Here is a 57,671-nt window from a genome sequence, read left to right as displayed (position 1 = left end):
CTTCGCACCTCTCTTAAGCGATCTGCCGATTGCAGTTTTAGTGCTCGCAGTGTTAAGCAAGATTCCTCTTTGGGCGGAAAATATGTTGCACCTTGTGGGCGGAATTTTTGTCATTTACCTCGCTTATGGTGCATTCCAAACATGGCTGCATTTTAAAAATATTAAAACCGATACCTCTCACTCAATTCAACAAACCATATGGAAAGGAATGATGGTGAATCTTCTGAACCCTGCACCATACATAGGTTGGAGTTTTGTTATGGGTCCGCTTTTGTTAAAGGGGTGGAGAGAAGCACCTCTAAATGGATTTGTTCTGATAATTGCTTTTTACGGCACAATGATTATAACAACAATCGGAATCATAATTCTTCTTAGTGGTGCAAGAAATCTTGGACCGAAAATAGATAGAAGTTTGATTGGAGTATCAGCACTGGCACTGGCTGGATTTGGAATATATCAATTCTGGCTGGGAGTGAGTGCGTTATAACCAGACGGAATATTCTTGATTATTTTTAGTTTACTTTTACATGACATTAAATTTTTATTAAGAGATTGTTTAACCGCAGCAAGTTGAAATCAAACATTTGAAGAGAATAAATATGAAAATGTATTATTTATTTATCATCAGCATAATTCTTAGTATCAATTCTTGTAAGGATGACGTTGCTACTACAACAGCGAACGATGACAGTAACTCACCTGTTGTGGCAAATGTGACGAATAGTTTTACATACACGGTCAATGCGAACCAATATTCATCTAATAGTCAAAACGATCTTAATTTTCTTTCTGATTCATTGGTAGTGACACTTTCATCAAGTAATTATTCCTCGGGTCAGGCAATTATTGTACTGAATGATTCAGCAAATGCAACAATCTTTTCCGACACACTCAAATCTAATAAGACAATTGCAATTACAAGTCTTAAGACAACAAAGCCAAAGCATTGCATTCTTGCTCTCACAAATCTTACTGCAAAACTTATATTTTCTGTTGTAGGTCAGTAAAGGGAAAGATTTATTTAGAAAATTCACATCTTTTCCGTTCACTTCAGTAAACTGAACAGAGAATAGCAAAATAAATCTCCCGAAGATTTGTTTGTCTCCGGGAGATCGAGATTAAATTTCAAAAGCTAAACACAAATTTGACAATTAAAAGGATGGCGATTAATCCGACTATAAAGCCGATAATTCCCAATCCAATTTGTTTACCTGATTGAGTTTTTTCTTCCGACATAATATTCCTTTGTAAAATAGTTTATGCAATCCGTTATTAAATGGATCGCATGAAATATTGTTAATTAAAAGAGCACGATGTTGAGAAGACTTTACAGCTCGGAGGCAGTAAACAAAGTATAAAGGAGATGTTTTTGATAAACCGGTGTTTTTTCGGTTGGGAAATCGGTGAGCAAAACTGAAATGTGCGACTTGTGAAACTGATCTCCGGAAATCTTGTTAAACGAAACAGTTTTTACAAACGAGTCTGGACTATTTTCTCTTGTCTTAATCCAGTTTGCAAAAATACCAAATACAGTTTGTTGAACAATTTGTGTTTGAGAGATCGGCTTAATCGGTGAATCATTGCATACAGGTATTGATATCTCCAGCAAGAGCAAGGACAAATGCAGGAGTATAAGAGTCCTGAATACTGATGAAAATTTATTATTTAAAATAAGATTATTCATTCTAAAAAATAATCTACAAGATTTCATCGCAATTTGCAAAAGAGTCAATCTGCCTTCTCACTAAATCTCTGATTTCAGATGAAACATCATTCTTAAAATCCGTATATTAAACCATGATAAAAATAAGCAGCATTACAAAGCTTTATCCATCAATCACCGCGCTGGATAATATTTCCCTTACTGTCAATAAACAAGAATTCTTCGGACTTCTCGGTCCAAACGGTGCTGGCAAAACTACACTGATGAATTTACTTGTCGGTTACATCAATCCGGATCAAGGTGAAATTCATATTGCTGGTGAAAAAGTAACGCAGGATGGCTTACACACACGGAAGAACATCGGCTTGGTGCCGCAGTCGCTGGCGCTGTATGATGATCTTTCAGCTCAGGATAATTTAGAAATCTTTGGCAGCTTTTATCACATTGAAAAAAAGTTGCTCAAAGAACGTATCAAGGAAAAATTGGAATCGGTTCAACTCTACGAGCGCCGAAAAGATAAGGTAATAACATTTTCAGGCGGAATGAAAAGACGGTTGAATCTTGTTGCAAGCATGCTTCACGATCCGCCGATACTTCTATGCGATGAGCCAACTGTGGGCATCGACCCACAATCCCGAAATGCCATCTTCGATTATCTATTGATGCTGAATGAGCAAGGCAAAACTATCGTTTATACGACTCATTACATGGAAGAAGCGGAACGCCTGTGCAAGCGTATCGCCATCATCGACTTCGGCAGAATTATTGCTGAAGGAACAATAGATGAGTTGATTGAGAAGCTACCGTATGATGAGACTATTCTGATAACAAAAAATCAAGTAACAAAAGGTAAATTAGATTTACTGAGATCATTCGGTTCAGTAGTTGACGAGAACGATCATTTTCAACTCAAACCAAACACAGGATTCCAGTTATCACAGTTCTTTTCAGCATTAGAAAAGAATACAATCAGTTATAAATTTGTTGAGCTGCACAAACCGACACTCGAATCATATTTCCTTCATTTAACGGGAAGGAGGTTGAGAGATTGAAAACAATTCTTCAACTCATCAGTAAAGATTATAAGTTATTCTGGAGCGACAGGCGCGCAGTTACGATGACGTTCATAATCCCGATCGCATTGATTATTATTTGGGGAGCCGTTTTTGGAAATCTGAATAAAGGTGGAACAGCAACCAAGCTTCACATTGCATTCCTGAATAACAGTTCATCTCCAATCGGGAAGAAAATCGAGCGGGTGCTTGATTCTTCTAAAACGTTTGTTCTCATCAAAACGTACAAAGATGAAAATGACAAGCGCATTCCATTTGACACTGCTTCCATTCAGAATTTTGTGAGGAAGGGGAGTGTATCGGCGGCGCTTGTGATTCCTTCTGATGCGTTATCCGATACAGCTTTCGGATTGAAATTGAAATTCTATTACGATCCAAAGAACGATCTCGAAATGCAGATGATAGATGGTATGCTGCAAAAGACAATAATGACTGAAATCCCTGATATCTTTATGCAGGGAATGAAAAATCAAGCTACAAAGTTTTTGGGATTGGATTCTGGCAAAGCGTTTAACAACGAAATTGCAAAGACGGTAGGCAAATATTTCAAGATAGATCCGAAATGGATTACAAATCCACCGGTTGATTCGCTTATGTCAATGGCTGGTGGAAGTGATAGCGCTAAGAATAGTTTCTTCCAAAATATACTTCAACTCGATAAAGTGCAGTTAGTTGGGCAAGACATCGCTAACCCCTGGGCAACGCGGAGTGTAGGCGGCTGGGCAATGATGTTCCTATTGTTCACGCTCACTGCCACATCATCAGCTTTGTTCGAAGAGAAAAAGAGTGGCGTTGTACTGCGGCTTCTTGCTTCTCCTATTTCACGTGTTCAGATACTCTGGAGCAAGTATCTTTACAACATGTCGCTTGGTTTCATTCAGCTTCTTATTCTTTTCAGTGCAGGCGCCTTACTTTACCGGATTGATATTTTCTCCAACTTTATTAATCTCGTTCTTATCATTATTGCTGCCGCAACAGCATGCACGGCATTCGGGATGCTTCTTTCGTCAATCAGCAGAACTGCCGGTCAAGCCAATGGTTACGGAATGTTCTTAATTCTGGCGATGAGTTCCATCGGCGGCGCATGGTTCCCAACATCGTTCATGCCCGATTTCATACAGACGATCAGTAAGTTTACAATTGTCTATTGGTCAATGGATGGAATATTACAGGTTCTCTGGCGTGGTGCCGGTATATTCGATATTCTTCCACACATTGGAATATTAATAGGCATAGCTGTCCTGATAACAAGCATCAGCATCTGGCAATTTAAAAAGGGACACGTCTTTTAAAGAAAGATATGTGCGACTCACTTCCAATTTTGAATCTACACTGAAAGTGAGTCGCACTGCATATTGTATTAATATTTGAAGCTTCGACTTCTGAGGTAGAATATTATCCAAGGATGTTGGAGTTTTGTTTTTAATACAAAAATTATATGTTATTAAATAAATGTAAAGAACCAAGATTAAACTCCAAATACATTAAGTAATATTAAATATTAATGAAATTCATTAATCAATTTTTAAAGAATTCGTTTAATATGTCAAATTGGGATTTTGGTAGAAAATATCTACTCCTTCCGGTGACATTGTTTTTTATTTATTGTACGATTGGTCAATTCATAGAGATGAGTATAAGGAAAATCGATCTTCTTTATGTGAAAGGTAAAATCATTTCTATTCAAAATGTTGTTACTTCAAAAATTAGCAAACCATTTTACAAACATAGCGTCCGAGAACTCCGAATTTATGTCGAGGGATATCAAGAATATTTTCGAATTTCAGATAATTTCAATTATCGGGATTTTATAGCCGATCTTGCAATTGGAGATACTGTTTATATTTATCATCGTAATCTCCTAACAACCATTCTAGGAATGGGCAGACAATTCGATATTTATCAACTTGAGAATAAGAACAGAATATTATTCGACTTAGAAAATAGAAAGCAAAATGCCTCGCAGCTTACACTTGTTTCTTTTATGTTTTCATTTTTCTTCGGAGTATTTTATTTATTATCATGGCTATCTGATAGAGAGGTAGTAGATGATGAGGATCAAAATTAGTAAGATTATATATTTTTGAAGACTTATTACTAGTCCAACTTAAAACAAGTGCTATGATCCTTAAAAGATAGTAGCACTTTTTATTTGTGATCTGCTTCGCAATCATGTTGTTCGATTGAATTCCTTTATTTATATTCAAAATGCTAAATCTATTTTAAAATATTTTATTCACCAATTACTTTTTCAAAAATGAAAACCTATTTCTATCTCCTCGTTCTTGTTTCAATTTTACTTATTAGCTGTTCTAAAAAAGAAAGCAGTCCTACCGGCAGTTCCGATGATAATCCAATTGTGGATAATTCAACAATTGATAATGTAAATGCGGCTAATGGCGACATTTCAGCCGCAATAGATGCGAACGATAAAATACACGTTTCATATTTTTCGTTCAACCTCGGTTTAAAATATGCAACTAATAAGTCCGGCTCGTGGGTTACAACCATGATCCATCCTGAAGATACAACTACAACCATGTCGGTTTATAACGATATAGCTGTTGATGGAAGCGGATTTGTTCATATCGTTTACAATGTGGTTGGACAAACGATAACTGACACCTCAGCAATAATATATGCAACAAATAAAAGCGGTGCGTGGGTCAAGACAAAAATTGCTTATTCAGTCGGGTCGTCCTTGAGCGGATGTGGCATTGCTGTAACATCAACAGGAAAAGTTCATATCGCTTATGGTAATGATGGTACAGATTTGCTTTATACAAATAACCTTTCAGGTACATGGAGCAGTCCTGCACGGATTGGTTCTTATTGGGCTAATGTGCGGCCACGACTTGCCTTAGATGCAAGCAATAACGTTTATGTTGCCTATGAACATGGCGGCGAAGGAACACTTCATCTTCAAACGATCACTTCAGCCGGCACTTTGAGCAGTAATAATATCATCGTTGGTGTTCCGAGTTCCGGTGATGATAAAGGATGGTCGCCCGATATTGCAATTAATAAAACAAACAGCTCGGTGCTAATACCTTATTGGAATTATGACGACAAATATTTGAATATTTACAATAACGGTGTGATTACGAAGATAGATTCTTTAGTTAATTGGACCGAGGCAGGCATTGCCACAGATGTTAACGGAAAGGCATACATCAGTTACACAAATCTTTCAACCTCCGAATTATATCTCACAACAAATAAAACGGGTGCATTGGTGACAGAAAAACTTCCCGTATCAATTAAATCAAAGTCGTCGAATGTTGTAGTTGAATCAACCGGAAAAATTGATATCATCTACTGCGCCAATGGAGTGAACGCTTTGAAAATAATTTCGAAATAGAAAAGTGAATGTGCGACTCACCTCCATGGGTGATTCTATCTTGAAGGTGAGTCGCACTTCCAATTCGCCGCACTTCAACAAGTTGACTTTCTAAAAGAAGAATAGTATTTTACCCCTGCATTTTCTGCCACCTTTTGGTTTTGCATTCATAAATTACGTTACGAAGAAAAGTGGACGTAGAATGATTAAGGAATTTGTATTTGATTATTTATAGCCACAAGGTTGCATAATTTTGTTTTACGAATCAAATAATTGTGCAATAGAATAGATATCCAGTAAGTTATATAATAATAGGGAAGTATATGACTAAACAAGAGGTTCTACAATCTGCAAATTTTGGTCACCGCGTTGCTGAGGAAGAAAGCAAAGAACTTGAGAGGTACTTTGTAGCTACAGATCAGTGGAAGCGTACTTTTGCGGGTGACGTTGACATTATATATGGTGCGAAAGGTACGGGAAAAAGTGCACTCTACTCACTCTTGATTCAACGCGCATCAGATTTACTTGATAAAGGTGTTATTGTAGTGTCAGCTGAACAACCTCGAGGTACACCTGTCTTTAAAGATTTACAGCAAGATCCGCCTACTACAGAACGTGAATTCACCGGATTATGGAGACTATATTTGCTCTCATTACTCGGTGCGACACTTAAAGAGTATTCTGCAAATGATGCAAGTGCTATTGCAGTTCTAGATTATTTGGAACAAGCAAAACTTCTAGAAAGCACGACAAATCTTCCCAAGATGCTTAGGAATGTATTTGAATACGTGAAACGTGTTTTTCGTCCGTCAGCGGTACAAGGCGAAATTAAAATTGATCCAATGACAGGATTACCCGCTGGTTTCTCGGGGAAAATTAGTTTCGATGAGGTATCAATTGCAGCGGATCAATCTATACAATCAGTAAATGAACTCCTGAAAAATGCCGATAAAGCATTTGCTAAATTGGGTGTCACTGTATGGATATTATTAGATAGGCTCGATGTTGCTTTTGCTGAAACAGATTCATTAGAGGAAAATGCGCTTCGAGCCCTATTTCGCAACTATCTTGAGCTAACAAACCTTTCCAATGTTCGCCTTAAAATATTTCTTCGCACCGATATTTGGAATCGTCTTACCAAAACTGGTTTTAGAGAAGCAAGTCATGTAACCCGACATTTAACTATTTCGTGGGATCGTTCTTCATTGATGAGCCTAATGTTGCGACGTGCAGTAAACAATGAATCTATTTGCACACATTATTCTATCAAACCAGATGAGGTTTTCTCTTCTATTGCGAATCAAGAAACTTTATTTTATAGAATATTTCCGAAACAGGTTGATGTTGGACTTAAAAAGCCAAAAACTCTTGATTGGATGATTGGACACACTAAAGATGGTACTGGACATACAGCTCCTCGTGAATTGATTCATTTACTTAGCGTTGCTCGTGAGATGCAGCTTCGACACTTCGAAGTTGGCGATAAAGAGCTTGATCAAGAATGCATTTTTTCAAGTGTATCATTTAGAGAAGCACTTCCAAAAATTTCAGATGTAAGACTTTCGCAAACACTTTTCGCAGAATATCCAAAGTTGCGTCCATTTATTGATAAATTAGCAGGTGAAAAGACACAACAATATTCTGGCACTCTCGCAGGAATTTGGCAGGTTAATGAAATAGAGGCTCTCGCGATAGCTAACAGTTTAGTTGAAGTAGGATTCTTTGAGCTTCGAGGAACTAAAACGACACCATATTTTTGGGTCCCCTTCTTATATCGTGATGCAGCAAGAATGATCCAAGGTGATGCAGACTAGTAAGACGCTATGAAAAATATCTTGAAGGTAAAATTTAAACGTCACCACATTACTTAAAGGAAGAATTCAATGAGACCTATCATAAACATCATCATATTAGTTATTCTGGTTTCGTTACCCATGTCGGCACAGCAAACGACATTTCAGGATTCATTGCTCGATCATATGGCAGGGAAGTGGGTTCTTAAAGGAACCATAGACGGAAAAGAAACTACACACGATATAATCGCAGAGTGGGTGCTGGGTCATCAGTACCTGCAATTTCACGAAACCTCACGCGAAAAAAACGCTAACGGTGAAGCGGAGTATGAAGCAATCGTTTATATCGGCTGGGATCAGCCATCGAGCCGGTATGCATGTCTTTGGCTCGATGTAACAGGCGGCGGCGGTCTATCGGCTCAGGCAATCGGTTATGCTAAACGCAGCTTGGATAAGCTTGCGTTCTTATTCAAAGGCAGCGATGGCAGCATCTTCCATACAACATTTTCGTATGCAAGAAGTACAGATACATGGCAATGGCAGATGGATAACGAAGTGAAGGGAAAACTTCAATTTTTTGCGCGGATGAAGATGACGAGGAAATAATAAATCAAATTGTTCTAGCGTAATGAAAATTCTTTTAATACAACCGAGAAAACCTGAAAAAGCAATAGGCGGAGAAGACTTTCATATCTATGAACCGCTTGCCCTCGAATATCTTGCCTCAGGCGTCAGAGATAATCATGATGTGAGAATTTTTGACATGCGTCTTGAAAATGATCTGGATACGGTACTTAAAAGCTTCAATCCTGATGTTGTCGGCATAACCGCATATACGGTGCATGTGAATGTTGTAAAACAACTCTTTGAAAGAATCAAATCATACAATCCTGAAATCTTCACCGTGGTAGGAGGGCATCATGCTACGGTTATGCCTGAAGATTTCATTGTCCCATCAATAAATATGGTAATTATTGGTGAAGGTGTTTTTACATTCAAAGAAGTGATCGAAAGATTCGATAGAAAAAAAGAGATGGATGGAATTCCCGGAACGGCATTCAAAAAAGATGGAAAAATTATATATAATAAAAACGATCAAGCGATCGATCTTGATTCGTTTCCATTTCCCGATAGAAGTCTGACAACAAAATACCGAAAAAACTATTTTAGTGAATGGATGAAACCTCTTGCTTCAATCCGCACTTCTAAAGGGTGTCCTTTTAAGTGTAACTTCTGTGCATTGTGGAAACTGACCGGCGGCAAGTATCTGACGAGGAGCCCGGAGAAAATTGTTGAAGAACTTGGTACAATAGATGAAAAGTATGTTTTCTTTGCCGATGATGAATCTCTTGTTAACGCAAAAAGGATGAAGACACTTGCTCATCTTATTAAACAGTCGGGTATTAAGAAACATTACTTCCTTTATGGAAGAAGCGATACGATTGCTAAACACCCCGATCTCATAGAAGCGTGGAAAGAAGTTGGACTCCAAAGAGTTTTTATCGGGCTTGAGTTCTTTCGTGATGATGATTTAACGAAGATAAGAAAAGGATCAACCAATAAGGATAATATTGAGGCAGTCAGAATATTAAAATCACTCGATATAGATATTCACCCCAACTTTATGGTGAGTCCTGATTTCAGCAAAAATGACTTTAAGGAATTCAGAAAGAGTTGTTTAAACCTCGATTTTGATTTTATCGGTTTTTCGGTGATGACACCGTTACCAGGGACTGATCTTTATGATGACGTCAAAAACAAAATGATTATTGATAACTATGATTACTATGATTTTTTCCATACCTTTCTGCCAACAAAATTACCTTTGAAAGAGTTTTACAAGGAATACGTGTCGTTATTTAAAAAGTCGAGATCCGTCTCAAAACAGATTAGTTTCATGAAAAAATATCCGATTGCCGAAATTCCTTCACTTTATAAATTGTACTTTAAATTTGTAAAACAGCTGAACAATATTCATAAAGACTATATCTACCAACAGTAAACCGGCGAACGTAGTAATATTGCGTTCTTATTTAAAGGCAGTTACAGCAGTATCTTTCACACATAATTCTCGTACACCGGAAGTATTGATATCTGGCAATGGCAGATGGATAATGAAGTGAAGGGAAAACTTCAACCCTTCGCGCAAATGAAGATGACGAGAAAATAGTTTTTTGTATATTACTGCAATATTTTATACTGACATTAGAAAATGGAATTAGCAGACCTCGGATTTGATAGTTGGTTTCAAAAGAAGCGCGAAGAATCGCATAAACCTGATTTTAGCGTGGCACGAATTACGAGAGTTGACCGTGAACGCTACTTAGTTCGCAATGAGAATGATGAAGTTCAAGCAGAGCCAACAGGCAAACTACTCTTCTTCACCGACTCGAATCAAGATTTCCCTTGTGTTGGTGATTGGGTATTCGTGCAGTACTACAACGATGGTACACTTGCAATAATTCATGAATTGTTACCAAGGAAAACCTTCCTGCGCCGCAAATCTGCAGGCAATACTGTCGACTATCAGATGATTGCATCGAATATCGATATTGCTTTCATTATCCAGTCGTGCGATTTCAATTTCAACTTACGCAGGATGGAACGGTACCTTGTCATGGCAAAAGAAGGTCACGTCGAGCCAATAATCCTTCTCAGCAAAAGTGATCTCGTCAGTTCTGAAGAATTGGAAAAAAGGATTTCAGATATACGGCAAGCTCAAATCAGCGCAAGAGTTATTGCATTCAGCAACAAGACTGCTATCGGACTGGATACAGTACAACAGGTGCTTGAAAAGGGAAAGACATATTGTTTGCTTGGTTCATCGGGTGTAGGCAAAACCACACTCCTAAATCATCTTCTGGGTCGTGAAGTATTTGAGACAAACCCTGTGCGCGAGAAGGACAGCAGAGGCAGACATACAACGGCTCGACGGCAATTGGTAGTTCTTGACAACGGAGCACTCCTTGTAGATACACCTGGAATGAGAGAACTGGGGATGATTGCCGTTGGTACAAGTATAGATGATAGCTTTTCAGATATACATGAACTTTCACAGAATTGCCGTTTTAACGATTGCACTCACACAGTAGAAGTCGGCTGTGCTATATTGACAGGTATTCAAGACGGAAACTTAGATGAGGAGAGATACCAGAGCTACATGAAATTGATGAAGGAATCCAAGTTTCATCAAATGTCTTATGTCGAGAGACGAAAGAAGGATAAGCAATTTGGGAAGATGATAAAAAATGCAATGAAGCAGATTAAGAAGAAATAATATTCTCGGTTGCAATGCGGATATTTATAATTAATAATAGACTCTAACCCAAGTGATCATAGCGCTTAAGAGTTTTTATTGAATTGTCTTTCCATCATTTCCGCTGATACAGATTCATCGATGGCTTTCTCCTGATCGATGTTGAACCAACGCTGGTTGATTCGGCGTCGACATATCCGATGAATGTTGAGGAGATGCCGGGTTGTAATATTATCGGTCGTGCTGTTCTTACCACCTGAGCCACAGCTCAAAGTGAATGAAGGAGGTAAAGAATTATACATTCCACCCAATGCTCCCTGTGTAGATGGTGTATTGACAAGAATCCTTGCAACATCCAATGCGTTTGAAAAATATTCTATACGTTCAGGATTATTAGAATAGATCACTGCCGTATGTCCGATTCCGCCAAACCGAGTTAACTCCATACACCGTTCGATAGAAGATTCGAAGTCTTCCTCAACATAGAATGCCAGGATCGGAGCCAAAATTTCTGCTGATAGCGGATAATCGCGCGATACCTTATCTAAATGCGCTATTAAAACTCTGGTATCATGCGGAATAATGATCTCAGCCATTTCTGCTATACGCTGAACCGATTGTCCAACAACCATTGGTGACATCAATCCGCGTTCTTTATCGTAAGCTATTCTGCTGACCTTCGCAATCTCGTCTTTTGAGAGGAAATAACCTTTTTGTCTTTCAAATTCGGCAATTACCTTTTCTGAAATACGTTTTTTGATTACAACTGCCTGCTCGCTCGCGCAGATAGATCCGTTATCAAAAGTTTTTGAAAACATTATGCTCGAAACAGCGAATGGTATATCTGCACTGGCGCCAATGTAAACCGGAACATTACCGGCACCAACACCAATTGTGGGAGTACCTGAGCTGTAACTTGCTTTAACCAGATCTCCGCTACCTGTTGCAAGTATGAGCGATAAGCCACGATGGCTCATCAACTCTTTAGTAACCAAAAGATTTGGTTTGCGCAACCACTTGATACAATGTTCCGGCGCACCTGCATTCAAAGCTGCTTTATAGCAGATCGAAGCTGTTTCCGCAACCGATTCTTTTGCTGCTGTAGCTGAACTGATAATTATCGGGTTACGTGTTTTTAGCGAGATCAGTATCTTAAAAATTGTAGTTGATGTAGGATTGATCACCGGAACAAGACCCAATATCGGACCAATAGGTTGAGCCATTTCAATTATTCCTGTGTAGGAATCTTCCGATATTACTCCGACGGTCTTCTGATCTTTGATGTTTTCGTAAACTAACTGGCTTGCAATAATGTTCTTGATAACTTTATGCTCCCAGATTCCCAAATTTGTTTCCTGAGCAGCCATCTTGGCTAATCGAACTCGATTATTCATCGCTTCAAGATAAACTGCACGAACAATCTGATCTGTTTGCTTTTGATCTAATTTTTTAAAAGCCAGAGCAGCATGTCTTGCTTTAGAAATTATCTCATCTGAACCGGGCATTGGTTATTCCAATATAATTTTCACAATTGATTTATCATCAATATATGAAACGCGAATCGGACAATCAACTCTTTTAATATTTTTTAAATTAAATAGTTGTCGGAAGGAGAATTAAGTGTTGGGGAGATATTAGTTATATATCAGCAGATTAAATCAATCATTGAAGAAGTTTTAATAACTTTTCTTGATTTACAAAACCAAGAAAGAATTCTTTTATAACTCCATTTTCAATAATTGCGGTAGATGGTGTTCCAAGCACACCGATTGCCATAGCAGTTTTTGCGTCCTTAGAGACATCAACTTTGAAAATTGTTGTAGGAGTGTTGGGGAGACGATCAATAATCGTTGTTTGTTGGCGACATGCGCCGCAGGTTGGAGAATAAAAATAAAGCAGTACTTTACCGCCGCGCCTAACCGCATCTCCGATATACCCTGTCAACACTGTTGCATCTTTACCTTTTTTAAATTTAGATTGAAATCGGAGAAAGAATTGCATTGACATAAAAAGAATTACAATTCCTGATATGACGTAAACAATGGTCACATTATTCTCCTGTTTTCTTTTTTGAAGGAGCGATAACTAAACCAACACCGGCACCATACAACGTGCTGATATAAGGACTACTCGATATCAAACATGTTCCATTGTAACAACCGATAAAAAAGTAATAACTGAAACCTATAACTGCTCCAATAACTCCGAATAGCAGTCTCCTCACCCAAACATGCGCAACAAAGACGGTTTTTATCCTTTCAAAAATTTGAGGACAATTCATTAATGTTGGCATTGATCTCCATGCTCATGATGGTGATGATGTTCATGTTCATCGGCAACTGGAAGAGAGAGGAGTTCTTTGTCGATAATTCCTTTGAGTGTATCTTTAGGAAGTGCACCCACTGCCATCATAGGTTGGCGATCTTTTGGAACGAACAATAAACTTGGTATACTTTGGATTCCAAAAACCGATGCAAGTTCTTGTTCTTCCTCAGTGTTAACCTTATAAAAATTAACTTTTCCTTTATATTCATTTGAAAGTTCATCTAGCACAGGTCCAACTATACGGCAAGGTCCGCACCATGGTGCCCAGAAATCGATAACAGTCGGTAACTCACCGGTGAATTTCCAATCTTTGCTCTTTTCATAATTAAAAACTTTTTCTAAAAAAGCAGTCTTGTTTAAGTTTTCAGTCATTACAACTCCAAAATTTATTACAGATAATTTTATTTTAAATCACTAAATTTGATGCTTGCACGGATAAAAGGGTGCGGATGAGATATAATGGCTGATCAATTCAGTCAAAAACGATCAATATTATCCATTAAATCGATTTTAGACTGATACTGTGGATTTCTTCACAAATGAGTAAACAATTCGGATAAACGAGCTTATTCCAAAGAATAAACCCAAAATAGCAACTAAAGATGAACCTGCTGGGAAGTCGAAATTGAGAGCGAATACTAAACCAACAAAGCCGCTTAAAATACTAATTGCTAATGCAATTAAAATCACCAGCCATCTTCTATGAGCGATCATCATTGCTGAAACAGCCGGAATTATTAAATACGAAAATACCGGGATTACACCACCCATCCTTACAGCTATAACAATTGCCAATCCGATTGAAAGGTAAAAAAGGAAATTCCATAGATTAAAAACGGCGATATGCTCCGAATTCTCGGCGCTATCCGTCAATGAAAAAAATTTTCTTCGAAATATGATGTGAGCTAAACCTATAACTGAAAAAATAATTCCCATGGAGAATATTTTATCCGGAGTGACAGTGAATAGACTGCCGAATAAGACCTCTGAAATATCCGCTTCACCGTGCGGTGATTTGGCGATTAGTAACACCGTGGCGGCAGAAGCTACGGCGTAGATAATTCCGATAATTGCCTCAAGTTTTAACCGCTTATCATTGATATTAATTAATGAAAGGAAAAACGCTCCTGTCATTGTGAAGATAATGGAAATCATGAATGTGTCTTTTTCTATATATCCCGCGAACGCTACACCCAGCATTGATATTTGTCCAAGTGCGAGGTCAACGAATACAATCCCTCTTTCCACAACATGGACGCCGAGATAGGAGAGAAGCAGTCCCATCACGATACTCGCTCCTAAAGCGTTCAGAACAAACTCTTGTTTGAATAATTCTATCATTTATATCTCCGGATATTTTAATCTCAAAAATTATTTAAGTGCATCAATCAGTTTTTTGATGTTGTAATCGAACAAATCAAAATAATTATTGATCGATTTATCGGCACCGACCGAGGTCGCGAGTACAACAACTTTCGCACCGGTTTGGCGCGCAATCAATTCTGCTGATTCTGTTGTAAAATATGGTGATGTAATTATTACTTTAATATTTTGTTCTTTAATTTCATTTATGACTTTTGACAATTGACCCGGTGTTGGAGGAATCCCAGGTTTGGGTTCTAAAAAATCTACGATCCTCAGCCCGAATCTATCTTCGAAGTAAGGCCACTCATTGTGGTATGCAATTATTTTAGTCCCTTTGTATGGCATCATCAGTGCCGACCATTCTTTAATCTTTGAATCTGATTTATTTTTAAAAGCAACATAATTCGCTTCAAAATAATTACTATTGTCTGGAGATATTTTGATTAAAGCTTCGCAAATTGTTCGACCTATTTTTATTCCTCGGACAGGATCGAGCCAGTAGTGAGGATTGCCGTACATATGAATGTCGCCGGAAGAACGATTAGCGTCGTTAGGAATCTGAAGCAATGGAATATTCTTCGATGCGTCTACATATCCATTGCTACCTTTTTGAATTTTATTATTTCGTGAGCTGCTCAACAAAGAAGGTGACCAACCAGTTTCAAGATCAAGTCCGACGGTGACAAACATATCCGCTTTAGTAAGTTTAAGTATGTAACTCGGTTTCGGATCTACGAAGTGCGGATTTTGAAAACCGGTTGCAATGGAAAATGCTTCAACTTTGGTACCACCAATTTCTTCGACAATGCTTCTTAAATCGGGAAGAGTAGTTACAACCTTTATCTTATCCCCGGCGATCAGTTTAATGGAAAATACAATCAATAAAATGTTTAATGCATAAATTTTTAATTTCATATTTGGAGACTTTCAGATAAATTAATATTGGTGGGCAGCATGACTACCTATTACGAAGATCCAACGCATCCACAATTCAAACGAATTTGGCTGATAATTAGAGTCTCTACCACTTAATTGGAATTCAATTTTTTGAAATTCAGTCGCATACCATCCAACTGTTCCGGATATCGCCCGGTCAATCGTTGAGGAATAATCTGGTGTATTTGAATAATCAACGCGTCCTGTTAAGAACCATCTACGGGACAATTGATAAGTGATAAAAGAATAAAAACCAACAGACTTCGTGGAAATATCTTTAGATAATTTCTTCTTACAGAATAATATTTCTGTCTGCCATTGAAATGAATGATATGTATTGTACCGGAGTGGTTTCCATTTATATGTAAGGTCGAGGCCACCGATTGAGGTTGAATAATTATTCTTGTTTGGACCGTTAATGCCACTTAATCCCAATTCAAAAGTTGAATTATCACTTAAGTCCCAGAAGTTTTTAAGATGTACGAGCATCAGGTATTTGCTTGATGAGTTGTGATAGAAAGTTGGTGTTTCAATATTCCCGGACGTTAATTCGAAGGTCAACTCCTGATAAAAATCTAAAGGATTGGGTATAATCCAACTTGCTGATAAGCCGGCATCATTTAAACTTTCACCTAAATAATTTTCGTAGATGGCTGGCAAGTCAATAAATGGTAAAGCATGCGGATGAATGCTATTAATTTTTCCAAATGCCATTCTGAATTTTCCTGCCCGTAGTTGCAGCCCATAAGGTAAATCGAGTGTGGTTATATACGCCTCTTCGAGGTCTACCTCATATTTACCGGATTCAGTATTTTTGGCAAATGAAAGAAAAATATCTGCCTTTGCATACGGATCAACGAAAGAATTAAAAGTGAATTCAGCTTCGTTGAAGAAAAGATCAAATTTTCTCGAACCTGTATTTGAGTAATAAGATTCAAAATCTCCAATCACGCTGATGTTCGGATTGTTTGATATTGATGTACTTGCTTGATCTGAGCTATCCTGAGACATACAGAGGTACGGCAACATAAAAATAAATAAAACATTTAATCCGAACTTAATCATCGGATTACTCCTATCTAAATGTTAGTAATGAAAACAGCTATAATTAAGAAATAGTTCGAACCGGGTGAGTTGCGGGAGGGGCTCTTCCAGGATGGCCGCAAATTGTTGATTCGGATATATCATATTTTGTTATTCGAAACAAAATCGATTGTCTAAATAACAAATGTTGAATATTTATCTTATCAACTATATATGTTTTGTTTAAATTAAACGCCAAACACAACTGACAAGATTTTCCGACTGTTTTTAGATTGTTTATCGAGGAAGGAGTTGTCGTTCGTTCATTTGCAATTTTAGGTGAATGATGATGATAGATCGGCAGAAGGTGGAATGATACTACTAAAAACGGTATAAATAATATTAATATATATTTTTTATTTATACTTGAGATTCTCATAATGCGTTAAAAAATATATGGAATATGACTCGATTTTACAAATTGTCCTCTCTCTGTTGACTCTCATACCGCAAAGTGATATATTTTATCTAAACTAAGGAAAATTGGATGACATTTAAAGAAAAGATATCGGAAGATTTGAAAGTTGCAATGAAAACGGGAGACAAAATCAGGTTAGAAACACTTCGGACGATAAGGGCTGGTTTGCTGGAAAAAGAAGTGGAAAAACGACCAATAGGTGGTATGAATCCTGAAGATGAAGTGGCAGTGTTGATTGCCGCTTCAAAAAAAAGAAAAGAAGCAATCGATATTTACCGCCAGAACAATCGACCCGAGCTGGCTGAGCAAGAGGAAAAAGAATTATCGATTATCCAGGAGTATCTACCACAACAAGCCGGTGTGGAAGAAATAACTGCTTTTATCAAAAAAACAATTCAAGAAGTGGGAGCAGTATCTGCGAAAGATTTAGGGAAAGTGATGCCGATTGTTGTGAAAGAATTTAAAGGCAGAGCAGACGGAAAAATAATTCAAGAAATTGTTAAAAATAATCTACCAGAATAATCATGAATGTAACTGACATTTTGATCGTAATTGGAGTTCTTTTTTTTGTTGCACTTGGTGTACGTGATGGCTTTTTTAAAAAGCTTTACAGCATAATAGGTTTTATAGGCGGTTTAGTTGCCGCAACAAAATTTATGTCATCTCTCGCCGATATATTTGTCGAGTCGATCGGCATATCACGTGATGGGGCGTTGATATTAGCATTTTTCATCATCTTTGGAGGAATTATACTGCTGACAAATCTATTTTATCGTTGGTTCGGGCAAAGTAGCGGAGAATCAATTCATCTCTGGTCAAGAATCGCGGGTGGAATCCTCGGTGCAGCACAAGGACTTCTTGCTGTCAGTTTAGTATTAGTTATGCTCGCTTTCATGCAAATCCCTGAAGAAGAGGCAAAAAGAGAATCACTGTTTTATGAAGATGTTTATCCTTTAGCACCCACAATATTTGATTATACTACCAGATGGATGCCTGACTCGAAAAGATTTTTCGATGAGCTTAAAGGAAAAATCGAATCAGAGACAATAAAATAAAAAACTCGAATGCACGAATATCTTCAATCGTTTGAGAAATTAGAATTTGAAAAAATAATCAAACATCTTCAACGATATTCAACTTCAGATTTGGGCAGGGAGCATTTCCATAAACTTCGGCCATTATCCGATTTGACTGAAATTCGGCAAAAACTTTCGTATGTAACTGAATTCAAAAAAATATTAGAGACCGAAGATCCATTACCTCTGGATTCAATTCCCGACACGCGTGTTGCAATTCAAAGATGTTCGATTGAAAATTTCTTTCTCTCTGCAAGCGATCTCAAGAATATAAGACTGAACCTAACCCTTTCAAAAAAATGCAAAGAATATTTTTCGCTAAGAGGGCAATCGTATCCTCTGATATATTCGTTAGTTAGCACATTATATGTCGATAAAATTCTTGAATATAACATCGATAGGGCAGTGGATGAAGATGGGCACATTAAAGATTCAGCGACAAAAGAATTAGCCGCCATACGTAGGCAAATCATACAGAAAAAAGCACACCTTCATTCCAATCTCGAATCGTTATTGAAGCAAATTTCAGAAAAAGATTGGATTCAGGATGAGATAGTAACAACGCGCGATGGCAGGATGGTTATCCCTGTTAAGGCGGAGCATAAAAATCGGGTACCCGGCTTTATTCATACGGCATCGGCAAGCGGTGCTACCGTATTTATCGAACCTGCACAAACACTTGAATTAAATAATGAAATCAGAACGTTGATTCTTGAAGAAGAACGTGAAATTGAAAAAATATTGAAAGATTTGACAAAACAAATCACTGAGGTTCAACAAAATCTATTACAAAATATAAACGTTTTGGGTGAAATCGATTTTATCCAGGCAAAAGCGAAATATTCGATTGCTGTTATGGGAAGTGAGCCGATCGTTAAACCTGCGGGTCGATATAAATTAGATCAGGCATACCATCCGCTTCTTCTTCAGAAGCATGCTAGAAAAGAAATTCAACCTCTAAACATTGATATACCCGATGAATGCTACACTGTTTTGATTACAGGGCCAAACGCAGGCGGCAAAAGCGTGGCAATGAAAACCGTTGGCATTTTATCTCTCCTTGTTCAATCCGGATGTCATATTCCTGCGTCTCCTGAAAGTGAGATAAGGATTTTCAATAAAATATTTGTTGATATGGGTGATGAACAATCGATAGAAGACGATTTAAGTAGTTTTAGTTCTCATCTAAAAAACCTTAAGGAGATATTAACTGAATCTGATGATGAAAGTTTGGTTTTGATTGATGAAATTGGATCCGGGACTGACCCTGTAGAAGGATCATCAATTGCAGCCGCGTTATTAGAAAAATTAACCGAGCGAATGTCATTGAATATTATAACCACCCACCATGGTGCTTTGAAGGCACACGCATTCGAAACAAAAGGTATGCAAAATGCGGCTATGGAATTCGACCAAGGAACTTTAAAGCCGACCTATAAATTCCGCCTCGGTGTTCCCGGAAGTAGTTTTGCCATCGAGAGGGCTGAAAGAATGAATATGCCTTCCGATGTTATCACAAAAGCACGGATTTTAAAAGGTTCCGATGCAAATAAGTTAGAAAATTTGATCATCGATTTGGAGCGTCAATCACAAGAGCTTCAAATAAAACTTGAGAAAGTGAATTCAGAAAAAAGTAAACTTGATATCTTAAATTCAAATTATCAAAATAAGATAACTTCTTTAGAAAAAGAAATTAAAGTTATAAAAGCTCGTGCTTTGGATGAGGCGAAAAATATACTTCGCGATGCTAACAGATTGATTGAAAATTCTGTTCGCGAGATACGTGAAACATCAGCTAACCGGTTAATAGTACGGAAAGCCAAGGAAGAGATAAAAAAAGCCAAAGAAAATATTACAGATATTTTGCAAAATGTAAATCCTTCTGCAACCTATCCAGATCTTAAGCCGGGTGATCAGGTTCATCTTAAGGAAGGGAAGAGCATCGGCGAGATAGTTTCAAAATTTGATGATGATTATTACATAATTCAAGCAGGCGATTTAAGATTAAAAATTCATCGAAAGGAATTAGAAATATCTCATACAAGAAATGAACGAAAGGTTTTCTCAAATGCTCCGAATTTGGAACAAAAAAATCTCAAGAGAGAAATCGATCTTCGGGGCATGTATGCTGATGAAGCTATACCTGCAGTCGATAAATTCATTGATGATGCGATATTAACCGGACTGAATCGTATAGATATAATACATGGCAAAGGAACCGGGGCTTTAAGAAAGAAAATAACAGAGCACCTTAAAAATAAGTCTGCGATAAAATCGTTTAGATTAGGTGAATGGAATGAAGGTGGAACAGGTGTTACAGTTGTGGAGTTAGAGTAGTGATAGAATGATTAAAAGATCAATAAAAAAAATATTAATTTCGAACAGAGGTGAAATTGCGGTTCGAATAATCAAGAGTTGTTCCGAGATGGGTATCAAAACAGTCTCAATATACTCTGATGTCGACGTATATGCGATCCATGCCAGGTTAGCAGACGAATCATACTGTGTAGGTCCTGCTCCTGCTCGTGATAGTTATTTAAATCAAGATAAAATAATCGAAATCGCGAAATTATCGGGTTGTGACGCGATTCATCCCGGTTATGGTTTCTTATCTGAAAATTCTTCTTTTGCTCACAAAGTTACTGAAAACAATTTAAAATTTATTGGTCCTTCAGCTGCTGCAATGAAGTTGATGGGGGATAAAACTTCGGCTCGTTCTTTCGCAATAAAGATTGGTGTACAGATCGTCCCTGGAACGACTGATCCAATTGATGATATCAGTAGAGCCATAAGAGTAGCTGATGAAATAGGTTATCCTATATTAATTAAAGCAGCAGGTGGCGGCGGCGGTAAAGGGATGAGAATAATTAAAAATGCAAATGAACTTGAAGCAGGATTAAAGGCAAGCAAATCTGAGGCATTATCGGCATTCAGTGATGGAAGAGTGTTTATTGAGAAATATATAGAAAATCCACGGCACATTGAAGTTCAGGTCTTAGCTGATGCTTATGGAAATGTTGTTCATTTCGGTGAACGTGAGTGTTCCATACAAAGAAGACATCAAAAAATAATTGAAGAATCGCCTTCAACTTATATCAATGAAACAATTAGAACCGAATTGACTCAAGCAGCTGTTTCACTCGTAAAAGAAGCAGGGTATACCAATGCAGGTACTGTCGAATTTATTTTTGATCAAAATAAAAAGTTCTATTTTCTGGAAATGAATACTCGGCTGCAGGTTGAACACCCGATCACAGAAATGAGGATCGGTTATGATCTTGTTAAGGAGCAGATAAAAATATCTGAAGGAAATCGCTTAGATTTTTCTCAGAAAGACGTAAAATTTGATGGACATTCAATGGAATGTCGTATTTATGCTGAAGATCCGTATAATAATTTTTTTCCATCCACAGGGAAAATAATTCATCTGCAAGTGCCATCCGGTTTAGGAATCAGGGATGATAGGGGAGTGGAAGAAAGAAGTGAAATATCACCCTATTACGATCCGCTAATTTCCAAATTAATTACATTTGGAAAAACGAGGGAAGAGACGCGCAGTCGTATGTCGGCTGCTTTAAAGCAGTATCACCTGATAGGACTTAGAAATAATATAAACTTCTGTTCATGGATCACCAGTCATCCAAAATTTATTTCAGGAGAATATGATACAGGATTCATAGAGAAATATTTTTCGGTTGAAGAGCTTGACAAACCTTCTGAGGAATTAGTAAATGTCGCTATCATTGCAGCGATTGGCAGAATACAAAATCCGAGTCAGAATGAAATAGAAAAAGGCGCAGTTAATTCTTTTTCTAATTGGAAAAATAAGAAGATAGATGGTTTTAATTGACATGAAATATATGATTTAATTGAATTATGGAACAATATAAAATTACTATTGGAGAAAAAATTTATAATGTAATTAATGATGCAGAAAAAATCATTATCAATGGCAAAGAATGCAATTTTACGGAAACTGAAACAAAAAATGGTATGATTGATATCCATTTGGGAAAATCCCAACATCGAGTCTATACTTCATTCAAGAATAATAATTCCGATGCTGAAGTTTGGGTAGGTAATCATATTATTCCACTCAAAATTGAAGATAGCAGAGGAATGTTATTGAATCGTTTCCAAAAGAAATCCACAGATTTGCGAGGTGAGGTGATCATCAATGCTCCAATGCCCGGTTTGGTAAAAAAAATTGAGATTAATAAAGGTGAGCTCGTAAAGCGGGACCAAGGATTAGTAATTTTGGAGGCGATGAAAATGGAGAATGAAATAAAATCACCGATTAACGGCAAAATTAAAGAAATTAAAATTGAAAATAACAATTCAGTCGAAAAAGATCAGATATTAATAATTATCGATGCAATCTAAAAGTAAAAAAATGAATATACAAGAACCTGAAGTAACTGTTGAACTTGCAATAAAGCACGGTCTTACAAAAGAAGAATATGAAGAGATTCTTAAGATACTTAATCGAACACCCACTTACACAGAACTCGGCATCTATAGCGTTATGTGGAGCGAACATTGTAGTTACAAGAACTCTATTCAGGAAATTAAAAAATTACCCCGAACAGGCGAACGCTTACTTGTTGAAGCTGGTGAAGAAAATGCCGGACTTATTGATATTGGGGATGGTTTGGCAGTCGCATTTAAAATTGAAAGTCATAACCATCCTTCAGCGGTTGAACCATATCAAGGTGCTGCAACTGGTGTTGGCGGAATAATGAGAGACATATTCACGATGGGAGCAAGACCGATCGCTGCGCTCAACTCACTCAGATTCGGAAATCCATCTCACCCAAGAACAAAATATTTAATGAAGAGAATTGTCCAGGGTATTGGCGATTATGGAAATAGTTTTGGTGTGCCAACAGTAGCTGGGGATGTTTATTTCGATGATTGTTATAATGAAAATCCGATTGTGAATGCGATGTCTGTCGGAATTGTAAAACATTCATTGATTGCCAAGAGTGCCGCAAAAGGTGTTGGTAATTTAGTTATGATTGTTGGTTCTTCAACAGGTCGAGATGGTATACATGGTGCAACGTTTGCGTCAGAAGAAATATCGGAAGAGTCAGATAGTAAAAGGCCATCTGTCCAAGTTGGAGATCCATTTACCGAGAAATTATTACTTGAGGCAACACTTGAAGCTATAAAAGAAAATGTTATTGTCGGTATACAAGATATGGGCGCTGCCGGAATAACATGTTCGACATCAGAGATGAGTGCTCGAGGAGGAACAGGCATGAAGATTAATTTAGACGATGTGCCTGTTAGGGAAAAAGCGATGAGCGGTTATGAAATTATGCTATCGGAATCTCAAGAGCGTATGTTAATGGTCGTTAAACCAAAAGATGAAATAAAAGTAAAAGAAATTTTCCAAAAATGGGATCTGCAATGCGAAACCATTGGCGAGGTGACAAATAATGGCAATGTAGAGATTTATCATCATGGAAATAAAATTGCAGAAGTCTCGGCATTTAGTTTAGTACTTGGCGGCGGTGCTCCCGTTTATACAAGAGAAGCAACAAAGCCAAAGTATATCGATGAATGTAGAGATTTTGACATCAACGCTTTACCCGAACCATCGAATTATAATCAGGTAATTTTAAAGATGATCGGTTCGCTTAATCTTTGTTCTCGCGGGTGGATATCGAAACAATATGATGCGATGGTAAGAACAAATACGATATCATATGGCGGTGATTCTGCTGTAGTTCGAATTAAAAGTACAATTAAAGCATTAGCAATGAAAACAGATTGCAACGCAAGATATATATATTTAAATCCTTATTTAGGTGCAGAAATAGCTGTCGCCGAATGTGCTCGAAATCTGGTTTGTAGCGGTGCAAAACCTCTTGCAATTACAAATTGTCTAAATTTTGGAAATCCTTACAAACCTGAGATCTACTGGCAATTCAAAGAAGTGATTCGAGGCATTGGAGATGCTTGTAGATTTTTAGGTACTCCTGTTACTGGTGGAAATGTTAGTTTTTACAATGAAAATCCTACCGGTGCTATATATCCAACACCTGTTATAGGAATGATCGGAGAAATTGAAGATTATTCAAAGACAATCTCGCAGGCGTTCAAAAATCCGGAAGATCTGATTATTCTTCTCGGTGAGAATAAATCTGAAGTTGGTGGTTCTGAATATTTGAATCATTGTTACGGTCTGGTTAAAGGTGAAATACCACGACACGATTTAGATAGCGAAAAAAGATTACATAATTTAATTCTTAATCTGAACCAGGAAGGATTACTTAATTCCGCTCATGATGTTAGTGATGGCGGCATGCTTATCGCAATTTGTGAATCTATTATTCATGCAAATAAAAATTCTGAAGTTAACCTTGGTGCCGAGATTCATGTAAAAACAGGTGACAGGTTAGATTATTATCTTTTTAGTGAATCTCAATCGATGGTGGTGGTAAGTTGTAGTCCGGATAAATTAAATAAATTAAAATCTCAGGCAGAATTTTTTTCTATTCAGTTTAATCTGCTCGGAAAGGTAACACGTAATAAAAAATTAATTGTTAATGATATTATTAATATCGAAATTCAGCAGATAGGAGATCTACATGAAAAGAGGATGGAAGAATTGTTTATTGAATAATATAAGAAAACCGTAATTATACTTTACATAACATATATTATCCGTATTATATATTAATCGTAATTACCCCTGAATAGACAATTTTTGCTGATCCGGTTAAAATGATATTTGCAAACTTATCTTCCTTCATTTCGAAATTCACTGTTAAAATTTCATTACTTTTAGTATGAACATCGATAGGTGGTTTAATATTATTTTTCAATGAATAGACGATAGCAGCTGCTATAGACCCAGTCCCACAGGCAAATGTTTCTGCTTCAACACCTCTTTCATACGTTCTTATGGATAATGATTTATCCTGATTTATCATAACAAAATTAACATTCGCTCCACTTGGCGTGAAAGTTTTATGGTTTCTGATCTGTTTTCCCAGCATTAAAATGTCTATATCAAAATAATTTTCAAAAATTACCACATGTGGAGCCCCTGTATCAATGAAATTATACAAAATAGGTGATGGTTCAATATCAATCAATGACTGATTGAGTTTAATAGAATGTGGATCCTTCATCCGCAATAATACTTTATCATTTAATAAGTTAGCATTATAGATGTGATTCAATGCTTCAAAAGTAATTTCAGATTTTTGTAGTAGGTTCATACCAAACAATGCAGAACATCTGCCTCCATTACCACACATTCCACCGTAACTTCCATCAGCGTTGAAATAGTTCATTTGAAAATCAGCATGTGTGCTCTTTTCTATTACCAACAATCCATCCGCACCGATTCCATAACGACGATCTGTAAGTTTTGTAGATAATGATACCCAGTCAAGATTATATCTACTTTCACGATTGTCGACCAAAACAAAATCATTTCCTGCTCCGGTCATTTTGACAAAATCAATACTAATTTTAGGCATTTGATTAAATAATATACTGAAGAGATTATAAAAAAAAATGCCGTCATTATTTTTAGACAGCATTGTGGAGATGCGGGGAATTGAACCCCGGTCCGAAGAGAAAACCACCAGAACATTTACATCAATAGTCCGCTCTGTACAGGTTTGCCTACAAATTCCGGAGCGAACTCAGTCATTGCAAGCTATCTCAGTAAAATTTCACTTGATGACCCTGAGAATGTCTTCAAGCTATCCCAATTTAAGCGACACCCTATTATGACTCATTGGGCATAATCACATAGGATGGGTTGCTTTAATTAAGCAGCCAGTGCGTAGTTGTAATCTGCACTTATTGTTTTCCGCTTTATTTACGTGCTACGCGGAGAGCACGAGATGCCGTTCTAACCATTCTCATCCCCGTCGAATCCATGTCATCCCCTATTTCAAATATACTATTTTGATTTCCCCAAATCAAGTTAAGATTATTTTATCGATCTTCCGCCGTCTATAGGTATTACTTGGCCTGTGATATATTCAGATTTAGTTGATAAATAGGTTACCATATCCGTTATATCTTTAATATTTCCGTACTTTTGCAATAATATCTTTTTCTTAGGCATTTTAAATTCATTATTTTTGTCACTTTCACGTATTGCAATAAATCCCGGGGCAATTGTATTTACTTGTACGTATGGCGCAAGTTCTTTCGCTAATAGGCGAGTTAACATGATAACACCTGCCTTTGATATACTATACGAAAAATAATTTGTCCAACCGATTAAGCCACCAACAGATGAGATGTTGATTATCTTCCCTCCTTTTTGCTTAAGCATAATTGGTGCAACTGCCTGCGCGCAAAGGAAACTTCCTTTTAAATTAATGTCGATTGTATTATCCCAAATCTCTTGAGACGTTTTCAATAAGGAACTTTCAGTAAAAATACCAGAATTATTTACCAAGAGATCAATTCGACCAAATTTTTTAATTGTTGAATTCACTAACCGATTAACATCCGTCTTTTTGGAAATATCGGCTTTTAAGGGAAATGCTTCCGTACCTCTCTCTTTTATCAGGTTGACTGTTTCTAAAGCACCAGAAAGAGATTTATTATAATTTACGACAACATTAAATCCATTCTCTGCGAGAGCAATCGCAATTGCTCGCCCCAACCGTTTACCGCCACCGGTGACAATTGCAACTTTATTATTTTGCATAAAATATGTTTCCTAAATATTTAAAATTAATTATTGTAAAAATAAATTAATTCATTAAAACGCGATTAAAAGAGGTAAGATAACAAATGTGTGCGCCCATCAGGACTCGAACCTGAAACCCGCTGATTAAGAGTCAGCTGCTCTACCAATTGAGCCATGGGCGCCCAATGATCCTGAAATTTATTTTTTATTTTGTTCCTGAGACGCTGCTTGCTGGCTGCTAGGTGGTAATGCACGCGGGGCTGCAGTTTGAGTTCCCCCTTGCTGAATCACACTGCTGCCTGTTGCTTGTTTACCAGGTAGGAAAAAGATATTAATTACCAAACTTAGTAATATAAAGACTGTCGCTAAAATAGTTGTGGCTCTGCTAAGAAAATCAGCTGTCCGGCGAACACCGAACACTGTTCCCATTGAGGCGCCACCAAACGAACCGGCTAATCCGCCGCCTTTGCTCGATTGCATTAAAACAGCTGCCATTAAGACCACACTTACAAGAATTTCGAGAGTTACCAATATTCCGAACATAATATTCCTTGAATTTTTGAGATTTTAAAACTTTATAAGATAACGATTTTTAGGCAGAATTTCAAGCTTCTATTTTATGATTTCGAGGTAAAAGCTGTGCACTTTTTTGTTGAGGTCATACCCGCGGATATCATCTCCGTGAATATCATAGTTACCCGAGAATCCCAACCAATTCCAATCGGTTAAAATTGCTTCTTTCTCTTCTTCTTTAAGCGTTGAAAAATTATTAATTGTATTCCTGTAATCGGGATGATGATTATATTTTGTAGGATCAACAATCGCAAAAATATGTCTATTCAATATCATTTCCTGCAATCGTTCACCCGTTTGCTGATTTTCTTTTCGAAGAATTACATTCCCTTGATGAAACATCACACTTTTCGATTTGATGAATTCTCCTTCGTCAGTTACAGTAATTGTCGAATTCCGAAGTATCAAAGAAGCTTTTAATAAAAATTCACACACGAGGTATGCGTTAAACTCATTGCAGGCAACACGCGTAAATCCGCTCGCTAGCGATTTATCGATGTAACCACCTTTTTGTGTGATAACCAGCCCCTCTGCTTCAAGAGCTTGAATTGTTTCATTTTCTGTTAAACCGTTTTGTCGAAGTATTTTTTTTCGCTCGTGTATGATTTTATCAAGCGATTCATAATCGATTATGCTTGAATCAATGTTTGGGAAAACTGCGAACATTCTAAATCCCAATCTTCCTGCAGTCCAGATAAATTCGGAATTATACCAATGTTGTAATTTCAGGACATCATCCCATTCCTGATTGCTTATCTTATTCGACGGTTCATCAACAATTTTGTAAAATATCTTCCGAGCCATACCTCTAGTACCCAGATCTTTTTAAAGATTCTAATGTTAAGGTATTATCCGAAGAAGAGATCTTCGAGTTCATAATTTGTGCAACGTATTTTCCTATTATATCAAATTCAAGATTCACTCTCGTACCAACTTTGTACGATTTCATAATTGTATTTGCAAGAGTATGCGGAATAATTGAGACAGATAACGTATTATTTTTTACCTCTGCGATTGTGAGACTTATTCCGTCAATCGCTATTGATCCTACTTTAACCACAAAGTGTTTATAATCTGACTGATATTTTACCTGATAAATTGTACTGTTAGTTCGTTTTTCAATATTAATTATTTCGCCAACTGTGTCAACATGCCCCAATACTATATGTCCACCAAATCTTCCATCGGTTTTTAGTGGCAATTCGATATTAACCTGATATCCTTTTTTCATTTGACTGAAATTGGTTTTTTTGAGTGTTTCTTCTACAGCTTCGACAATAAACGTTGATTTCGACTTTTTGATAACGGTTTGACAAACTCCATTAACCGCGACACTGTCGCCTAATTTTATCTCCTTGTTTGATAACGGAGCATCTACTTCGATAAGTAAGCCTCTCCCCTTTTTCGCAATCGATTTAATATTTCCTATTTCTTCAATTATTCCAGTAAACATAATATTATTTTATTAAAAATATCCTTCGAATACAATATTATCTTCGAGCATGAAACTATTTATATTTTTCAGTACAATACTTTTATTTATATTCCTGTTATTCAAATTAAAAGAAGCGATTCCTGAACCAAGAATTTTCGGAGCGATAAACATGAGCAATTTGTCTGTACTTCTCTCTTCAATAAACCTACTAAATGTTTGTTCACCGCCTTCTACGAGGATTGATGATATACCCATCTTACCAAGAAACCGAAGAAGGTTGGTTGTTGATATTTGTCCTTTGGTGTTTCCGGTTAATTCAATAACATTTACACCCTTCATTCTTAAATCTTTTACTTTCTTGACATTAGTCTTCGCTGTTTGTTTCGTAATCACAAGAATTGTCTTCGATTTATTGTCATTAAAAACCTTTGCGCTCACTAAACAGTTCAAATTACCGTCAATAATAATTCTAATCGGATTATTTTTACTCTTGCTGTGGGTCGTGAGTTCCGGATTATCTTTAATCACCGTCGTGGCACCCACAAGTATAGCATCATAATGCGAGCGAAGTTTATGCACCAGGTCTCTCGATGTTTTATTGGATATCCAGCGGGAACAATAATTGGTGTCTGCAATTTTTCCATCAAGTGTTTGTGCAATTTTCAAAGTAACAAACGGGAGATGAGTTGTTATATATTTCTCGAACACTTCATTAAGTTTCCGACATTCATTGCCAAGAATGCCTGTTCGAACTTCTATTCCCGCTTGTCTTAATTGTTTAACACCTTTACCGGTAACACGCGGATTCGGATCTAACGAGCCGATTACGACTTTTTTAATTCCTTTTTTTATAAGGAGATCTGTGCACGGGGGGGTTTTCCCAAAATAATTACACGGTTCAAGATTGACATAAATGGTTGAACCTTTTACTGATTCTGTAGAGTTCGCGATCGCGTTTACTTCTGCATGAGGTCCGCCGAAATTATGATGATAACCTTTCCCGATTATTCTACCTTTTTTGACAATAACCGCACCAACCATCGGGTTGGGATTTACATCTCCAATCCCTTTATGCGCAAGTGATAAACACTCCAACATAAAGTGCTCATCCTTTTGTTTTTGTAAATTATTCATCGGAAACAGTCAACTTCAATTTACTTTTAATTGGTGCAGTAATGTAATCGGTTGCTTTCCCATTTTTAACAACAAGCTCCAATAAGCCACTGCTGCCAACTATTTGGAAAGGTGTTCGCATTGGTGCATCGGAGTATGAAGCATATTTTTTATGAATTATCTTTTTACCAATACTCAGATGTAATCTTTTGTGTTTATTTTCTTTTATCAAATAGTTCGTGATTATATTTCCGAAATAATCGATATGAATGACTGAACCTTTATAAACATCATTGAAAGAGGTATCGACCTCGATAAACTGTTCAGCATGAAATAAAGGTGTTGTTCTTGGTCCTAATTTTGAAGGAGATAATCCATTCGCAAGATGGGCGGCTATTGGGGCAAATATATCACGCCCATGGAATGTTGTACTTACATGCGGTAGAAAATAGTCCTGATTTTTTACCGCGATAATTTTAGGACGATGCACGGAATCTAAAACATACTTCAACAATCCGTTATCGGGTGCAATGAATCGGTAATCCTGAGTCTCAACGCAAATAATGTTTCTGTTGGAACCTACACCCGGGTCAACTACGCATATGAATGTTGTGTGTTTAGGGAAATATCTGAAAGATGTCCAAAGTATGTATGCCGCTTCATCTATATTCTGTGGTTCGATCGAGTGAGAAATATCGATTATCTTCGTATTCGGCGCGATAGAAAGAATAACACCGTGCATCGAGGCAACATAAGCGTCCATTGTACCAAAATCGGTTAACAGCGCAATAACCGATGACCTTTTCACTTGAGCTTTATCTCCTTTCCCTTTTGAGCAGATTGATAGATTGCATCAACAACTTTCATGCGTTGAACTGCTTCATCACCATCCGAGATTATTGTGTGCAAACCTCTCGCAGCCCCTACGAAATGTTTCAATTCGTTCTCGTAACTTTTTTTCAACAAATTGAGAGGTGAATCAACTTTGACAGGTGTAAGGTTAACAAGATTGCCATGCATCTGTTTATAAATCCGAAGCGGGTTAATCATCGCGCTTCCTTCAGATCCGTATAAATTACAATAAAAATAATCTTCCGCGCAATGAAAAGACCAACTTGATTCCATCACGAGTGTAACGCCGTATTTCACTTCCAGCGTAACTATCGCAGAATCTTCAACACTCTTAGTTTTGTGCATATACATTTTCGCATTAACCCGCTGAACAGGAGGGAAACCTAACAGCCAAAGGATAAGATCGAGCATTACGATTCCTAAATCGAGAAGTACTCCCCCGCCTGCTTTATCTTTTTGAGTAATCCATTTGTTATCAGGAGAAATTCTTTTTAGCCAACCCGCTTTGACATAAAATATCTTACCTATTTCACCTTTTTCAACAAAACTTTTTAAGATCATTGTATCGGGACGAAACCGGTTATTCATACCAACCATCAATTTGCGTTTGTGCTCCTTAACCGCTTCAGCTATTTGAACAGCTTCAAGGTAACGCCGCGCGATAGGTTTTTCTACAAAAACATCTTTACCCGCTTGAAGTGAAGATAAAGTTATAGGTAGATGTGTATCGGTGCTTGTGCAAATATCAACAGCATCCATTTCTTCCTTTGCTAACATCTGCTGATAATCTATGTAAATGCGGGAGATGTTGAACCGATCGGCAATAATTTTCGCGCGTGATTTATCTTTATCGCAAATTGCCACAATCTCAACATCATCCATTTTGGTGAGCATTGGAAGATGAAATATCTGGGATACCCATCCGAGTCCGATAACTCCGAGTCTTAATTTATTTTGTGTTTCTGCCGGCGTCATATCTCATCCCCTGAGTATAAATGATTATGATAATTATTTTTTTAAGAAATCTTTCACGGTATCAACGATTCCCGCAACATCGAGTTTAAGAATTTTATGGATTTCCGGAATCGTTCCTTGCTCAACAAACGCATCGGGTATACCATGACTTTTTACTTTGATATCGGTTGTACCGAGCTTCGAGATCGATTCAAGTACCGCACTGGAAAGTCCGCCGATAACTGAATGATCTTCGACGATGATAATATTTTTATATCTTCTGCAAATATCCGATATCATTTCATCATCGAGTGGTTTTACAAATCGCATATTAACAACTTCTAAATCAATACCACACTCCGATAATAATACGGCCGCCTGAATTGAAGGATAAACCATATTTCCGATAGCCAAAATTGCAGCATCTTTCCCTTGCCGAACCTTTTCTGCTTTTCCAATATTTAGTGTGACTAATGGCTGTTTAAGTGATAACCCTACTCCTGTACCTCTGGGATATCTGATCGATATTGGTCCTTTCTCATAAGTTATCGCGGTATATAACATATGACGTAATTCGACTTCATCCTTCGGTGACATTATGACCATATCAGGAATCGATCTCAGGTATGCAAAATCGAGAACACCATGATGAGTGGGACCATCGGCACCAACAACTCCTCCTCTGTCAAGAACAAATACCACATGCAATTTTTGCAGTGCGACATCATGAACAATTTGATCAAACGCTCTCTGTAAGAATGTGGAATATATTCCTACAACAGGTATATATCCTTGAGTCGCAAGTCCGGCTGCGAAAGTAACCGCGTGCTGTTCTGCGATTCCAACATCAAAAAATCGATCGGGAAATTCTTTTTGAATTTTATCCAAACCCGTTCCATCAGGCATTGCAGCGGTTATTCCGACTACCTTCTGATTTTCTTTTGCTATTTCTACCAAAGCATTACCGAAAACATCTGTGTAACTTGGAGGAGTTCCTGTTTTTTTAGATGAAACACCTGTAACTTTATCGAACGGTGTAACGCCATGAAGTGCTTGTTCGTCTTCCTCAGCCGGTCTGTATCCTTTTCCTTTTTTTGTTACAGTGTGAATTAAAATAGGTCCTGGAAGATTTTTTATTTCCTTAAATATTTTAATTAACTGCGGAATGTTATGTCCGTTGATTGGTCCGAAATAACGAAAGCCCAATGCTTCAAATAAAATACCCGGTGTGATAACTACTTTAATTCCTTCTTCAACCCGTGAAGCAATTTTGCGTATCCTGTCTCCCAGAGAATCAAGTTTGCCTGTAATATCCCAAACGTTCGCTTTGAATTTGTTGTATGAAGGATTTGCTATAAGTTCCGTAAAGTAGTTAGAGAACGCCCACTTGTTTTGTGAGATAGACATATTATTATCGTTCAGGATGACGATAATATTTCGCTTCTGAATGCCGGCATTATTCATTGCCTCGTATGCCATGCCACCAGTCATCGCGCCGTCGCCGATTATAGCAACTACAGAATAATTATCCTTCGCTAGATCGCGTGCTGTCGCCATTCCAAGCGCCGCAGATATAGCAGTGCTTGCGTGTCCGGCGCCAAAAGTATCATACTCGCTTTCCGACCTTTTCAAAAAACCACTGATACCGCCGAGTTGGCGGATCGTCTCAAATTGATCACGCCTACCGGTTAAAATTTTATGCGGATACGCCTGATGCCCCACATCGAATACCAATTTATCATGAGGCGTGTTGAAGACATAATGAAGTGTGACTGCGAGTTCAACTGCTCCAAGTCCTGCTCCTAAATGTCCGCCTGTTTTAGAAATTTTATCTATTATGAAATCGCGTAACTCCTGGCAAACAAATTTCAGGTCAGATTGCTGAATCTTTCTGAGGTCAGCTGGTGAGTTTATTGCAGAGAGATATTTATACATTAATTTACTGATTATTCTTGATTTGTACCGAACAACTCAAAATTGCCTTCGATATCTTTACTCAACTTTTTCAATTTAATCTCAGATACGTGCAATTTATCGATACACTGTTTTGATAAATTAACACCTTCCTCGTATAGTTTCATTGATTGCTCAAGTGGGACACTTCCGCTTTCAAGTGATTCAACAATTTCTTCGAGTCGATGCATCATCGATTCGAATGTGCCGCTTATATCTTTATGTTTTTTCATACAGAACCTATTTAAGAAACGGCCGCCGATTTCTCGCCGTCATGAAATTTTACTCTGATATCATCGCCCGATTTAAGTTTCTTCGCCCGACTAATTATATCATTGGAACGATAAATAATCGAATAACCTCTTTCAAGAACCGAATCAGGATTGAGCGATTTAAGTCGCTTATCCAATGATCTGGTTTGCTCATGGAGTATATTTATTTTGTAGTTTATCGTCTGATCAAGCTGCCTGTCGAGTTCGTCTATTCTTTGAGCGTTTTGTTTGATTAAATCTTTTGGCCTGTTGAACGAATAACTTGCAATCAGTGAGACGATTTTCTCTTTTCTGGATTTGATTGTGTTTTCCAAATCCTGTTCCATAGTATAGCAAAAGTTACGTATATTTTCAAAAATATCAAGCTTATCCTTCACAACAAGTTCTGCTGCTGCAGATGGAGTTGGCGCTCTCAGATCGGCAACAAAATCAGCAATTGTGAAATCAATTTCATGTCCCACTGCGCTTACGATCGGTACCTTAGAATTATAAATTGCTCTCGCAACTATTTCTTCGTTGAAAGCCCATAAATCTTCGAGGGATCCGCCTCCTCGTCCAATAATTAAAACATCTATCTCTCCGAATTTATTAAAATCTTTTATCGCGGATGCGATCTCATGAGACGCGCCTTCACCCTGAACTTTTACAGGATTTAGAATAACTTCCAGCGATGGAAACCGGCGATTGAGGATGTTTAGCATATCCTGTAGCGCTGCCCCGGTCGGTGAAGTAATAATTCCGATTCGTTCGGGATATTCAGGCAAAGGTTTTTTATGTTCCGAATCAAATAGACCTTCACCTGCAAGTTTTTGCTTCAGCTTTTCGAATGCGATTTGCAGTTCACCAATACCGCGCGGCTGCAATTGAAAAACGTCTATCTGATACTTCCCTTGCGGTTCGTATAAAGTAATCTTACCGTTGGCAATTACCTTCATTCCATCTTGCGGTGTAAAGAAGAGATTCCCCGCTCTACCTCGCCACATTACAGCCGAGATCTGAGCTCCTTCATCTTTCAAAGTGAAATAAAGATGCCCGGATGAATGTCTCTTGAAATTAGATATTTCACCTTCAACCGAAACATTACCGAAAGATGTTTCTAAAACACCTTTGATACGCTTGGTCAGTTCGCTAACAGTAAATGTGTTTTGGTTTGACATAGAATATTTGCAATATATTCAAACGATATTTGAGAAACAAACAGATTGTTTTCCAGTTAAGCATTCAATATATTTAAGAGCAAACACTAATACCTAAATAAGAATCTCTAAATATTTTGGTAATTCTGATTGCTCAAATATGATTAAGATGAATTTTTAATTTTTAAAATAATTGAAATGAGGATAAGATGAAATTAGATTTAATCGCTATCGGCGCGCATCCGGATGACGTTGAACTTGCTTGCGGAGGAACTGTTGCAAAATGCGTTAAACTTGGATACAAAGTTGGGATCATCGATTTAACCGATGGCGAACTTGGAACGCGCGGAAATAAGAAAATTAGAAGTTTAGAAGCTAAAGAAGCGGCGAAAATATTAGGTGTGAAAGTACGTGAAAATCTTCACATTCCCGACGGTGATGTTGAAGTGAATAAGAAAAACAGATTGAAGGTAATTGAAATCTACCGCAAGTACCAGCCAGAGATTATACTGATTCCGCATTGGCAAGAACGGCATCCAGATCATGTGCACGCTCATTATCTCTGCCGCGAAGCCCAGTTCTATTCCGGTTTAAGGAAGATTGATGTTAAAACTTACGGAAAGAAACTACCTGCCTGGCGACCACATAAATATTTTCATTATCAACAAAAGTATGAATTTACACCTTCATTCATCATAGATATCACCGATGTTTACGATATCAGGGTCAACGCGGTGAAAGCTCATAAATCCCAATTCTACAATCCAAACTCAAGTGATCCTGAAACATTTCTCAGTCAGAAATCATTTCTCGATTTTATGGAAACACGGATGAAATATTACGGTCAGCAAATCGGGGTTAAGTATGGAGAGCCGTTTTTCTCAGTTGAACCGATCGGAGTTAACGATCTATTCTCTTTACAGCTTTTTAAAGGATAATCATTGTTCTTTTTTTACTTCATCCGAGTCTTTAGTTTTTGGCTGTGACGGATGAATTCGATCGTAATATTGCGGGTAAAGTTTTTGCATACAGTCAGGACAAATACCATGGCTGAATTGGACTGTTGCCCGATGCTCGATGAATGATTCCAATTGATTCCAGTAACCGGAATCATCTCTGATTTTTTTACATGAGGCACAAATCGGTAACAAACCACTGAGAGCTTGCACTTCTTTCATTGCCTGCTGAAGTTCTGTGATAAGGCGCTCACGCTCTTTCTCAACTGATTTTCGTTCAGTTATATCTTCTACCATTCCTTCGTAATAAATTATTTTTCCATCTTCCGCTTTGATAGCTATTGCATTTTCACTTACATTTATGGTAGAACCATCAGGACGTCTCCATATTGATTCAAATTTTTGTATTAATCCCTTATCTTCAATGATCTCTTTGAATATTTCACGTCTCTTGGGATCTTCGTACCCTATCTTATCCATTTCTATTGATGTCAGCTCTTTGAACGATGAACATCCCATCATAGCTATCAGCGCGCGATTTGCTCCGAGTATTTTACCATCGGGAGTGGTTCTGTAAATTCCAACCGGTACATTATCATATAGATTTCTAAATCGCCGTTCACTTTCTGTCAATTCTAATTCTGATTGTTTATGAGCAATCACTCTTCCTACCTGATCGGATACATACTCCAGCATCCTTAATTCCTGTTCACCGTATGCTTTTGCGTCTGAGTAATGTTGAACAACCATAACACCAATGGTTTTTCCTTCGACTATAAGCGGAACACCCAGCCATATCGGTGCCGGCACACCTATAAGGATGGCTTCACCATCTCTGTCCAGTTTCTCAGTCATAATCTCATCGCACAAAAGCGATTTACCGGTGCGTAAAACGTACTCTGTCAGTCCTCTTCCCCGTTTGCGGGGTAATTCGGGAGTATCTACTTCGTCCACGAAATATGGAAAACTTATCAAATCAGTTTTGTCATCGTACAGAGAAATGTAAAAATTATTCGCTGGCATTACATCGCTTATAACATGATGAACAGATTTGAATAAACCCGGTAAATCGGCGACCTGTTCGGCTGCTGTGGATATTTTAAATAATGCCTCGTTAAGTTTTTGCGCCCTTTTTTGCTCCGCGATATCGGCGACGATCGCGACTGAGCCAATAATATTATTATCAACATCGATTAACGGTGAACCGCTTACGCTCGTCCAGATCTTTTCTCCGGTTCGATGAATCATCTGTGTTTCGTAACGGTCAGCAACTCCTTTTATGCGCATCGCAGTTTTCGTCGTTATCTTGTCCCAATCTTCCGCCGTGAAGAACATCCTGGCATTTTTGCCGATTAATTCGTCTTGAGTGTAACCTAGCAAATTACAAAACTGCATATTCACAAATTCGATCTGCTCATTCAAATCGGTCTGTAAAAGCCCTTCTCCCATCTCGGCTAATAATGTTTTATATCTTTGTTCACTCTGTTTTCTTTTTTCTTCGGCAATCGATTTTTCTCTATCAATCCGGTCTAATAACCGGGCGTTAGCCCAAATGACATAAACTAGAATAAAAGTACCCGCAAGTCCAAATATCGCCACCATTTCTTCGAAGTCGATTATCTTACCATAATATGCTTCTAAAAGAAGCCAACCTAAAGTTGCAGGGATTAACATGGCTCCCAAAAGCAATCGACGTAGTGTTATTCCGCCAAGTGATTTGCTCACCACAATTCTCACTATTCCTTCATCAGGTCTTGAGGAGAGTAATCCGATGACGAGCACAATGAATGTGACCGACCCGTGAAGCGCCATTTGATTATAGACCATCCCGTAAATATGCTCGGTTTTAAAAATGTAACCGGATAAATCGATTGCCGAGATAATCCCGGGTATCAATGCCAAAGTCTGAAATATGTATTTGGAGAAATTATTTTTATTTATCAGCAAAATGAACAAACTGATAGAGAAGAAATTTAAGGCAACAGTCCATGGCATTCGTCCCGGGACAAGAGTTGCTTTAGCATCAACACCTTCTGTGAATAATAATTGATCTATTCCAAAATCTATTGAAGAAATGTATTCAAGAATGGTTGCGATTGAAATAAATAAAACGACCGATGATAGTGTTGCCGCGATTGTTCTGATTGCGGAATATCTCTTGTTTAAATTTGTGGTTACGAGCAAAAATGCCAACCCGACAAAAAGGAATGAAACAGCCGCATTCGCCTTCATCGCAATATATTCCTGGGAAATACTCCTCAAGACTGTTATATCAAATTTCCAACCGATTAATACCAAAATTCCAACTAATATAGAAAATAACGAAGCTATTATCGGTATCTTCTTAATCGTCCCAACATATGTACGATTGAATTTTGTCATTTTTTACAATGTACCATCTAAAAAAGAATAATCAAAATTGGTGAAAACCTTCGATTACAGCAACACAAGATAACTTAAATGGCTGCGACCAGTTCACTGGTTCTAAAGGTTTATTAGGTATTGGGGGTTTGTTTCTGTACATTATACAGTATGAAATTCTTAACATCAATAGAAAGTAGTGAATTATGGATGGATTAGGAAACGTTCGGATAAAAGGGATATCGGGAAAAGAATATAAATTCAGAGCTTACCCTTTAGAAACAAAGTTCAGCAACTTTGGCGCTGTTTATTTCATCACGAGTAGGAATCATCAAATGAACGGTAAGATATCTCACAGCAGAATTTATTGTGGGATGGCAAGTGATATGTCGCTTAAAATTGAAAACTCATCTTCGTTCAAAGATTACGATGCTAACTGCATCTGCATCCTTCCGCAGGATGATACAGAACTCCGTGCCGCAATTGAAAACGACATTCATAAGAATTATACTTTGCTATGTAATCTTTGATACTATTTTCTTTACCTAATAATGCTTTGAAGGAGTTCTTCTTCTGAACTACAATCGGTCGGGAGAGAATCTCCCTCCCAGATAAGGTTACGATGCCTCTATCTCTAAACTCTTAAGCCGATCTGCGAGGTGGCCAAATGCTTGCTCCATCGCATCTACATCTTTTACCCGACCGCTGGTACTGCCGAGGAGCCAAACCTCTGAATTACCAATCATGAAATCCTGCTTCCCCCGCTGGCGATTAGCCGATGGGTAAAGTTTTTTAAAACATTTCTCAAATATTTCAACGCTCGTTACAAATGCCACAATCTTCGGCTTATACTTTTCTATTTTCTTGATAAACTTTTGGATATCGTCGGGTGTGGGTTCCGCAGACGGATCATCGTCTTTGCTGACGACAAGCCGACGATTGAGATCAGTTAAACCGATATGATGTTTTAATAATGTCGATTCCTTCTTCTCGAAAAAGAATTGTTTGTACAGATCGTTGAGCACTCCGGTATTTTTAGCATCTGCCAGAGCTTTACGATCAGATTGAGAGATAACAATTGTCGAAGTGATGTTGGCATATTCCAGCATTTCCCAAAACCGGTTCTTGGGAGTCAGATAATAAAAACCAAGCTCGTCCGATATTTCTGCTACCGTCGTTCCGACAAATACAACGCGTAAGTTTTGAATTAAGATTTCTTTTAGCATAAATAGTATATCAATATAAACAAAAATTGGCTAATATTTTGCCGAATTATTTTCCTGTTTTCATATTATTATGATTCTTTTAATAATTATTTCCCCAATGATTTTTCTGCAGCAGCAACAAAGGGCCTTTCCCAGGGAAAATTGGGTTTCAGTGTTGCCAATTTTTCGTATAGGGGTTTTGCTTTTTCAGGCTGCTTCTTAATGGTCTCATAAAACCTTGCCAGATAATACAAGGTGTTGATATCGTCGGGAAAAGCAGTGAGACCAAATTCAAGCAACGCGAATGCCTCATCCATCTTTTCATTCTGGTTAAACTTCTTGAAAGCGAGCCCATATTCCTGAATACTTAGATAAACTCCATCCGGATTATTCTTTCGCGATTTCTCCAATTGAGCAACAGCACTCTGAACTCCCTCGGCACTGCACGTCGCAACAAACTGGTCGATGAGGGAAATCTTCATTTCCTTCAAACTTCCACTTGCTTCTTTTCGGGAATGTCCGCCAACTTTCAGCATATCAATAGCCAATTCAAGCACCTTGTCATTACCTGCAGCAATATCTTCTTTCGTGTTTAATTTGCGAATGTTTGGAGGAACGCCCATTCCTTCCCAACAAAAATCGTTCTGGTCAACTGCATAGCTCCAGGGCATTGTTAGAGTCCATCCGTTCATAAGCTTTTCCGGGTAGTATGCAGCAAAGCAGCCACCCGTGTTTTCCCCGATAGATGTTGCGTTCGGGAGAACACGCATTGCGAGTGCAAAGGCATCTGAACCTGACTCTGAGTAAGCGTTCTGAAGTAGAATAACAGGTCCTGTATATTGAATCGGTCCAAGTGGTTCAACATAATGATACGTGGCACTTGTATACGTTTTACTTTGATCTATGCGGTTGATATTTTTTTCGTAAAGCCGTTTCCTATCTGCAAATCGGCTGCCGAGTGCGGCTACTCCAAAACCGTTTCCACCCGGATTTCCCCTTATATCGAGTATCATTCCTTTTGCTTTCGCTAACTCTCCGATAATGTTATCTATATATTTTTCTATAACCTCTTTAGGAGGGAATCGTCGTATGCGCATATAAGCGATCTCATCTGTTAACCACCCGTAGAAAAACATGCTATCGGGGCTTGTCTTACAACTCTTATTTAGGTACTTGTCGCTTACTAATTTCCAACTGAAATCTTCCATTTTTGGATTTACTTTAACGAATGAGCAGAATCTCTTTTGTCCGGCTTCCAGATTAATATGTCCATCATTAAAATGTTCCAGCATATTGCTGAGAGTATTGAACAACTCTTCTTCCGTTGATGTCGGAGATATTTTAGCCGCGTACACTTTATGAAGTGCATTCCAGTCGATGCCTCGTTGTTCGAAATATGGATAATTGGCGTTGAGCAGATTCCACACCTGCTCAAATACACCGACAGGATTGATACTGTCTTTTTGTGCTTGGGTATTCGATATCCCGGTATCATTTATACTTTCTTTATAGTTTAGTGCCAGAGCACTGCATGCGCAAAATAATAATAGCAATGCAACCAGCAAACTTGTTTCATGTAGTATTCTTTTTTTCATGATTTCCCCTTTTATTGATTTGTATTTAAAATAATTATTTAGTGACTTTGATTTCATAATTTAGATGTAATTCTAATACGCTTATCTTATCTCTTGATGGTAAGCTGAGTTATGATTTGGCAAATGAGAAGTGCATCTGCACCATGATCCAATATCCGTTTCTCTTCTCAAGTACACCTGTCCACCGTGTGTTCAGCCAGTTTGCCGGTTCTCCTTTCCATTCGTTCACATCGTCGAGTATACAATAAAACCAGGCAACATCTCCCCTTTCGGAAAGATTAATTTTCAGATCGCGGATATCGTACTTGATGGCTTTAAAATTTGGACTGTTCCAGAATGGTTCGTTCTTTTTGAATTCGTCGAATCCCAGGATAACCCCGGGAGTCGGATCGACCTCGATGTAATTTGAATCATTAGAAATGATGCTGTAGAGCAATTTAAAATCTTTATTTTTTGCCCAGCCGATAGAGGCGTTGATTGTGTTCTCAACTACCGCTCTATCGATATTTTTGTCTTCGGCGGATCGTGAACATGAGCAAATAAACAAAGACAAAATGATGTATAAAATCTTTAATCTTACCATATCTTCTCCACTCCATAGATACGTTTGTCAAAGTACGCGGGCATTTAGGATTAATAAATCCGAATAATAAAGCAACAGCACTACCGTCCCCAATATACGGCGGCTTTGAAAATAAGTTTTGAAAAATAAGACGGGCGTATAATTAATCTACAGCTTAATTTTGTAGAGGAGTGGTTTTTGTGTAACGCGCGTGGTTGGGAGAATTTTTATATGGTTAATTTGAAGCTGGCAAATTAAGGCATTTCCAATATGGTTGTACCGACAAATACAATGCTTAAGTTTTGGATTAGGATTTCTTTGAACATTAAATACACCTGTTTGCAGTTGAAAATTATTCGTATATTTTATTGTATCCCTTTACGTAACTCTTCAAGCTCATGCCATCTGACATAGAACCGCTCAATTTGTTCCTTTGCCGCCGCAAGTTCTTTAGTCAATTTTACGGTATGCTCCCCATGCTGATCGTAGAAATCATGTGAGGAAAAAATTGCTTCAATCCGTTCCACATCCTCTTCAGCCCGGATAATATCCTGCTCAATTGTCTCAAGTTCTTTTTGTTCTTTCCAGCTTAATTTCTTCTTTGGCTTTTTGATTTGCGGCTTCAATTGAGTGTCTAGCTGTTTTGCTTCAGCAGACTTCGCCTCTGCCTCTGTTAAACGGGCGTTGCGTTTCTCTAAGTAATAATCGTAATCGCCTTCGCTAAAATGAACATAGCCGTTTCCTTCAAAGGCAAGAATACCATTGCATACACGGTTCAGGAAATACCTATCATGGCTTACCGCTATAACACATCCATCGAATGCTGAAAGCGCTTCTTCGAGAACTCGGAGTGTAGCTAGGTCGAGATCGTTTGTTGGTTCGTCTAATATCAGAAAGTTACCACCATTTTTCAATATCTTTGCCAATAAGAGCCGGCTCCGTTCTCCGCCGGAGAGTTTTCCTACCTTCGTCTGCATTCTGTCATCGTCAAACAGAAAACGACGTAGGTATTTCCAGACTGTCATACGTTCTTCGCCAAAGATAATCCATTCGTTACCTTCTCCAATTTCCTGTAAGACAGTGTTATTATCATTAAGCGCCAAACGCGATTGATCGATGTAATTAAAGATTGTTCTATCACCTATTTCGGTATGACCATCAGTCGGACGCAATTCTCCGAGTATAATTTTCAATATCGTAGTTTTTCCAAGACCGTTACGACCAATGATGCCAAGCTTTCGCGTTCTGTCGAAATTGAAATCCACTTTACTGAATAGCTTTTTACCTCCAAGCTCAATTCCGACATTCTTCAAGTTCAGAATTTTAGAGCCAAGAACCGATGCAGGTGGGATGATCAGCTCAACTTCCGCTTCCGGCTCGTGCCCTTTCTTCTCAACCTCTTCAAAATATTTGCTGAGCCTGCTTTTCGATTTGGTTCTCCGTGCACGTGGTCCTTTGCGCACCCACTCAAGCTCGCGGAGCAGGAAACGGTTTCTTTTTCTTTCTTCAGTCTCTAATTGCGATTCACGCTCTGCCTTATCAAGCATGAAGTCGGTATAATTACCGGTGTGTGAGTAACAGACACCATTAGCAAGTTCAATAATCCGTGTCGCAATCGAGTCAAGAAAATATCTATCGTGCGTAACAAAGAGACAGGCACCTGAATATTTTTCCAAAAATTCCTCCATCCATTCTATCGATTGAGTATCGAGATGATTCGTTGGTTCATCGAGGATGAGAAGATCGGGGCGTGAGATAATTGCTTTGCACAATGCTACACGGCGTTTTTCTCCTCCAGAGAGAGTAGTTATATCACGGTTTTTCTCAGGCGCATTCAGCGAGTGCATAACTGTTTCGATGCGGTTTTCTAAATTCCATCCGTCCCGATGATGGATGTGCAACTCAAGAAGATGCCGTTTTTCTGATTCAGGTGGAAGCGACTCATATTCACGGAGTGCTTCGATTACATCGTGTGCTCCCTCCATTATGTTTTCGTACACAGTTAATGCTGGATCAAGTTGAAAATCCTGGGACAGGTAACCTACGATGATATCCCTCCGCCGGGTCACCGTTCCGGAGTCTGGTTCCATAATACCCGTGATGATCTTCAGAAGTGTTGATTTACCAGAGCCATTATTGCCTATCAAACCGATTCTATCGTCTTCATGAATGCTCATGATTGCATTTTTCAAAACTACCTGCTCACCAAAGCGAATGGATAGTTCTCGCGCGGCAATAAGTACGGGGTTTACTGTTTTGGACATAAATCTCTTTTCATGAATAAAATATACCTTATCTAAACCTAATTGCCAAAAATTTATTCAATTAATAATTATGTGTATCAGCTCGATAATCGAAGAAGCAATTTCGATCCTGGTATTTTGCAGATAAGAAGCTGAACCATTAAACCTATCTCATATTCTAACATATCAGGTGCATTGCTTAAGGAGGCATAGAAGCTATCTAATGAACAAACTGCGAAGATTTCTGAAATCATTACACGCAACAAACAAAAAGCAACTCAGGAACAATCGTCGAAACCGTTGATTAAATGCAATGATAAAAAACGAACAGTTACGCATGAAAGCAATGGATAAAGAGATTGAACCTCTGCTGACTTCCGAACAATTGAAGAAGTATGAATCATTCAAGAAAGCGCAAATGAATCAAATGCGGAGCAGAAGTAAGGGAAGAAAATTTAATTCAATCTTAAGTGATTCAGCTATAACTTAAAAATATCTGAAAAGGCAAATGAGATGAAACATAAAAAAAATAAAAATGGAGTCCACTTTTGATGGACTCCACTCTATTAGTTGAATATTAAATAACTATTTTACAAAAAGCATCTTTTTCGAGCTGATTAATCGCTCGGGGGAAGTTATTCCATTCTCATCCAACTGTTCAACAGTCAAACGGTAGATATACATTCCTGATGCCAATGTGCTTGCATCGAAGATTGCTTCCTGTATTCCTTCTTCCAACGTTTTGTGATTCAGCAAGGAAGCAACTTCTTGTCCCAACATATTGTATACTGTTAATGTTACAACTGCCGAAAAAGGTAACTCAAACTGAATAGTCGTTGTTGGATTGAAAGGATTAGGATAATTCTGTTCCAGATTAATTTTTGATGGAAGAGTCACGACCGGATCAGGAATGTTCTGATCGTGATGTACAACAGGCGTCATACTGCTTGGTGAAAGATATCCGATATCCTGCAATTGACTCAATCCGGTCAGATGCATCGCAACGCTCCATGATGTTGTATCGATCGGACCGGAGAATGCGGCATTCAAACCGCAAAGTAAAGAATCCAAACTGAAATATAACGAAGGTGTGCTTGTATAACGATCATGATAAGTCATCATTCGATCTCCTTCCGTTGCGATATCACGAAGAAGCATACCGTTCCAAGGATTTCCAGGCTGAACCAATTTAAGATCTCCAAATCCTGGTGGAGTAATTCCTGAATCACTGATAAGAATATTAAACTTGAAAGTTAACAAGTCGGCAAATGTTTTATTGTTTTGTTTTGTCGGAACTAAACTTGTTTGCGCTTTAGTAAATGCTTTTGTGCCAATTAGATCAAATCCTTTTCCGATAAGTACGTGCTGACCTTTATCGTACAATGATTTATACATGTCGCCACTCTTCTTTAGCGAAACCCATCCGTATACTTTTGCCGAGTCAGGATTTGTCATAGCAACACCTACGATCCACGGATTGGTTGCAAAACCTGCTCTCAGGAATGCAAGATCGCGTACCGATGCAATGTTAGGCATTGGTAGTTCATGCAGATCAATATCGGGTGCAATATTTTTTGCGCTTGGGGTTCTTGTAACCGGACCGAGAAACAATTTGTTAATCGCCTGTACCTTAGCTTTTGTACTTCGTCCTTTTATAATGAGTGTCTGATTATGACTTAATACTCCACCGCTGAATTTCCAATCCTTCTTTAATCCTGAGGCTGTAAAAGATCCGCTGACGGAAAGTATTTCTTTCACGTCGTTTTTAAATGATACGTTTATTTCTGAAAGATCTCCTGGGGTTGTATTTATGATGCTGAATTCCCAATACTCTGTAACAGGTTTTTTGGGAATCGCTTTCTTCACAATCATCGAATCATATATGAATGTTCTGTAACGTGCACTATAGGCAGGCATCAGTTTGAAGAAAGCCTGAATGGTATGGTTAGTTGCAACGGTATTAAATGTATAACCGGTTACAGCACCAACAGAAAAGCCATCCACCACCACACTATCTACCGCATAGTGTGGATCAGGAATCATCGTATAACTTTGATCAGCACCATAGTTGACAACAGATACACCCGGTGAAGAAATTGTACCATTACTTCCGGTGCTTGCTGTAATTGTGTAAGTATCGATGGCGAATGAAACTGATAAGGTATGATTAGTCAAAACATTGTGCAATGTATAACTTGTTGAAGCTCCAACTGAACCGCCATCCAATAAGACATCCGCGACATGATAGTGTAGATTCGGATTGAATACTACCATCAGACTATCACCATTTTGAACGGAAACATTTCCTGATGGTACGGCTGAACCATTCGCACCGGCACTGACAACAACAGTATCCAATTTCACAATGAATGTTGCATGAATTGTATGATTGGCAACAACTGCCGGAAATGTGTAACTCAAACTTCCTGTCTGGCCTACGCCATCGATATATAAACTATCAATTTGGTATCCAATTGAAGGTGACATCGTGAATGATTGATCCCTTCCGTAATGAGTTAACACGGAACCGGATGGTAAAATAGAACCATGAGGTCCTGTGGTGGCTGTAATGATGGCACTAATTGTATCAGCATAAGCTGAAGATGAACTCACATTGAAATCGGCGTCACCGTTATAATTACCGGTGATTGAATGTGTACCGAGTGTTAATGATGAAGTTGTTAGTGATGCAACTCCGCCACTCAAAATCATAGGACTTGATGGATTACCATCAATAGAAAATGTAACTGTACCTGTTGGTGTACCGCTTCCTGGTGATGAAGAAAGAACGGTAGCAGTAAATGTAACTGCCTGACCAACACCTGCTGGATTTACATCAGCAATTACACCAGTTGTTGTAGCAGATTTATTAATAACCTGTGAGAGAATGGTAGATGTACTCGTGGCATAATTAGCATCTCCACTAAATGTTGCTGTAATGGATCGCGGACTTGCCGACGATGCAAATGCTGTCGGACTAAATTGTGCTTGTCCACCACTTACAGTCACTGAAGGTCCAAGAGGTACACCCCCATCATAAAATGTAACTGAACCGGTAATTGTTCCGGCTGTTAACGACGTTATCGTTGCCGTGAATGTTGCAGGCTGTCCGGTAACTGATGGATTATGATTTGATTGTAAAGTAGTAGTTGTAGTTGCTTTTACCATCTGACTCAAAGGAGGTGATGTACTACCCAGGAACGTTGCATCTCCTCCGTAAGAAGCTGTTATAGAATGCGATCCCGGTATCAATGAAGATGTTGCAAACGATGCACTGCTCGCACTTAACGCCACAGGAGCTGAGATTGGATTTACACCATCATAAAATGTTACACTTCCTGTAGGTGTTCCGCTTGTGGTTGATGAAACAGTTGCCGTGAATGTTACAGATGTACCTTGATTTGATGGATTATTATTTGAAATTACAATAGTAGTTGATGTACCTTTTACATATTGCCCAACTATAGATGAGGTGCTGACATCGAAAGTTGAGTTACCATTGTATACCGCAGTTAAATTGTGTAATCCCAGTGGTAATGTTGATGTACTCATCGATGCAGTCGCAGAGATGTTTAATGAAACAGTTCCTAATTCACTCACTCCATCCATAAATGTGACAGTGCCCGATGGTGTTCCTGGTAAAGGAGATGTCACATGTGCCGTTAAGGTAATCAATTGCCCGGTAGTAGATGGATTAATATCTGACAATAGAGCTGTTAACGTTGGAGATTTTGCAGCTCTTACACCATCGACTGACACGTAGACACTCGCGGCATCAGTTGCTGAATGTGAAATTACACCGGTATAAGTGCCAAGTGTTGGCGTATTTAACCTAACGAAAATAGTTGTCGTTGGAATTGTTGTAGGTCCATTCTGTCCGATTGTAATTGAAGCCGGAGGCGCAACCCACGCGATTTGATCTATGGATATTTCAAACCCCGTTGGTGCAGTTACTACTACATCGGCCGAAATATTTGTACCGGATAATATGTACGATTGTGTCGGACATGGAGTTGAATTTGTTTGGATAAATCCGGTTAACGAGGGTACAGACGTTTGAATCTGTGCATTGATAACCGCAAAACCCATCAAGAGAATCGATAAGATGAACAGTATCCTGTAGTTCATTTCTAACCCCTTTCAAAAAAAGTTGAACGATAAAGTGATTATTAATTTATTATGTGATTTATTTTCTTGTATGAGTTTTAAATGCCGGATTTTGTCAATGATTTAGTTATCGATTATACTTCAATGTCGTTGTAATAAATCCAGCTAAGCAAAGTACTGCCTACTTGAACAACCAACATTGAAGTAAGGATAGTTCCCACCGATTTATCAAAAGAGGTAAGTATTGTTGAAATAGTTAAGAATATTATAAATATGTTCCCCTATCAACCCGAATGATGAAAATTATTGATCATTCAAATGGAATGTTCACCAATAAACACCACAGAAAAATCGATCATGATTTCTATGGATATTAATAAAAATGGAGTCCACTTTTTGTGGACTCCATCTATGCATCAACCCAATTAAATATTTACTTCATCAATATCAATTTCTTTGTTTCTACAAAGCTACCAGCTTGTAGTCGATAAAAATAAATTCCACTCGATAAATGAGTACCATCTAAACGCACTTCGTATGTTCCAGCTTCTCGTTTATCATCTACGAGCGTTATAATTTCTTGCCCGAGCAGATTAAATACTTTTAGAGTTACAAACGATTCTTCCGGAACTTCATACTTTATTAATGTTGTAGGGTTAAACGGATTTGGATAATTTTGAGAAAGCAAGTACCCGTTTGGAATATTCCGATCATTTGTTTCCACATCTGTCAACGGACCTGTTGTACCATGATAGCGTAACAACGCAAAATCGTAACTGTTGCTTGGTGTAAGTGTTTCACCGGCAACTACTATGCTTCCATTTTCCTGTATTGCCACTCCAAAACCTTCTTCAAAAAATCCACCCATATCCGTCATAGTACCTCCGGAGCGATTGAATGATGTATCTTCCAATCCATTCTCCAAATATCGTGCGACAACAATATTCTGTTCACCACCACCGTTCTGAGTCACACCTGAGACAACAATTTTATTATCTTTCTGCAACGCGACGGAATAAGCTATATCGTAAAGGTTCTGAATTGTATCTTTTCGTGAACCAAACTTAGCGAAAGATGAATCAATCAATCCTGACGGCAGAAATCGCGCGAAGGCAAAGAAATCTCTACCTCCACCATAAGTATCACCAACGAGCAATATTCTTCCGACCGAATCGATCGCCATCGCATATGCTTTATCTACCTGAGAACCCGGGAATGTCACTCCTGCCCTTCCGGTTCCGTTAAAGGTTGAATCGACTGTACCATTTGTATTATAACGAACAACCCCAAATTCAGAATGGCTATTAAGATAAAAACTACCCGCTACGAGAATTTTTCCATCTGATTGTACTTTAACCGACTGAGCTTCGTCGTTTCCACCACCTACATCGGTAACTACTATTCCAAGCGCACCAAATGTAGAATCAAGTGTGCCATTCGTTTTTAATCTAAGTAATGCAATATCTTCATTGCTGACTCCATTGATGTAGCCTGCTAATAGAATCTTACCATCCGGCTGCAATGCCATTGCATAACAACGTTGATTTCCGCTTCCTATCGGAATGGGAATTGCCTTGAGTCCTCCATTACCAAAAGTCGGATCTAAATTGCCGGTTGTATCGTATCTTCCAATCATGAACATATATGGACTTGTAAGTGAGCCAGCCGCAACAATTTTCCGGTCTGACTGGATTGCTACTGACCAAGCAAAAGAATAACCGTAATTGTCGGTTACCACTTTACCGTTTAATCCGAACGTAGAATCCAGAGTACCGTTAGGATTGTATCTTGCCAGTGCGAACATACTATTTGCCGATCCAACAGCCACAATTTTCTGATCTGGTTGAATTGCAACACCGTACGCATGATCGCTTGAAGTTGAAAAATCTGTTCGTACAAATCCGTTAGTCCCGAAAGTAGAATCAATCACCCCCTCCGTGGGATCGGATGGATATACAAGATTATCCCTTTGAGCGACTTGTGAATAAGAAATCCCGAAACAAAAAAGAACTAATAACAAAGAACGTTTCATCTGATGATACCTTATAAAATATTATTTGATGACAAATAAATGATATTTAAAATAATAATATTTTATCTTGTTACCAAGAGAATTTTTATTTACAGTTGAATTAGACTGCACCATAGTGGCTAGCTCTAGCGTTCGAAGGTTTACGTTTTACTTTCTAACTGGTGGACTACGTCAGTAAATGTTTAAACAAATGTCAATATTTGACTTCGACATAAACCTATCTTATATTTCATTACTCTTAGATTTTGAATATAGATTAACATATTTTAAAAAGGAACGAAAGATGAACATATATAAATCCCTCCTCCTCGTATTACTCTTTTTCGGATTTACGGGTATAATAAATTCTCAGGATCAATCACGTACTGAAAATAGAGTCCAAAGACTGAAAGAAGCATTGAAACTCACTGATGAGCAAGCTGCGAAAATTTCTGAAATCATGAAACGCAACGAAAAGACATTTACTCAAGGACAATCAACGAAACCGTTGAATAAAAGAGAGATGATGAAAAATGAACGGATTCAAATGAAAGCGATTGATAAAGAGATTGAACCACTTCTCACTCCCGAACAATTAAAAAAGTATGAATCTTTCAAGAAAGAGCAAATGAATAAGAGGCGAAGCAGAAGCGAGGGAAGAAAATTTAAGGAGTAACAAAAACAACCGACGTAGAGATCACTGAGATAGACTCAGCATCTCTGGAATGAAACCGCTTATAGGTTCGCTATGTTTCGCTCGAATACTCTCCTGAAGTGGAAACCATATATCGAAAGTGTAATAGCGAGTGGAAAAAGCCGTGGATGCCGGATTACTGTCCATATAAAAAGTTTCCAGTATTGATAGCGTTCTTTTCCAATAACACCAAGCAATAGTATCGACTTGTATAACGCAATCAATCGACTTAGCTTAAAGTTAAATTTACGCATGCTTGGTTGTTTATAATTCTTGAGGAACTCTTTAACCCTTGCGTAATATTGTTTTGGTGAATAGATATTCTTAAGAATATTTTTATATCCATCGATTAGCGCTTCACGGTTCATCTTAGGTATAAAGTTCATTGAAAAGTCGGTGTTGTCGCCTGTAAACGATTTCAGTAACCTCCCCTCACTGTGAAGCCGCTTGTAAAGCTTTGTTCCTTTGGGTGCATTCAGCAAGCCCACCATTGCCGTAGCAATACCGCTTTCCTGTATAAACGCAGAAAGCCGTTCGAAGATTGATGCAGGATCGCTATCAAAACCTACGATAAATCCGCCTTGAACTTGCAGTCCAAACTTTTGAATCTTCTTGACAGACGCTATCATGTCACGATTTTTATTTGTCACCTTTCCGCACTCAACTAAACTATCTTCGTTGGGCGATTCAATTCCAATAAACACGGCATCAAACCCGGCTTGAACCATTAAACTCATAAGTTCTTCATCGTCAGCTATGTTAATTGATGCTTCTGTGTGAAATACAAACGGATGTTTCCTTTCATTCATCCACTCAATTATGACGGGAAGAATTTCTTTTTTAACTTTTCCTTTATTGCCGATGAAATTATCATCGACGAAAAAAACAGGACCCCGCCATCCCGATGTGTAAAGACTTTCTAATTCCGCAATAACCTGATTTTTTATTTTTGTGCGTGGTTTGTGTCCATAAAGGACAGTTATATCACAGAAATCGCAATCGTATGGGCAGCCACGTGAATATTGCAAATTCATTGTTGCGTAGTGCTTGAAATTAATTAACTCCCAGAGTGGTGTTGGCGTTGTATCGATATCTGCCCACTTATCTGTTGAATAGACATGGTTGGTAATTCCGTTTTTCAAATCTTCTAAAAACAATGGCAGCGTAATTTCCGATTCGTTTAGCACAAAATGATCTACATCGGTAAACTCATCGTGTTGTGCAGTGAAAAGCGGACCACCTGCGACAATCTTTGTTCCAAGTCTTTTACATTGCTGGATAATTGTCTTAACAGATTCACTTTGAATCGACATGGCGCTTATAAAAACATAATCTGCCCACCGGATGTCGTCATCCTCGAGGTTTGCGACGTTTAAATCAACTAAACGTTTCTCCCAATCTTTCGGAAGCATTGCGGCAACAGTTAGAAGTCCTAAAGGTGGAAGACTGGCTTTTTTAGATATGAATTTTAACGCGTGCTTGAAACTCCAGAACGTATCCGGATATCGAGGGTAGACGAAAAGAACTTTCATCACTCGGCTTTCCTTAACAACAAATCGGTACAACATTCCACCTAAATAACGCAAATCGCCGGGAGCGTAAGGCAGTTGATGCAGTCACATTTGTCCGGTTGTGGAGTGACTGTGTGATTAAATGTAAAGAAGAATTTTGTTGGATGCAATTAAGCTTTGGATTTATTAAGAGAGGCATCGTTTAGAAACAGAATCATTGCAAGTATTGAGCAAACCGCTCCAAAATAAAATGGAGTCGAGACGCCAACATAATTCCAAAGCAGTCCTGCAATGAGGCTGGAGAAAAATGTTACTATACCGGTGGATGTATAGAAAAGTCCAATTGCAGTTGCGCGTGTTTCACTTGGGACAAGATTCGAGATATATGCTTTGCTGATGCCTTCGCTCATCGCCATATACAATCCGTACATTGGGAATAATATCCAGAGGATAAGTCCATTACTAGCGATTCCGAAACCCGCATAAACAATTGCGAATAAGAGAAACGAACCGATAAGAATTGGTCGTGCACCAAAACGATCTGATAGCTTTCCGAATGGGTACGATAGCAATGAATAAAATGCGTTGAATACAACGTAAAGTACTACCGCGCCGGTCGTAGTATAGCCGAGCGATTGAGTTCTGAGAATTAAAAAAGCATCCGAGCTGTTGCCGAGTGCGAATAGAATGTTCACTAAAAGGAATATTTTATACGGTTTGCTGAATGAACGCAGAGGGAATTTCAATTTGAATTCTGATTTCTTGATTTCATGCTTAGGTTCTTTTACAACCAAAAGCAAAATCCCTACACCAATAAACGCAGGAATAGAGGCAAGAAAAAATATGAGCGAATATTTATTATCTAAAAAGTGAAGAAGTACCAACGCTAATAGCGGACCTACAACCGCCCCCGCAGTATCGAGTGCACGATGAAGACCGAATGCTGCGCCGCGTGTTTCAGGTGAAGCTGAATCTGCAATGAGCGCATCGCGTGCAGATGTGCGAATACCTTTGCCAAATCGATCTATGAATCGCGCGAAGAGAACATATAACCATGACGCGGCGACGGAAAGAACAATTTTTGCCAAAGCTGAGAGCGTATAGCCCACTGCTACAAAAGATTTCCGATGACGCAATCTATCCGAGAGCCAACCTGAGAATACTTTCAGCATGCTGGCAGTTGCTTCTGCGATCCCTTCAATAACGCCAACAATGGGAATGGGTGCACCAAGAAATGTTGTGAGAAAAATCGGAATAATTGGATACACCATTTCGGAAGCGATGTCGTTGAACATGCTTACTAATCCAAGTGCTTTTACATTTCGTTTACCGGCGCTACTTACTTGTTCATATTTCTTGGATTTAGCAACCGTATCCATTTCTGAAGATTACTTCCTGTACTTCGAAATGAACTCCTCGACTTCCGGTATGCCGCCCTGGAAAATCAGATAGCCGTTACTTGGTTCGCGCTCTGTGATCTCACCAGCAATGGGTGTCATCATAATTTCTCTAACTTTTTCCAAATCATTTGTCTGCCCAAGCGCCCAACCCAATTTCATATACCCAACCTCCGGCAACATATTTTCACCCGGTATCACGCCTAACTCCATCATATCTCGCCCAGTGTCATAAACATACATTTGAACATATCCCCACAACGTCTGCACTGTCATATAAACAGCAATACCTTTTTCTTTAGCACGTTTTAAAGCAGGATAAAGCGGTTTGTTGACATGTCCAAGCCCGGTACCGGCAAAAACGATGCCTTTATAATCATTATCGATCAACGAATCAATAATATCCGGTTTCATATTTGGATAATAATAAACGATGCTGACTTTCTCTTCAAATGCAGTATTGATCACTGCATTCTTGTCGTTCCTTCGTTTTTTATAATCCGTCCGTATCGGTGTAATCTTTTCGGTGCTCACCATCGCAATCGGTATGTCGCCTATTGTTCTGAAAGTTGAGCGATAACTTGAGTGCATTTTTCTTACACGTGTTCCTCGATGAAGCAATCCATATGTATCAGAGGTTGGTCCGAACATACAAACCATAACTTCAGCGATATCACTTTCGGCTGCTGTCTTTACGCTATGCTGAAGATTCAATGCTGCATCCGAAGAAGGTCGATCGCTCGACCTCTGTGATCCAACCATGACAATCGGCACAGGCGAATTCTGCACCATGAATGAAAGTATGGCGGCAGTGTGATGCATTGTATCAGTGCCATGCCCAATGACAATTCCCTGAACTCCTTTTTCAATTTCTCTTCCTATAGCTTCAGCGGTACCTTTCCATTGTTCGGGTCCCATATTTTCGCTGAAGACTCCATAAAGTTTTTCTGTTTCGAGATTACAAATATCGGCGAGTTCCGGAACGGAGCCATATAATTCACCGGGAGAAAATGCCGGGATCACCGCACCTGTTCGGTAATCTAAACGACTTGCAATTGTACCACCTGTTCCAAGTAATTTCAAATTAGGTTTTTTAGGGTCGTACGGAAATGCTTTCTCAGGAATTTTGTAATGCGCCTCTTTCCTTCCCGCTATTTTTATATTCTGAATTTTATTTGCCGCAATCCCGATGTTATACCCCGAACGCAATTTGATTACAACATGCAGAGGATCAGCAGTCTCTGAACGCGGAAGAATAATACCGGTATAACTTCCTTTGCTTGTTTTAATCTCTACATCGCTCCATACTAACGCATTAAAATTTTTAAGCGTTGATAATGCCTCACCGCGATAACCCTTATATTCATCCGTTGCCATTAGTTTTTCCCCTTCCCCGAAAATCCGATTTTCTCCGCAACAAGTTTTCCGTCAACTTTGCCTCTTACTTTATTCATTATCAAACCGATTAATATTTCAGTTTTCTTTTCATCTTTTTGAATTTTCATTTTTTTGATTGCTATTTTTGAATCTTTAATAATCTTCGTCAGTTCAGTCGATTTGATTTTCTTTTGGAATCGCAATTTACCATTCTCTAAGAAACTCTTCATCGCTAAGAAGATTCCTTCTCTGGTAACTATGCCGGATTTAAATGCCTCAAATATTTCTTCAAACGCTTCTATCTCTATTTGTTTCGCTTTGGGGAAATATGTTTTCAAACGTTTCTGATATTGAATTAATGCAACAGCAACTAAAGTCGGATTCAACTTCAAATCCTTGACTGTAATCTTAAACAGTTTTGTGTATTTAGAAGCTGCAAGTGGTTCAATGACATCAGAAGGGATTTTCAATTTGCGATACCACTTTTCATTTTCCCAGATTCGATTCGGCAAAGTGAGACGTAATTTATCCAACCTTTCATCCTCAATCCGTTTGGGAGGTAAATCTGTGTCGGGGTACATTCTGTCCGGACCGGGGAGTATTCTTTCAAATCCATTTGTCCCGTCTCTCAAAGCTTGACGCGTTTCGGATGGAATTCCGATTGTCGCTTCTCTCGCGCGGATTACTATTTCCTGCGCGCCTGTATTTGCATCTTGCTCATCACCCCAAACTAATACTAAAGTATCATCGTCTTTACCGCCAATCTGTTTTTTAATATTTTGCCATTCAGATGCGGCGATTGTGTCTCCGGAACTATCCGAATGAATTATATTCGGCAAAGTTGTAAGGCATGCAACAACGCGAACTCGATCAGATATCTCACGCGAGAAATATGTGTCGGTCTGAGTTTGCCATCTCAATAATCCTTTGTATCCCTGCAGAAGCACACAATTTATTTTCATTCCCTGTTCAATTGCGTTTTGTATCGGCTGGTATCGGGTCTTGCTGAGAATTTTGGTAACATTCTCGGTCTTCGATTTGAAAGATTTTTCCGTGATGCCACGGCGTTTAAGTTCTTCGCGCAGTCGTAAAAGATTCCATTGCCGCATCGCTTCGTTGTAAGTTAAAAGCGGTATACTAACGATTCGAGGTACGCCTTTTATTTCAATTCGTGTTCCTCCTGTAACACTCACGTTAACATCTTCCCTGCCGGCACCAATACCTGTGCGGACTCTTCCGGTGCTTCTGACCAAGCGTCTGCATATCTGTGCCACTTCGGCAACTTCAACCGGTGTGCGCATATCAGGACCGGTGACTGTTTCTATCAACGGCATACCTAATCGATCTGTTATATAAACTCTGCGATGTCCGATGTCGCTGACTTCACGGCAAGCATCCTCTTCAATCGATAGTTGTATAATTTTTATTTCCCGATTTTTGTAAGGGATTTTCCCATCTACGCCCACAATCGCTGTCCGCTGAAATCCTGTCGGGATACTTCCATCCAAATATTGCTTCCTCGCGATGTGAACCTCGTCCACCATTGTGCATCCGTAGAGCATACCGATGGCAAGTGCACTATCAAGCGCGTGATCATCAATTTGAAATGGAGGTGTATCATCCATCTCGTATGTGCAAACTGTTTCGCGTTTGATGCGGTAAATAATTTCTTTTTTCGTTTTGAATTCCATCAATGCTGTGCCGTCATACTCGCCAAGTTCCGATAACGTCGGACGCATATGGCGAAGAATTTCAGCATCATACTTATCGCTGTACCGACCGGCAGGACAGCGGCAAAATAGTTTCTTCTCGGTTAAGAGTTGTTGATGAATTTCCAAACCCGATTTGAATCCGACCGTGGCGTAATCTTTTTCAGTCATCTCATCAAATGGTTTAAATATAAATTTATGCATAGTAGTTTTTAGTTTCTTTCGTGGCTGTCATGGTCCATGCCATGACAGTAGATTGATTGATAATGTCTTTTTTCTGATAATGATTTTTTTATTATCTTGTTCTCCATCTGCTTCGGTCACGAAATGGTTCGTGACCGCTGGATTAATCTTTCTTTTTCCGTGACTGTTTTGTTCGATACCATGACATCAACAAATGTGATAGAAGGCCAGTTTCGGGAAGAGCAGTCATTCCAAACTTCCCGCAACTTTCTCAACTTCCTTAAGTATTTCACACGACTTAACAACTTCTTTCATCTTTGTATGATCGGGATAGAGCGGACGATCAACATCGAGATGAGTTACATATTTGCGGATAACTTCTTTTGCTTTCCTGTTTCCAATGCCGGGTGTGAACTCACGGAAATCGAGTGCTTGCGCCGCCGCCATGAATTCGATACCTAGAACTCCGTAGG

Annotated in this window: 51 protein-coding genes, 1 tRNA gene and 1 other RNA gene (1 of these 53 running past the window's edge); 20 read left to right on the top strand and 33 right to left on the bottom strand. The window is 38.4% G+C overall.

The window, feature by feature from the left end; all coding sequences use genetic code 11:
- Together HZB59_06220 and HZB59_06215 are read left to right on the top strand one after the other, a co-directional pair.
- A protein-coding gene (locus HZB59_06220; protein ID MBI5021013.1) for a LysE family transporter crosses the window boundary here: on the top strand, positions 1–487 show its 3' portion. The gene continues 125 nt to the left of window position 1, outside the view; the window shows 487 of its 612 coding nt (coding positions 126–612); the start codon falls outside the window, past its left edge; its stop codon occupies positions 485–487.
- A gap of 112 nt (positions 488–599) precedes the next feature.
- Positions 600–1,007 (top strand): hypothetical protein, encoded by a 408-nt coding sequence (locus tag HZB59_06215; GenBank protein ID MBI5021012.1) that lies wholly within the window; start codon positions 600–602, stop codon positions 1,005–1,007.
- 320 nt (positions 1,008–1,327) lie between these two features.
- Here HZB59_06215 and HZB59_06210 read toward each other — a convergent pair whose 3' ends face one another.
- Positions 1,328–1,684, bottom strand: a complete 357-nt coding sequence (locus HZB59_06210; GenBank protein ID MBI5021011.1) for a hypothetical protein — start codon at positions 1,682–1,684, stop codon at positions 1,328–1,330.
- Positions 1,685–1,797: 113 nt separating this feature from the next.
- Between HZB59_06210 and HZB59_06205 the strand changes: the two genes are divergently transcribed.
- From HZB59_06205 to rsgA, 8 genes are all read left to right on the top strand, one after another.
- Positions 1,798–2,715, top strand: coding sequence for an ABC transporter ATP-binding protein (locus HZB59_06205; GenBank protein MBI5021010.1), 918 nt, complete (start codon positions 1,798–1,800; stop codon positions 2,713–2,715).
- Complete coding sequence (locus HZB59_06200) at positions 2,712–4,028, top strand: ABC transporter permease (protein MBI5021009.1); 1,317 nt, start codon at positions 2,712–2,714, stop codon at positions 4,026–4,028. Before HZB59_06205 ends, HZB59_06200 begins: the two co-directional genes overlap by 4 nt.
- Positions 4,029–4,279: 251 nt before the next feature.
- Positions 4,280–4,804 (top strand): hypothetical protein, encoded by a 525-nt coding sequence (locus HZB59_06195; protein ID MBI5021008.1) that lies wholly within the window; start codon positions 4,280–4,282, stop codon positions 4,802–4,804.
- A gap of 189 nt (positions 4,805–4,993) precedes the next feature.
- The gene (locus tag HZB59_06190) at positions 4,994–6,097 is read left to right on the top strand and encodes a hypothetical protein (GenBank protein MBI5021007.1); all 1,104 of its coding nucleotides are present in this window, start codon (positions 4,994–4,996) and stop codon (positions 6,095–6,097) included.
- Between the two features lie 302 nt (positions 6,098–6,399).
- Positions 6,400–7,890 (top strand): hypothetical protein, encoded by a 1,491-nt coding sequence (locus HZB59_06185; protein MBI5021006.1) that lies wholly within the window; start codon positions 6,400–6,402, stop codon positions 7,888–7,890.
- A gap of 69 nt (positions 7,891–7,959) precedes the next feature.
- Positions 7,960–8,475, top strand: a complete 516-nt coding sequence (locus tag HZB59_06180; GenBank protein ID MBI5021005.1) for a hypothetical protein — start codon at positions 7,960–7,962, stop codon at positions 8,473–8,475.
- 22 nt (positions 8,476–8,497) lie between these two features.
- Positions 8,498–9,871, top strand: a complete 1,374-nt coding sequence (locus HZB59_06175; GenBank protein MBI5021004.1) for a cobalamin B12-binding domain-containing protein — start codon at positions 8,498–8,500, stop codon at positions 9,869–9,871.
- 210 nt (positions 9,872–10,081) lie between these two features.
- A complete protein-coding gene (gene rsgA / locus HZB59_06170) occupies positions 10,082–11,146 on the top strand; it encodes a ribosome small subunit-dependent GTPase A (GenBank protein ID MBI5021003.1) in 1,065 nt (354 codons plus the stop codon).
- Between the two features lie 65 nt (positions 11,147–11,211).
- Here rsgA and HZB59_06165 read toward each other — a convergent pair whose 3' ends face one another.
- The 7 genes from HZB59_06165 to HZB59_06135 all read right to left on the bottom strand — a co-directional run bounded on the left by HZB59_06165 (position 11,212) and on the right by HZB59_06135 (position 16,816).
- Complete coding sequence (locus HZB59_06165) at positions 11,212–12,630, bottom strand: aldehyde dehydrogenase family protein (GenBank protein ID MBI5021002.1); 1,419 nt, start codon at positions 12,628–12,630, stop codon at positions 11,212–11,214.
- 157 nt (positions 12,631–12,787) lie between these two features.
- Positions 12,788–13,174 (bottom strand): thioredoxin family protein, encoded by a 387-nt coding sequence (locus HZB59_06160; protein ID MBI5021001.1) that lies wholly within the window; start codon positions 13,172–13,174, stop codon positions 12,788–12,790.
- Between the two features lies 1 nt (position 13,175).
- Positions 13,176–13,340: a YtxH domain-containing protein gene (locus tag HZB59_06155; GenBank protein ID MBI5021000.1), complete on the bottom strand. Its 165-nt coding sequence runs from the start codon at positions 13,338–13,340 to the stop codon at positions 13,176–13,178.
- Between the two features lie 65 nt (positions 13,341–13,405).
- On the bottom strand, positions 13,406–13,822 hold the full coding sequence (trxA, locus tag HZB59_06150) for a thioredoxin (protein ID MBI5020999.1): 417 nt from the start codon (positions 13,820–13,822) through the stop codon (positions 13,406–13,408).
- 138 nt (positions 13,823–13,960) lie between these two features.
- Entirely contained in the window at positions 13,961–14,791 is an 831-nt protein-coding gene (locus tag HZB59_06145) for a metal ABC transporter permease (protein ID MBI5020998.1), read from the bottom strand.
- Positions 14,792–14,821: 30 nt separating this feature from the next.
- A complete protein-coding gene (locus tag HZB59_06140; GenBank protein MBI5020997.1) occupies positions 14,822–15,730 on the bottom strand; it encodes a zinc ABC transporter substrate-binding protein in 909 nt (302 codons plus the stop codon).
- A 21-nt stretch (positions 15,731–15,751) separates the two neighbouring features.
- Positions 15,752–16,816 carry a hypothetical protein gene (locus tag HZB59_06135; GenBank protein ID MBI5020996.1) on the bottom strand — a complete coding sequence of 355 codons (1,065 nt, stop codon included), beginning with the start codon at positions 16,814–16,816 and terminating at the stop codon, positions 15,752–15,754.
- Between the two features lie 505 nt (positions 16,817–17,321).
- On the opposite strand from HZB59_06135, the gene HZB59_06130 reads away from it, so the two are divergent.
- From HZB59_06130 to purL, 6 genes are read left to right on the top strand one after another with little or no spacing between them, the layout of a single operon-like run.
- The gene (locus tag HZB59_06130; GenBank protein MBI5020995.1) at positions 17,322–17,774 is read left to right on the top strand and encodes a GatB/YqeY domain-containing protein; all 453 of its coding nucleotides are present in this window, start codon (positions 17,322–17,324) and stop codon (positions 17,772–17,774) included.
- Positions 17,775–17,776: 2 nt separating this feature from the next.
- Positions 17,777–18,307 (top strand): CvpA family protein, encoded by a 531-nt coding sequence (locus HZB59_06125; GenBank protein MBI5020994.1) that lies wholly within the window; start codon positions 17,777–17,779, stop codon positions 18,305–18,307.
- A gap of 9 nt (positions 18,308–18,316) precedes the next feature.
- A complete protein-coding gene (locus HZB59_06120) occupies positions 18,317–20,665 on the top strand; it encodes an endonuclease MutS2 (GenBank protein MBI5020993.1) in 2,349 nt (782 codons plus the stop codon).
- Positions 20,666–20,672: 7 nt separating this feature from the next.
- A complete protein-coding gene (locus HZB59_06115; GenBank protein ID MBI5020992.1) occupies positions 20,673–22,178 on the top strand; it encodes an acetyl-CoA carboxylase biotin carboxylase subunit in 1,506 nt (501 codons plus the stop codon).
- A gap of 26 nt (positions 22,179–22,204) precedes the next feature.
- The gene (locus HZB59_06110; protein ID MBI5020991.1) at positions 22,205–22,711 is read left to right on the top strand and encodes an acetyl-CoA carboxylase biotin carboxyl carrier protein subunit; all 507 of its coding nucleotides are present in this window, start codon (positions 22,205–22,207) and stop codon (positions 22,709–22,711) included.
- A gap of 10 nt (positions 22,712–22,721) precedes the next feature.
- Positions 22,722–24,959: a phosphoribosylformylglycinamidine synthase subunit PurL gene (gene purL / locus HZB59_06105; protein MBI5020990.1), complete on the top strand. Its 2,238-nt coding sequence runs from the start codon at positions 22,722–22,724 to the stop codon at positions 24,957–24,959.
- A 46-nt stretch (positions 24,960–25,005) separates the two neighbouring features.
- Here purL and HZB59_06100 read toward each other — a convergent pair whose 3' ends face one another.
- The 13 genes from HZB59_06100 to HZB59_06040 form a co-directional block, all read right to left on the bottom strand.
- The gene (locus HZB59_06100) at positions 25,006–25,824 is read right to left on the bottom strand and encodes a diaminopimelate epimerase (protein MBI5020989.1); all 819 of its coding nucleotides are present in this window, start codon (positions 25,822–25,824) and stop codon (positions 25,006–25,008) included.
- Between the two features lie 62 nt (positions 25,825–25,886).
- Positions 25,887–26,242: a transfer-messenger RNA gene (gene ssrA / locus HZB59_06095) on the bottom strand.
- Between the two features lie 43 nt (positions 26,243–26,285).
- Positions 26,286–27,017, bottom strand: a complete 732-nt coding sequence (locus HZB59_06090) for an SDR family oxidoreductase (protein MBI5020988.1) — start codon at positions 27,015–27,017, stop codon at positions 26,286–26,288.
- Positions 27,018–27,108: 91 nt separating this feature from the next.
- Positions 27,109–27,181, bottom strand: a tRNA-Lys gene (locus tag HZB59_06085).
- A 16-nt stretch (positions 27,182–27,197) separates the two neighbouring features.
- Positions 27,198–27,542, bottom strand: a complete 345-nt coding sequence (gene secG / locus HZB59_06080; GenBank protein MBI5020987.1) for a preprotein translocase subunit SecG — start codon at positions 27,540–27,542, stop codon at positions 27,198–27,200.
- A gap of 69 nt (positions 27,543–27,611) precedes the next feature.
- Positions 27,612–28,376, bottom strand: a complete 765-nt coding sequence (locus HZB59_06075) for a hypothetical protein (GenBank protein MBI5020986.1) — start codon at positions 28,374–28,376, stop codon at positions 27,612–27,614.
- Between the two features lie 4 nt (positions 28,377–28,380).
- Entirely contained in the window at positions 28,381–29,025 is a 645-nt protein-coding gene (locus HZB59_06070) for a riboflavin synthase (protein MBI5020985.1), read from the bottom strand.
- A 12-nt stretch (positions 29,026–29,037) separates the two neighbouring features.
- On the bottom strand, positions 29,038–30,141 hold the full coding sequence (ribD, locus tag HZB59_06065; protein ID MBI5020984.1) for a bifunctional diaminohydroxyphosphoribosylaminopyrimidine deaminase/5-amino-6-(5-phosphoribosylamino)uracil reductase RibD: 1,104 nt from the start codon (positions 30,139–30,141) through the stop codon (positions 29,038–29,040).
- Complete coding sequence (locus tag HZB59_06060; GenBank protein ID MBI5020983.1) at positions 30,134–30,928, bottom strand: SAM-dependent chlorinase/fluorinase; 795 nt, start codon at positions 30,926–30,928, stop codon at positions 30,134–30,136. Before HZB59_06060 ends, ribD begins: the two co-directional genes overlap by 8 nt.
- Positions 30,925–31,947 carry a Gfo/Idh/MocA family oxidoreductase gene (locus HZB59_06055; protein MBI5020982.1) on the bottom strand — a complete coding sequence of 341 codons (1,023 nt, stop codon included), beginning with the start codon at positions 31,945–31,947 and terminating at the stop codon, positions 30,925–30,927. Before HZB59_06055 ends, HZB59_06060 begins: the two co-directional genes overlap by 4 nt.
- 33 nt (positions 31,948–31,980) lie before the next feature.
- A complete protein-coding gene (locus HZB59_06050; protein MBI5020981.1) occupies positions 31,981–33,861 on the bottom strand; it encodes a 1-deoxy-D-xylulose-5-phosphate synthase in 1,881 nt (626 codons plus the stop codon).
- 11 nt (positions 33,862–33,872) lie between these two features.
- A complete protein-coding gene (gene xseB / locus HZB59_06045; protein ID MBI5020980.1) occupies positions 33,873–34,112 on the bottom strand; it encodes an exodeoxyribonuclease VII small subunit in 240 nt (79 codons plus the stop codon).
- Between the two features lie 11 nt (positions 34,113–34,123).
- Positions 34,124–35,308, bottom strand: coding sequence for an exodeoxyribonuclease VII large subunit (locus HZB59_06040; GenBank protein MBI5020979.1), 1,185 nt, complete (start codon positions 35,306–35,308; stop codon positions 34,124–34,126).
- 188 nt (positions 35,309–35,496) lie between these two features.
- On the opposite strand from HZB59_06040, the gene bshB1 reads away from it, so the two are divergent.
- Positions 35,497–36,225, top strand: a complete 729-nt coding sequence (gene bshB1, locus HZB59_06035) for a bacillithiol biosynthesis deacetylase BshB1 (GenBank protein MBI5020978.1) — start codon at positions 35,497–35,499, stop codon at positions 36,223–36,225.
- On the opposite strand, the gene HZB59_06030 is transcribed toward bshB1, so the two are convergent.
- On the bottom strand, positions 36,226–38,625 hold the full coding sequence (locus HZB59_06030; GenBank protein MBI5020977.1) for a PAS domain S-box protein: 2,400 nt from the start codon (positions 38,623–38,625) through the stop codon (positions 36,226–36,228).
- 185 nt (positions 38,626–38,810) lie between these two features.
- On the opposite strand from HZB59_06030, the gene HZB59_06025 reads away from it, so the two are divergent.
- Positions 38,811–39,134, top strand: a complete 324-nt coding sequence (locus tag HZB59_06025; GenBank protein MBI5020976.1) for a hypothetical protein — start codon at positions 38,811–38,813, stop codon at positions 39,132–39,134.
- An 87-nt stretch (positions 39,135–39,221) separates the two neighbouring features.
- On the opposite strand, the gene HZB59_06020 is transcribed toward HZB59_06025, so the two are convergent.
- From HZB59_06020 to HZB59_06005, 4 genes are all read right to left on the bottom strand, one after another.
- Complete coding sequence (locus tag HZB59_06020; protein MBI5020975.1) at positions 39,222–39,830, bottom strand: hypothetical protein; 609 nt, start codon at positions 39,828–39,830, stop codon at positions 39,222–39,224.
- 86 nt (positions 39,831–39,916) lie between these two features.
- Positions 39,917–41,404 (bottom strand): S41 family peptidase, encoded by a 1,488-nt coding sequence (locus HZB59_06015; GenBank protein ID MBI5020974.1) that lies wholly within the window; start codon positions 41,402–41,404, stop codon positions 39,917–39,919.
- Between the two features lie 109 nt (positions 41,405–41,513).
- Positions 41,514–41,987, bottom strand: a complete 474-nt coding sequence (locus tag HZB59_06010; protein MBI5020973.1) for a nuclear transport factor 2 family protein — start codon at positions 41,985–41,987, stop codon at positions 41,514–41,516.
- 344 nt (positions 41,988–42,331) lie between these two features.
- Positions 42,332–44,230, bottom strand: a complete 1,899-nt coding sequence (locus HZB59_06005) for an ATP-binding cassette domain-containing protein (protein MBI5020972.1) — start codon at positions 44,228–44,230, stop codon at positions 42,332–42,334.
- A 292-nt stretch (positions 44,231–44,522) separates the two neighbouring features.
- Here HZB59_06005 and HZB59_06000 point away from each other — a divergent pair, with 292 nt between their 5' ends.
- Complete coding sequence (locus tag HZB59_06000) at positions 44,523–44,699, top strand: hypothetical protein (GenBank protein ID MBI5020971.1); 177 nt, start codon at positions 44,523–44,525, stop codon at positions 44,697–44,699.
- Positions 44,700–44,794: 95 nt separating this feature from the next.
- Here HZB59_06000 and HZB59_05995 read toward each other — a convergent pair whose 3' ends face one another.
- Both HZB59_05995 and HZB59_05990 read right to left on the bottom strand, forming a co-directional pair.
- Complete coding sequence (locus HZB59_05995) at positions 44,795–48,337, bottom strand: Ig-like domain repeat protein (protein ID MBI5020970.1); 3,543 nt, start codon at positions 48,335–48,337, stop codon at positions 44,795–44,797.
- Positions 48,338–48,749: 412 nt separating this feature from the next.
- Positions 48,750–50,348: a T9SS type A sorting domain-containing protein gene (locus HZB59_05990; protein MBI5020969.1), complete on the bottom strand. Its 1,599-nt coding sequence runs from the start codon at positions 50,346–50,348 to the stop codon at positions 48,750–48,752.
- 283 nt (positions 50,349–50,631) lie between these two features.
- Between HZB59_05990 and HZB59_05985 the strand changes: the two genes are divergently transcribed.
- A complete protein-coding gene (locus tag HZB59_05985) occupies positions 50,632–51,003 on the top strand; it encodes a hypothetical protein (protein MBI5020968.1) in 372 nt (123 codons plus the stop codon).
- Between the two features lie 59 nt (positions 51,004–51,062).
- On the opposite strand, the gene HZB59_05980 is transcribed toward HZB59_05985, so the two are convergent.
- The 5 genes from HZB59_05980 to HZB59_05960 form a co-directional block, all read right to left on the bottom strand.
- Positions 51,063–52,553 carry a B12-binding domain-containing radical SAM protein gene (locus HZB59_05980; GenBank protein MBI5020967.1) on the bottom strand — a complete coding sequence of 497 codons (1,491 nt, stop codon included), beginning with the start codon at positions 52,551–52,553 and terminating at the stop codon, positions 51,063–51,065.
- A 149-nt stretch (positions 52,554–52,702) separates the two neighbouring features.
- On the bottom strand, positions 52,703–53,911 hold the full coding sequence (locus tag HZB59_05975) for an MFS transporter (protein MBI5020966.1): 1,209 nt from the start codon (positions 53,909–53,911) through the stop codon (positions 52,703–52,705).
- Positions 53,912–53,920: 9 nt separating this feature from the next.
- Positions 53,921–55,306 carry a Glu-tRNA(Gln) amidotransferase subunit GatD gene (gene gatD, locus HZB59_05970; GenBank protein ID MBI5020965.1) on the bottom strand — a complete coding sequence of 462 codons (1,386 nt, stop codon included), beginning with the start codon at positions 55,304–55,306 and terminating at the stop codon, positions 53,921–53,923.
- Positions 55,306–57,219 (bottom strand): Glu-tRNA(Gln) amidotransferase subunit GatE, encoded by a 1,914-nt coding sequence (gene gatE, locus HZB59_05965; GenBank protein ID MBI5020964.1) that lies wholly within the window; start codon positions 57,217–57,219, stop codon positions 55,306–55,308. The genes gatD and gatE overlap by 1 nt, the downstream gene beginning before the upstream one ends.
- 225 nt (positions 57,220–57,444) lie before the next feature.
- Positions 57,445–57,671, bottom strand: a 227-nt coding sequence (locus tag HZB59_05960; GenBank protein MBI5020963.1) for a phenylalanine ammonia-lyase, incomplete at its 5' end; no start/stop codon positions are given.

The organism is Ignavibacteriales bacterium (assembly GCA_016214905.1).
GTDB lineage: Bacteria > Bacteroidota > Ignavibacteria > UBA10030 > SZUA-254 > PNNN01.
The sequence above is the reverse complement of the archived record's forward strand: the minus strand, read 5'-3'. Positions and strand labels throughout refer to the sequence as shown.

Coding starts and splice junctions, on each gene's coding strand:
- HZB59_06000 (MBI5020971.1), top strand. CDS start 44,523: ATGATAAAAAACGAACAGTTACGCATGAAAGCAATGGATAAAGAGATT.
- HZB59_06145 (MBI5020998.1), bottom strand. CDS start 14,791: ATGATAGAATTATTCAAACAAGAGTTTGTTCTGAACGCTTTAGGAGCG.
- HZB59_06125 (MBI5020994.1), top strand. CDS start 17,777: ATGAATGTAACTGACATTTTGATCGTAATTGGAGTTCTTTTTTTTGTT.
- HZB59_06140 (MBI5020997.1), bottom strand. CDS start 15,730: ATGAAATTAAAAATTTATGCATTAAACATTTTATTGATTGTATTTTCC.
- HZB59_06215 (MBI5021012.1), top strand. CDS start 600: ATGAAAATGTATTATTTATTTATCATCAGCATAATTCTTAGTATCAAT.
- HZB59_06190 (MBI5021007.1), top strand. CDS start 4,994: ATGAAAACCTATTTCTATCTCCTCGTTCTTGTTTCAATTTTACTTATT.
- HZB59_06055 (MBI5020982.1), bottom strand. CDS start 31,947: ATGACGCCGGCAGAAACACAAAATAAATTAAGACTCGGAGTTATCGGA.
- HZB59_06165 (MBI5021002.1), bottom strand. CDS start 12,630: ATGCCCGGTTCAGATGAGATAATTTCTAAAGCAAGACATGCTGCTCTG.
- HZB59_06015 (MBI5020974.1), bottom strand. CDS start 41,404: ATGAAAAAAAGAATACTACATGAAACAAGTTTGCTGGTTGCATTGCTA.
- gatD (MBI5020965.1), bottom strand. CDS start 55,306: ATGGCAACGGATGAATATAAGGGTTATCGCGGTGAGGCATTATCAACG.
- HZB59_05980 (MBI5020967.1), bottom strand. CDS start 52,553: ATGAAAGTTCTTTTCGTCTACCCTCGATATCCGGATACGTTCTGGAGT.
- bshB1 (MBI5020978.1), top strand. CDS start 35,497: ATGAAATTAGATTTAATCGCTATCGGCGCGCATCCGGATGACGTTGAA.
- HZB59_06180 (MBI5021005.1), top strand. CDS start 7,960: ATGAGACCTATCATAAACATCATCATATTAGTTATTCTGGTTTCGTTA.
- HZB59_06025 (MBI5020976.1), top strand. CDS start 38,811: ATGGATGGATTAGGAAACGTTCGGATAAAAGGGATATCGGGAAAAGAA.
- HZB59_06175 (MBI5021004.1), top strand. CDS start 8,498: ATGAAAATTCTTTTAATACAACCGAGAAAACCTGAAAAAGCAATAGGC.
- HZB59_05990 (MBI5020969.1), bottom strand. CDS start 50,348: ATGAAACGTTCTTTGTTATTAGTTCTTTTTTGTTTCGGGATTTCTTAT.
- HZB59_05995 (MBI5020970.1), bottom strand. CDS start 48,337: ATGAACTACAGGATACTGTTCATCTTATCGATTCTCTTGATGGGTTTT.
- HZB59_06090 (MBI5020988.1), bottom strand. CDS start 27,017: ATGCAAAATAATAAAGTTGCAATTGTCACCGGTGGCGGTAAACGGTTG.
- HZB59_06115 (MBI5020992.1), top strand. CDS start 20,673: ATGATTAAAAGATCAATAAAAAAAATATTAATTTCGAACAGAGGTGAA.
- trxA (MBI5020999.1), bottom strand. CDS start 13,822: ATGACTGAAAACTTAAACAAGACTGCTTTTTTAGAAAAAGTTTTTAAT.
- HZB59_06040 (MBI5020979.1), bottom strand. CDS start 35,308: ATGTCAAACCAAAACACATTTACTGTTAGCGAACTGACCAAGCGTATC.
- HZB59_06210 (MBI5021011.1), bottom strand. CDS start 1,684: ATGAATAATCTTATTTTAAATAATAAATTTTCATCAGTATTCAGGACT.
- HZB59_06195 (MBI5021008.1), top strand. CDS start 4,280: ATGTCAAATTGGGATTTTGGTAGAAAATATCTACTCCTTCCGGTGACA.
- HZB59_06070 (MBI5020985.1), bottom strand. CDS start 29,025: ATGTTTACTGGAATAATTGAAGAAATAGGAAATATTAAATCGATTGCG.
- HZB59_05975 (MBI5020966.1), bottom strand. CDS start 53,911: ATGGATACGGTTGCTAAATCCAAGAAATATGAACAAGTAAGTAGCGCC.
- HZB59_06185 (MBI5021006.1), top strand. CDS start 6,400: ATGACTAAACAAGAGGTTCTACAATCTGCAAATTTTGGTCACCGCGTT.
- HZB59_06050 (MBI5020981.1), bottom strand. CDS start 33,861: ATGTATAAATATCTCTCTGCAATAAACTCACCAGCTGACCTCAGAAAG.
- HZB59_06135 (MBI5020996.1), bottom strand. CDS start 16,816: ATGATTAAGTTCGGATTAAATGTTTTATTTATTTTTATGTTGCCGTAC.
- HZB59_06110 (MBI5020991.1), top strand. CDS start 22,205: ATGGAACAATATAAAATTACTATTGGAGAAAAAATTTATAATGTAATT.
- HZB59_06205 (MBI5021010.1), top strand. CDS start 1,798: ATGATAAAAATAAGCAGCATTACAAAGCTTTATCCATCAATCACCGCG.
- HZB59_05985 (MBI5020968.1), top strand. CDS start 50,632: ATGAACATATATAAATCCCTCCTCCTCGTATTACTCTTTTTCGGATTT.
- purL (MBI5020990.1), top strand. CDS start 22,722: ATGAATATACAAGAACCTGAAGTAACTGTTGAACTTGCAATAAAGCAC.
- HZB59_06075 (MBI5020986.1), bottom strand. CDS start 28,376: ATGGCTCGGAAGATATTTTACAAAATTGTTGATGAACCGTCGAATAAG.
- secG (MBI5020987.1), bottom strand. CDS start 27,542: ATGTTCGGAATATTGGTAACTCTCGAAATTCTTGTAAGTGTGGTCTTA.
- ribD (MBI5020984.1), bottom strand. CDS start 30,141: ATGAATAATTTACAAAAACAAAAGGATGAGCACTTTATGTTGGAGTGT.
- HZB59_06020 (MBI5020975.1), bottom strand. CDS start 39,830: ATGCTAAAAGAAATCTTAATTCAAAACTTACGCGTTGTATTTGTCGGA.
- HZB59_06030 (MBI5020977.1), bottom strand. CDS start 38,625: ATGACAAAATTCAATCGTACATATGTTGGGACGATTAAGAAGATACCG.
- HZB59_06010 (MBI5020973.1), bottom strand. CDS start 41,987: ATGGTAAGATTAAAGATTTTATACATCATTTTGTCTTTGTTTATTTGC.
- gatE (MBI5020964.1), bottom strand. CDS start 57,219: ATGCATAAATTTATATTTAAACCATTTGATGAGATGACTGAAAAAGAT.
- rsgA (MBI5021003.1), top strand. CDS start 10,082: ATGGAATTAGCAGACCTCGGATTTGATAGTTGGTTTCAAAAGAAGCGC.
- HZB59_06120 (MBI5020993.1), top strand. CDS start 18,317: ATGCACGAATATCTTCAATCGTTTGAGAAATTAGAATTTGAAAAAATA.
- HZB59_06100 (MBI5020989.1), bottom strand. CDS start 25,824: ATGCCTAAAATTAGTATTGATTTTGTCAAAATGACCGGAGCAGGAAAT.
- HZB59_06005 (MBI5020972.1), bottom strand. CDS start 44,230: ATGTCCAAAACAGTAAACCCCGTACTTATTGCCGCGCGAGAACTATCC.
- HZB59_06130 (MBI5020995.1), top strand. CDS start 17,322: ATGACATTTAAAGAAAAGATATCGGAAGATTTGAAAGTTGCAATGAAA.
- xseB (MBI5020980.1), bottom strand. CDS start 34,112: ATGAAAAAACATAAAGATATAAGCGGCACATTCGAATCGATGATGCAT.